The 57,671-nt window shown below is 53.5% G+C and carries 49 protein-coding genes and 2 pseudogenes (2 of these 51 only partly in view); 6 read left to right on the plus strand and 45 right to left on the minus strand.

All coding sequences use genetic code 11. The annotated features are described in order from the left end of the window. The 5 genes from ACTVIM_RS09635 to ACTVIM_RS09655 all read right to left on the minus strand — a co-directional run. Positions 1-95, minus strand: the 5' portion of a protein-coding gene (locus tag ACTVIM_RS09635) for a peptide MFS transporter (protein WP_445612458.1). The gene continues 1,396 nt to the left of window position 1, outside the view; 95 of the gene's 1,491 nt are visible here — the first part of the coding sequence; its start codon is at positions 93-95; its stop codon lies off the left edge, out of view. 611 nt (positions 96-706) lie between these two features. Then, complete coding sequence (locus ACTVIM_RS09640; protein ID WP_445614341.1) at positions 707-1,693, minus strand: alpha-ketoacid dehydrogenase subunit beta; 987 nt, start codon at positions 1,691-1,693, stop codon at positions 707-709. 5 nt (positions 1,694-1,698) lie between these two features. Beyond that, positions 1,699-2,769, minus strand: coding sequence for a pyruvate dehydrogenase (acetyl-transferring) E1 component subunit alpha (gene pdhA, locus ACTVIM_RS09645; protein WP_445612459.1), 1,071 nt, complete (start codon positions 2,767-2,769; stop codon positions 1,699-1,701). 125 nt (positions 2,770-2,894) lie between these two features. Beyond that, complete coding sequence (locus ACTVIM_RS09650) at positions 2,895-4,031, minus strand: Glu/Leu/Phe/Val dehydrogenase dimerization domain-containing protein (RefSeq protein ID WP_445614342.1); 1,137 nt, start codon at positions 4,029-4,031, stop codon at positions 2,895-2,897. A 398-nt stretch (positions 4,032-4,429) separates the two neighbouring features. Next, positions 4,430-5,380: an NAD(P)H-dependent flavin oxidoreductase gene (locus tag ACTVIM_RS09655; RefSeq protein ID WP_445612460.1), complete on the minus strand. Its 951-nt coding sequence runs from the start codon at positions 5,378-5,380 to the stop codon at positions 4,430-4,432. A 69-nt stretch (positions 5,381-5,449) separates the two neighbouring features. On the opposite strand from ACTVIM_RS09655, the gene ACTVIM_RS09660 reads away from it, so the two are divergent. Continuing rightward, positions 5,450-6,004: a gamma carbonic anhydrase family protein gene (locus ACTVIM_RS09660; protein ID WP_144974830.1), complete on the plus strand. Its 555-nt coding sequence runs from the start codon at positions 5,450-5,452 to the stop codon at positions 6,002-6,004. Positions 6,005-6,057: 53 nt separating this feature from the next. Here the strand turns inward: ACTVIM_RS09660 and paaX are convergent, their stop codons facing one another. The 14 genes from paaX to ACTVIM_RS09730 all read right to left on the minus strand — a co-directional run bounded on the left by paaX (position 6,058) and on the right by ACTVIM_RS09730 (position 19,800). After that, positions 6,058-6,915 carry a phenylacetic acid degradation operon negative regulatory protein PaaX gene (gene paaX, locus ACTVIM_RS09665; protein ID WP_445612461.1) on the minus strand — a complete coding sequence of 286 codons (858 nt, stop codon included), beginning with the start codon at positions 6,913-6,915 and terminating at the stop codon, positions 6,058-6,060. A gap of 260 nt (positions 6,916-7,175) precedes the next feature. Then, positions 7,176-8,387: a thiolase family protein gene (locus tag ACTVIM_RS09670; protein WP_445612462.1), complete on the minus strand. Its 1,212-nt coding sequence runs from the start codon at positions 8,385-8,387 to the stop codon at positions 7,176-7,178. Positions 8,388-8,413: 26 nt separating this feature from the next. Continuing rightward, positions 8,414-9,277 (minus strand): 3-hydroxyacyl-CoA dehydrogenase, encoded by an 864-nt coding sequence (locus ACTVIM_RS09675; protein WP_144974836.1) that lies wholly within the window; start codon positions 9,275-9,277, stop codon positions 8,414-8,416. Between the two features lie 303 nt (positions 9,278-9,580). Further along, positions 9,581-11,098, minus strand: coding sequence for an aldehyde dehydrogenase family protein (locus ACTVIM_RS09680; protein ID WP_033021323.1), 1,518 nt, complete (start codon positions 11,096-11,098; stop codon positions 9,581-9,583). 16 nt (positions 11,099-11,114) lie between these two features. Further along, a complete protein-coding gene (locus tag ACTVIM_RS09685; RefSeq protein ID WP_445612463.1) occupies positions 11,115-11,888 on the minus strand; it encodes an enoyl-CoA hydratase-related protein in 774 nt (257 codons plus the stop codon). Positions 11,889-11,900: 12 nt separating this feature from the next. Further along, complete coding sequence (locus ACTVIM_RS09690) at positions 11,901-12,677, minus strand: enoyl-CoA hydratase/isomerase family protein (RefSeq protein WP_033021318.1); 777 nt, start codon at positions 12,675-12,677, stop codon at positions 11,901-11,903. Continuing rightward, the gene (locus ACTVIM_RS09695; protein ID WP_031408974.1) at positions 12,670-12,981 is read right to left on the minus strand and encodes an EthD family reductase; all 312 of its coding nucleotides are present in this window, start codon (positions 12,979-12,981) and stop codon (positions 12,670-12,672) included. Before ACTVIM_RS09695 ends, ACTVIM_RS09690 begins: the two co-directional genes overlap by 8 nt. 24 nt (positions 12,982-13,005) lie before the next feature. After that, positions 13,006-13,482, minus strand: a complete 477-nt coding sequence (gene paaD, locus ACTVIM_RS09700; protein ID WP_031408971.1) for a 1,2-phenylacetyl-CoA epoxidase subunit PaaD — start codon at positions 13,480-13,482, stop codon at positions 13,006-13,008. Between the two features lie 155 nt (positions 13,483-13,637). Then, positions 13,638-14,465 carry a 1,2-phenylacetyl-CoA epoxidase subunit PaaC gene (gene paaC / locus ACTVIM_RS09705; protein ID WP_445612464.1) on the minus strand — a complete coding sequence of 276 codons (828 nt, stop codon included), beginning with the start codon at positions 14,463-14,465 and terminating at the stop codon, positions 13,638-13,640. Then, entirely contained in the window at positions 14,441-14,794 is a 354-nt protein-coding gene (gene paaB / locus ACTVIM_RS09710) for a 1,2-phenylacetyl-CoA epoxidase subunit PaaB (RefSeq protein ID WP_445612465.1), read from the minus strand. The genes paaC and paaB overlap by 25 nt, the downstream gene beginning before the upstream one ends. A gap of 12 nt (positions 14,795-14,806) precedes the next feature. Continuing rightward, complete coding sequence (paaA, locus tag ACTVIM_RS09715; RefSeq protein ID WP_339232901.1) at positions 14,807-15,775, minus strand: 1,2-phenylacetyl-CoA epoxidase subunit PaaA; 969 nt, start codon at positions 15,773-15,775, stop codon at positions 14,807-14,809. Positions 15,776-15,867: 92 nt separating this feature from the next. Then, on the minus strand, positions 15,868-17,193 hold the full coding sequence (gene paaK / locus ACTVIM_RS09720; RefSeq protein ID WP_445612466.1) for a phenylacetate--CoA ligase PaaK: 1,326 nt from the start codon (positions 17,191-17,193) through the stop codon (positions 15,868-15,870). Positions 17,194-17,821: 628 nt separating this feature from the next. Next, complete coding sequence (ilvD, locus tag ACTVIM_RS09725) at positions 17,822-19,501, minus strand: dihydroxy-acid dehydratase (RefSeq protein WP_033019062.1); 1,680 nt, start codon at positions 19,499-19,501, stop codon at positions 17,822-17,824. Between the two features lie 92 nt (positions 19,502-19,593). Further along, positions 19,594-19,800 carry a hypothetical protein gene (locus tag ACTVIM_RS09730; RefSeq protein ID WP_156961396.1) on the minus strand — a complete coding sequence of 69 codons (207 nt, stop codon included), beginning with the start codon at positions 19,798-19,800 and terminating at the stop codon, positions 19,594-19,596. Positions 19,801-20,322: 522 nt separating this feature from the next. On the opposite strand from ACTVIM_RS09730, the gene proB reads away from it, so the two are divergent. The 3 genes and pseudogenes from proB to ACTVIM_RS09745 all read left to right on the plus strand — a co-directional run. Then, positions 20,323-21,447 carry a glutamate 5-kinase gene (gene proB, locus ACTVIM_RS09735; RefSeq protein ID WP_445612467.1) on the plus strand — a complete coding sequence of 375 codons (1,125 nt, stop codon included), beginning with the start codon at positions 20,323-20,325 and terminating at the stop codon, positions 21,445-21,447. Continuing rightward, positions 21,444-22,688 (plus strand): glutamate-5-semialdehyde dehydrogenase, encoded by a 1,245-nt coding sequence (locus tag ACTVIM_RS09740; protein ID WP_445612468.1) that lies wholly within the window; start codon positions 21,444-21,446, stop codon positions 22,686-22,688. Before proB ends, ACTVIM_RS09740 begins: the two co-directional genes overlap by 4 nt. 77 nt (positions 22,689-22,765) lie before the next feature. Continuing rightward, positions 22,766-23,065, plus strand: a pseudogene (locus ACTVIM_RS09745) (threonine aldolase family protein); the annotation flags it as partial. A gap of 202 nt (positions 23,066-23,267) precedes the next feature. Here the strand turns inward: ACTVIM_RS09745 and ACTVIM_RS09750 are convergent. The 3 genes from ACTVIM_RS09750 to ACTVIM_RS09760 form a co-directional block, all read right to left on the minus strand. After that, positions 23,268-23,678: a GtrA family protein gene (locus ACTVIM_RS09750; protein ID WP_445612469.1), complete on the minus strand. Its 411-nt coding sequence runs from the start codon at positions 23,676-23,678 to the stop codon at positions 23,268-23,270. Continuing rightward, complete coding sequence (locus ACTVIM_RS09755) at positions 23,650-24,612, minus strand: glycosyltransferase family 2 protein (RefSeq protein ID WP_445612470.1); 963 nt, start codon at positions 24,610-24,612, stop codon at positions 23,650-23,652. Before ACTVIM_RS09755 ends, ACTVIM_RS09750 begins: the two co-directional genes overlap by 29 nt. 228 nt (positions 24,613-24,840) lie before the next feature. Continuing rightward, positions 24,841-26,883 carry a glycosyltransferase family 39 protein gene (locus ACTVIM_RS09760; protein ID WP_445612471.1) on the minus strand — a complete coding sequence of 681 codons (2,043 nt, stop codon included), beginning with the start codon at positions 26,881-26,883 and terminating at the stop codon, positions 24,841-24,843. A gap of 344 nt (positions 26,884-27,227) precedes the next feature. Between ACTVIM_RS09760 and ACTVIM_RS09765 the strand changes: the two genes are divergently transcribed. Next, positions 27,228-27,572: a hypothetical protein gene (locus tag ACTVIM_RS09765; protein WP_168368640.1), complete on the plus strand. Its 345-nt coding sequence runs from the start codon at positions 27,228-27,230 to the stop codon at positions 27,570-27,572. 156 nt (positions 27,573-27,728) lie between these two features. Here the strand turns inward: ACTVIM_RS09765 and ACTVIM_RS09770 are convergent, their stop codons facing one another. The 6 genes from ACTVIM_RS09770 to ACTVIM_RS09795 form a co-directional block, all read right to left on the minus strand. Then, positions 27,729-30,986, minus strand: coding sequence for a hypothetical protein (locus ACTVIM_RS09770; RefSeq protein ID WP_445612472.1), 3,258 nt, complete (start codon positions 30,984-30,986; stop codon positions 27,729-27,731). A 493-nt stretch (positions 30,987-31,479) separates the two neighbouring features. Next, complete coding sequence (locus ACTVIM_RS09775) at positions 31,480-32,046, minus strand: shikimate kinase (RefSeq protein WP_445612473.1); 567 nt, start codon at positions 32,044-32,046, stop codon at positions 31,480-31,482. A 16-nt stretch (positions 32,047-32,062) separates the two neighbouring features. Continuing rightward, complete coding sequence (locus ACTVIM_RS09780; protein ID WP_445612474.1) at positions 32,063-33,091, minus strand: LacI family DNA-binding transcriptional regulator; 1,029 nt, start codon at positions 33,089-33,091, stop codon at positions 32,063-32,065. A 187-nt stretch (positions 33,092-33,278) separates the two neighbouring features. Further along, a complete protein-coding gene (locus tag ACTVIM_RS09785) occupies positions 33,279-34,478 on the minus strand; it encodes a CaiB/BaiF CoA transferase family protein (protein WP_445612475.1) in 1,200 nt (399 codons plus the stop codon). 26 nt (positions 34,479-34,504) lie between these two features. Next, positions 34,505-35,278: a type I 3-dehydroquinate dehydratase gene (gene aroD / locus ACTVIM_RS09790; RefSeq protein WP_445612476.1), complete on the minus strand. Its 774-nt coding sequence runs from the start codon at positions 35,276-35,278 to the stop codon at positions 34,505-34,507. Between the two features lie 13 nt (positions 35,279-35,291). Further along, a complete protein-coding gene (locus tag ACTVIM_RS09795) occupies positions 35,292-36,050 on the minus strand; it encodes an IclR family transcriptional regulator (protein ID WP_445612477.1) in 759 nt (252 codons plus the stop codon). Positions 36,051-36,573: 523 nt separating this feature from the next. On the opposite strand from ACTVIM_RS09795, the gene ACTVIM_RS09800 reads away from it, so the two are divergent. Continuing rightward, entirely contained in the window at positions 36,574-37,890 is a 1,317-nt protein-coding gene (locus ACTVIM_RS09800) for an MFS transporter (RefSeq protein WP_445612478.1), read from the plus strand. A gap of 195 nt (positions 37,891-38,085) precedes the next feature. Here ACTVIM_RS09800 and ACTVIM_RS09805 read toward each other — a convergent pair whose 3' ends face one another. From ACTVIM_RS09805 to cmr3, 17 genes and pseudogenes are all read right to left on the minus strand, one after another. Continuing rightward, positions 38,086-39,369 (minus strand): TRAP transporter large permease subunit, encoded by a 1,284-nt coding sequence (locus ACTVIM_RS09805; RefSeq protein WP_445612479.1) that lies wholly within the window; start codon positions 39,367-39,369, stop codon positions 38,086-38,088. After that, a complete protein-coding gene (locus ACTVIM_RS09810) occupies positions 39,370-39,954 on the minus strand; it encodes a TRAP transporter small permease (RefSeq protein WP_445612480.1) in 585 nt (194 codons plus the stop codon). Positions 39,955-40,040: 86 nt separating this feature from the next. Beyond that, a complete protein-coding gene (locus tag ACTVIM_RS09815; protein WP_445612481.1) occupies positions 40,041-41,057 on the minus strand; it encodes a TRAP transporter substrate-binding protein in 1,017 nt (338 codons plus the stop codon). Beyond that, positions 41,058-41,336, minus strand: a complete 279-nt coding sequence (locus ACTVIM_RS09820) for a hypothetical protein (protein WP_445612482.1) — start codon at positions 41,334-41,336, stop codon at positions 41,058-41,060. Further along, positions 41,333-42,169 carry a sugar phosphate isomerase/epimerase family protein gene (locus tag ACTVIM_RS09825; RefSeq protein ID WP_445612483.1) on the minus strand — a complete coding sequence of 279 codons (837 nt, stop codon included), beginning with the start codon at positions 42,167-42,169 and terminating at the stop codon, positions 41,333-41,335. Before ACTVIM_RS09825 ends, ACTVIM_RS09820 begins: the two co-directional genes overlap by 4 nt. 30 nt (positions 42,170-42,199) lie before the next feature. Continuing rightward, a complete protein-coding gene (locus tag ACTVIM_RS09830) occupies positions 42,200-43,963 on the minus strand; it encodes a thiamine pyrophosphate-binding protein (RefSeq protein WP_445612484.1) in 1,764 nt (587 codons plus the stop codon). Next, a complete protein-coding gene (locus ACTVIM_RS09835; RefSeq protein ID WP_445612485.1) occupies positions 43,960-44,958 on the minus strand; it encodes a zinc-dependent alcohol dehydrogenase in 999 nt (332 codons plus the stop codon). Before ACTVIM_RS09835 ends, ACTVIM_RS09830 begins: the two co-directional genes overlap by 4 nt. A gap of 18 nt (positions 44,959-44,976) precedes the next feature. Next, on the minus strand, positions 44,977-46,410 hold the full coding sequence (locus tag ACTVIM_RS09840; protein WP_445612486.1) for an aldehyde dehydrogenase family protein: 1,434 nt from the start codon (positions 46,408-46,410) through the stop codon (positions 44,977-44,979). A gap of 3 nt (positions 46,411-46,413) precedes the next feature. Beyond that, positions 46,414-47,256, minus strand: a complete 843-nt coding sequence (locus ACTVIM_RS09845) for a citryl-CoA lyase (protein WP_445612487.1) — start codon at positions 47,254-47,256, stop codon at positions 46,414-46,416. A gap of 285 nt (positions 47,257-47,541) precedes the next feature. Continuing rightward, positions 47,542-48,936, minus strand: a complete 1,395-nt coding sequence (locus tag ACTVIM_RS09850; RefSeq protein ID WP_445612488.1) for a hypothetical protein — start codon at positions 48,934-48,936, stop codon at positions 47,542-47,544. Positions 48,937-49,611: 675 nt separating this feature from the next. Further along, positions 49,612-50,981 (minus strand): annotated as a pseudogene (locus tag ACTVIM_RS09855) (ISLre2 family transposase). Between the two features lie 567 nt (positions 50,982-51,548). Further along, positions 51,549-52,433, minus strand: a complete 885-nt coding sequence (gene cmr6 / locus ACTVIM_RS09860) for a type III-B CRISPR module RAMP protein Cmr6 (RefSeq protein WP_033019048.1) — start codon at positions 52,431-52,433, stop codon at positions 51,549-51,551. Beyond that, complete coding sequence (gene cmr5, locus ACTVIM_RS09865; RefSeq protein ID WP_033019045.1) at positions 52,414-52,905, minus strand: type III-B CRISPR module-associated protein Cmr5; 492 nt, start codon at positions 52,903-52,905, stop codon at positions 52,414-52,416. Before cmr5 ends, cmr6 begins: the two co-directional genes overlap by 20 nt. Positions 52,906-52,928: 23 nt before the next feature. After that, positions 52,929-53,918 (minus strand): type III-B CRISPR module RAMP protein Cmr4, encoded by a 990-nt coding sequence (gene cmr4 / locus ACTVIM_RS09870; RefSeq protein ID WP_033019043.1) that lies wholly within the window; start codon positions 53,916-53,918, stop codon positions 52,929-52,931. A 148-nt stretch (positions 53,919-54,066) separates the two neighbouring features. Continuing rightward, on the minus strand, positions 54,067-55,254 hold the full coding sequence (locus ACTVIM_RS09875) for an IS701 family transposase (protein ID WP_445612376.1): 1,188 nt from the start codon (positions 55,252-55,254) through the stop codon (positions 54,067-54,069). A gap of 94 nt (positions 55,255-55,348) precedes the next feature. Then, positions 55,349-56,581, minus strand: coding sequence for a hypothetical protein (locus ACTVIM_RS09880; protein ID WP_445612489.1), 1,233 nt, complete (start codon positions 56,579-56,581; stop codon positions 55,349-55,351). A 210-nt stretch (positions 56,582-56,791) separates the two neighbouring features. Further along, positions 56,792-57,671 carry the 3' portion of a type III-B CRISPR module-associated protein Cmr3 gene (gene cmr3 / locus ACTVIM_RS09885; protein ID WP_445612490.1) on the minus strand. The gene runs 290 nt beyond the window's last position, so 880 of the gene's 1,170 nt are visible here — the last part of the coding sequence; the start codon falls outside the window, past its right edge; its stop codon occupies positions 56,792-56,794.

Genomic DNA, 57,671 nt, shown 5'->3' on the forward strand with positions numbered 1-57,671 from the left:
TCAGTAAAAAAGAGCGTAAACAGCCCCTTCGGATGGCCGAAAAAGCCGCGCTGGGGAACGCTGGCAGCGATTTCTTGCTTATTGATTGATGACATAACAAACCCTCCTTTAACTCTTTTACTATAATAATTTATTCTATTTATATTGTCAAAAAACTTTTGATTCCTCAAAAAAGATCGGTATATGGTTTGAGATTGTTCGCATTTATACCTACTTTGTTTTAATAATATTATTTTTTCAAAAAAACAGATAATTGATTCGCAGAGTTCAGAAAGTTGGTGATTGAAGGAAGCAGGCCGCTTATCAGCCTTGTTTCTCAAATAGAAAAGCTCTGTCGTATCAGGATCGTCTTTCACACGCTCCGCCATCGTTCAAAAGAAACAACCGGGGCTGACCCAAAAGGCGATCCCTCCGCAAGAAAGACACAACATAATCGTCTGGCAGGGAAGCGACCGGTGCTTCTATATGGCGATGAGAAAAGGGGTCCCCCAGTCCTTTTGGGGCACCCCCGCCGCTCGTTCCTAACTAGCGCTCAATCACGTCAAATGAGAAACAAACGACATCAAAGTTGCTTCATTTTGAAACCCTTAGCGGTGAAGCGAGCTGCTCCTTTCATCACCGCTCCTCTAGCTGATGTTCGACCCGCAAGGCCAGTCATTTCACGAGAATCTCGACGCCCAACCGCTTCTTCCGAAAGCGTCTTCGATTAAAAGCGCACCGTCCGCTCGATGGCTGCGAGCACGCGTTCGGGCGATGGCAAGTATTCGTCCTCGTAGGCGAAAAACGGCACCGGCACATCATAACCTGTTACCCGGGCAACGGGCGCTTCTTGGTACAGAAACGCTTCCTCGTTAATCAACGCCGCGATGTCGCTAGCAACCCCTCCAGTGGCTGGCGCTTCTTGCACAATAACCGTCCGCCCCGTCTTTTTTACTGAAGCGATGATCGTCTCCTCATCGAGCGGATCAAGCGTGCGCAAGTCAATGACTTCAACAGAAATGCCGCGCTCGAGAGCGAGATCGGCCGCCTTCATCGCCACTGGCACCATTGCTCCCCAAGCGATCACCGTCACATCTTCCCCTTCGCGCCGTTTCCGCGCTTTGCCGATGGCAACCGTATACTTGCCATCCGGCACTTCTTCACGCACAGACCGGTAACAGCGCATCGGTTCCAAAAACAAAACCGGATCTGGATCTTCGATTGCCGCAATCAACAGCCCTTTTGCATCGTACGGCGAAGAAGGGCAAACGACCTTCACCCCCGGCATATGGGTAAACAGCGCTTCAGTGCTGTCCGAATGAATTTCAGGAGCGCGCACACCAGCGCCATACGGGGCGCGGATAACAAGCGGAACGGTGAAATGCCCGCGCGTCCTCATGCGCATGCGCGCTGCGTGCGTCATGATTTGCTCGTAGGCGGGGTAAATGAAGCCTAAAAATTGAATCTCGACGACCGGTCGAAAACCGGCCATCGCCATGCCGATGGCCATACCGGTAAAGCCCGCTTCGCTAAGCGGGGTATCCATCACCCGCTCTTCGCCGAATTCCGCCTGTAGCCCATCGGTGACGCGAAACACGCCGCCGTTTCGACCAATATCTTCGCCAAGCAGCACGATGTCACCATTCTCACGCAGCATCAAACGCAGCGCATCATGGATGGCCTGCGCCAACGTCATCGTTTTGGTTGCTGCCATCGTTGTCACCGAACCGCCCCCCGTTTCCATTCCAAGTATGCTTGCTTTTGTTTTTCGAGTTTCGGCGTTCGTTTGGCAAATACATCATCAAACATATCCTCGATTTGCACAGAAGGATAGCGTTCAAACTCGGCAACCGCGGCTTCGACTTCTTCTTCCGCTTCCTGTTGAACCGCTTTCGCCCAACTGTCGCTCCACAAGCCTTCCCGCCTCATCCACCGTTCGAGCCGGACAATCGGATCGGTCGTTTGCCGCCGCCGTTCGCTTTCCGTCTGATCGCGGTATCTTGATGGATCGTCGGACGTTGTATGAGCGCCGTAACGCCACGTCACCGCCTCGATCAAGGTCGGTCCCCCTCCGCCTCGCGCCCGCTCGAGCGCTTCTTTCGTGTAAATGTAAACCGCGAAGACGTCATTCCCATCCAGACGGATGCCAGGGATGTCATAGGCGAGCGCTTTTTGCGCGATCGTTTTGGATTTCATTTGGCGAGCGATCGGCACCGAAATGGCAAATTGATTGTTTTGATTGAAAAAGACCACCGGCGCATGAAACACGCTCGCCAAATTCATTCCTTCATGAAAATCCCCTTCCGACGTGGCTCCATCGCCGAAATAAACGATAGCCGCACTTTTCGTCCCTTTTCTCCGTTCTGCGTAAGCCGCCCCAACGGCGTGTGGCAGCTGTGTGGCGATCGGCACAGCGGGCGGCGCTATTTTTTTCCCCACCGGCGGCACGCATCCTTCCGTCCGCCCTTTCCAATACAGAAGCGTCGTCACCAACGAACGGCCAAACGTCATCATCGCCCCATGATCGCGATAAGTCGGGAACATCCAATCGCCCTTATCCAACGCCAAGGCGCTCCCGACTTGGCAAGCCTCCTGCCCCTCAAACGGAACGTACGTGCCGATTCGCCCTTGCCGCTGCAACCGAACGCACTTCCGGTCGAATGTCCGCGTCCGCACAAGATGGCGGTACATCGTTTTCGCTAGCTCCTCCGTTATGTGGAAACGGCAGCTTTCATCAACAAGCTCTCCTCGTTCATTGATGATTTGTCGCAACGGAAATTGCTCTTCCATGAAATCCCCCCACTTGAAACGTGTTGCGCGTGGATGCCGATGATTTCAACCGGCAGCAAAACGGCTTTGCCCCAGCCTCCCCTGTTTGTGCTGCGTCCTACGTTTCCCGGCGAGCGCTCTTTGCATCAGCGGCGAATGGCCCATTTCGGGCGCTGTTGATGGGCGAAAAAATCGTTGCGCCGGCGCCGCTGTTGGAGCCGTTCTTCACAAAAGCGGTCAGCCGCCTCCACCGTCGTCACTCCGGCCGCTTCAGCCCGCTCGTAAATGGCAAGCAGCGTTTCATAAATCGCTTTCGTTTTCGAAAGCACCCGCTCTTTGTTCGCTCCATACAGTTCATCGGCTACTTGAATGAGCCCGCCGGCGTTGACGATATAATCAGGGGCATACACGATGCCTTTTTCTTTCAACATGCGGGCGTGGCGTTTGTCAGCCAGCTGATTGTTTGCCGAGCCAACGACCGCTTTCACCCGCAGCTCGGTGATCGTTTCATCGTTGATGACGCCGCCAAATGCACACGGGACAAACACATCGGCTTCGACGCGATAAATATCCGTTCCGTTTACCGGTTTGACGGACGCCCCGATTTGCTTGCCGTACGCTACGACCTCTTCCACTGCCGCTTCGTTCAAATCGCACACATACAGATCCGCCCCTTCTTCAAGCAAACGAAGCGCCACTTTTTTTCCGACTTTTCCGAGTCCTTGCACTGCATACGTTTTGCCATGCAAGTGCTTGCTGCCGAACACCACGTCGTTGGTCGCCTGAATGCCGTAAACAACGCCCTCGGCGGTCGGAATCGATGAATCGCCGCTGCCGCCATAGGCTTCCGGCACACCGACGATGCAATTGGTTTCTTTCAATGCATGAACGAAATCCTCCGGCGTCGTCCCCATATCGGTGCCGGTGTAAAATCGACCGCCTAATGACTCGACAAACTGCCCGAAGGCACGAAACAGCTCGGGTGATTTGTCTTTGCGCGGGTCGCCGATAATGACGGCCTTGCCGCCGCCAAAATCGACATCGGCAGCTAGGCATTTGTACGTCATCCCCTTCGATAGCCGCAGCGCGTCGATGAGCGCTTCCTCCGTCGTCGCGTACGGATACATCCGACAGCCGCCAAGCGCCGGTCCCAGCGCCGTGCTATGGATGGCAATAATAGCCTTGAGCCCGGTTCCTTCATCATGGCAAAACACCACTTGTTCATGCTCGCGCATATAGGCAAATAAATCAAACGTTTCTTTCGTTTGAGCCGTCACGATCATCGCCATCGTGCCTCTCCCTCCGTCAATGTCCTCGATCCGCGTCTGCATGCCCCAAATTTTCGTCTCCTGCCGCGTCATCTGAGTGCCGTTCCACCCCTTGGCTTGACGTGCACCTGTCTGCTGTTCTCTTCCCCGCTTTACGCTCCCTCACCCGTTCGGGCTCCTTTGGCCACTTCGTCCCCGCGGCGGCAAGCGAAAGAAAGCGGGCGGTCGTCTGTCTTCCTCCTTCACTTCACTGCTTGAAAGCGTTTACAAATTAATATAATAAAAATTTTTATTACGAAAAAATAACGTTATACTATTTACATAGTATCAATGATGCTCCTCACCGTCAACCCGTTTTTCTGTCATTTTCTTTCATCAAAAAAAGACGCCGTTTGACAGGCGTCTTCGTTCGATCAGCGAAATAGCTTGGATAATGATTGCCACTGCCTTTTCGCTTCCGTCATCATTTGCTCAAACAGCTCGGCCACCGTTGGCACGTCATCGATGAGGCCAGCGATTTGCCCCGCGTTGATGAATCCTTCGCTGAAATCGCCGGAAAGCGCGCCGCGGCGATGGCGCTCCTCCGATGTATATTCTTGAAACTGCTCGAGCGGCATGCCTTGCTGTTCATACGCGAGCAGCTTCTTGGCATATGGCGTGCGCATGACGCGGCGAATGCGCCCGACCGAGCGGCCGACAATCACCGTTTCATTTTCCTTTGCCTCGACAAGCCGCTGTTTATACGCTTCATGAAACGGCGCTTCCTTCGTGGCCACCAGCCTTGTGCCGAGCTGCACCCCTTGCGCGCCGAGAGCCAGCGCGGCAAGCAGCCCGCGCCCATCGCCGATGCCGCCGGCGGCAATAACCGGAACGCGGACAGCGCTGGCGACTTGCGGGATGAGCGTCATCGTCGTCAGCTCGAGCGGCGAATTGATTCCGGCCGCCTCATATCCTTCAGCGACGATTAAATCGGCGCCTGCCGCTTCCGCTTTTTTCGCCTGCTGGACCGAGGCAACAACGACGATCACCTTGATGCCATCTTCGGCAAAACGCGGAATCCATGGCGCCGGATTGCCGGCGGAAAGCGAAACGACTGGCACTTGATGTTTGATGACAAGCTCGGCGATCTCTGCAGCGTGCGGCGTCACCTGCAGCGGGATGTTCACGGCAAACGGCTGGCTCGTGCGCCGCTTCGTTTCGATAATCAGCGCCTCCACCTCAGCGGGCGGCATCGTTCCTGCCCCGATCGTTCCAAGCCCCCCGGCTTCCGATACGGCGCTCGCCAGCTCGGCGTTGCTGATGTTGCCCATCCCCCCTTGAATGATCGGATAACGAAGGCCAAGCAAACGGCAAACATCATTCATTTTGTTCCCACTCCGTGAAAAATGTGTTATACTTACTATAACTATATCACAATGCTTGGGGGGATGGGAATGATTTATCCGTATAAAGGCAAAAAACCGCGCATTCATGAAACCGCCTTCATCGCGCCGGGAGCCCGCGTGATTGGCGATGTCACTATCGGCGCGGAGTCGACGGTTTGGTTCAATGCCGTGCTTCGCGGCGATGAAGGACCAATCACGATAGGGGCGCGCACGAGCATTCAAGACAATACGACGTGCCATTTGTACGAAGGCTCTCCGCTTGTGGTGGAAGATGAAGTGACAGTAGGGCATAACGTGGTGCTGCACGGTTGCACGATCCGCCGCCGCTCGATCATCGGCATGGGCTCCACGATTTTAGATGGGGCGGAAATCGGCGAGGAGTGCATCATTGGCGCCCATACCCTCATTCCATCCGGCAAAAAAATTCCGCCCCGTTCACTGGTCATCGGCTCGCCTGGGAAAGTGGTGCGCGAATTGACGGACCGCGATTTGGCGCTCATTGAGCTGTCGGTGGCTACATACGTCCAAAAAGGAAAAGAGTATCGAAACGAGTTGGCCGGCATGAAACAACACAGCCCTTCACCGAGCGGCGAGGCGCTTTGAGTCCGCCGCTTGTCCACCGGATGCACGACGGAACTTCCGCCGTGCATCCGTGTTCATTCAAGCGAACATGCTTCCTCTTCCTTTTTGCCAAGCTCCGCTCCTTCCTGAAACACCGCTTCAAAGAAACGGCTGGCTGGTGCCGCGAGTTGTTGGTAATAATCGTTGAACAAAGCGGCCGCATGGCTTCCCATCCACTCATTCGGCAACAATTCCTCGGGCAGCCCCGGGTCGATAAACAAAAACTTTCGATATTCATGGACGAGCTTCGTCCGCTCGACAAAACATTCCGCGTCCGACATTTCGCCGCGCTCAATTTTATGTTTGTCAATGACGTATTTTTGACTGTAGACCGCGATAAACTGTTCATATTTTTGATTGATCTCTTCTAAGTTCCAGCACTTTTCCACAAGTTGCTTATTTGTATGCGGTCCATCGTATTCAGCAAGAAAGAAGTCGACATACGGGCGGATGTCATACTTGTCGATCAAGTCGTACACTTGTTGCTCTAAATTATTCGGTGAAATCCAGCAGCTGTTGGAAATCGTGCCGAATCCGCTCCAAACAAGTTCCTTTCGCAGTTCATCGCGCAAATGCCGCTTATCCTCAGGAATCGTATAGATGAGAATGCGCCATTTCCCGTCCCAATGCTCGGGGCGCGTTTTGTAAATGCGCCGCGCCGCTTCTTCCATCCGCTTGACGCCGCGCTCCGTGAGCGAATAGTAGCTTTTGTTGCCGCGCTTTTCGGCGCGGATCCAGCCTTGTTTGCTCATGCGCGACACCGCTGCCCGCACCGCTTGGTCGTTATGGCCGAACTCGCGAAGAAGGCGGATCAAGCTGCCGATCCAAATTTCGCCGCCATAATGGCGGATGTAGTCGCCGTAAATCGTGAAAATGAGTGAGCGCGTATTCATCTGACGAAGCTCCCTTTATCTTGTTTTCGAACTATAATCGTAACAAACTTTTATCACGCTGGCAAGACGGACGAAAAAACAAAAGGAATAAAAAAAGAACCGCACCACTAAAAAGGCAGGCGGCTCTCGATGAGATAAAAACATGCGGCCACAGCTTCGGTATTTTCATCTAACTTAGACAGGCATCATTTGAGCTGGCTGGATGACGGGCCGTCGTCTGAACATAACCAGCCTTTCCGCCGAACCAAGGCAAGGCGCTCTCACCGTTCATCGGCGTTTTTCACCATCGTCGCGATTCCTTGGCCGACGCCGATGCACATCGTCGCCAAGCCATAGGTGACACCGCGTTTTCGCATTTCGTAAATCAATGTCGTCAAAATGCGGGCGCCGCTCGCACCAAGCGGATGGCCAAGCGCAATCGCCCCCCCGTTGACGTTCACTTTCGCCCGATCAAGCTCAAGCTGCTGGATGCATGCCAGCGCTTGCGAGGCAAACGCCTCGTTCAGCTCGACAAGCCCAATGTCATCGATGGACAGCCCGGCGCGCCGCAGCGCTTTGCGCGTCGCAAAAATCGGGCCGATTCCCATCACCGCCGGTTCCACGCCGGCGACAGCGGACGTTACGTATTTGGCTAACGGCTTTAAACCGAGCGCTTTCGCTTTATCGGCACTCATCAACAACAGCGCCGCCGCCCCGTCATTAATGCCCGAGGAATTGCCAGCCGTTACGGTGCCGTTTTCAAACAGCGGCGGCAGCTTGGCCAGCTTCTCCAACGTCGTATCCGGGCGCGGGTGCTCGTCCTTGTCAACAACGATCCGGTTACCTTTTTGGTCGTGGTAAACGACCGGCACGAGTTCATCGGCAAACCGGTTCGTTTCGAGCGCTTGTTTCGCTTTCATTTGGCTTTCGTAAGCAAACTCATCTTGCGCCTCGCGTGTAATACCAAATCGCTTCGCCACATGTTCCGCCGTTTGCGGCATGCTGTCGGTGCCGTACATTTCGTGCATCTTCGGATTGATAAAGCGCCAGCCGATCGTCGTGTCGTACATCTCCATATTGCCGCGCGGAAAATCGCTTGACGGTTTGGCCATCACAAACGGAGCGCGCGTCATGCTTTCCACGCCGCCTGCGATCACGATGTCCGCCTCATTGGCCAAAATCGCCCGCGCCGCATAATTGACCGCATCAAGCCCCGAACCGCACAGCCGATTGACCGTCACCCCCGCGGCCTCAATCGGCAGCCCGGCCAATAGCGCTGCCATGCGGGCGACGTTGCGGTTGTCTTCCCCCGCCTGGTTCGCGTTTCCCAATACGACATCGTCGATTTGCTCCGGCGGCACGTTCGGGTTGCGTTCCATGAGCGCCCGGATGACGACGGCGGCCAAATCGTCCGGCCGCACGTCTTTCAACGCCCCTTTATAGCGGCCGATCGGGGTGCGCACGGCATCGACAATCACGACTTCTCTGCCCATGTTTTCTCCCTTCCTTTTCTCGCGGATTAGCTGTCTTCCCGATTCGTATAGTCATAGACGCCGCGGCCGGTTTTGCGGCCGAGCCGCCCCGCTTTGACGTATTGCTCCAAAAGCGGCGCCGGGCGGTATTTTTCTCCGAGTTTTTCGTGCAAATAGTTTAAGTTGTTCAGTCGCGTATCAAGCCCGACTAAATCTGCGAGCTCAAACGGCCCCATCGGGAAATTGAGGCCGAGCTTGATCGCCTTGTCGATCTCTTCCGGCGTCCCGACCCCTTCTTGCAACATGTAAAACGCTTCATTGCCGACAAGGGCGCTGATCCGGCTGGTGACGAATCCCGGAAATTCATTGACGACAACGGTCTCTTTCCCCATTCGCTCGGCCACTTCTTTCGCCACTTGCACCGTCTCGTCGCTCGTCTCAAGGCCACGAATGATTTCCACCAGCTTCATTTTATGGACCGGATTGAAAAAGTGCATGGCGATCACCCGCTCCGGCCGCTTCGTAAACGAACCGATTTCGGTCGGACTCATGGTGGACGTATTCGTCGCAAAATAGCACGACGCCGGCGCATGGGCGTCCATCGTCTCGAACACTTGTTTTTTCCGTTCAAGCTTTTCCGGCACCGCCTCGATCACCAAATCGGCATCGCGCACAGCGGACGCTAAATCAAGTGAATACGACAGGCGCGCCTCGGCTTCTTGCCGCTCGCTGTCGGTCAATTTCCCGCGAGCAACGGCTTGTTCGAACAGCGAAGCAATCTCTTTCTGGGCGCTCTTCAACTGTTCTTGCTGAATATCCACTACGATCGTCTGGAATCCGCCGACAGCGCCGACATAGGCAATGCCTCTCCCCATCACGCCGCTGCCGACGACAACAAGGCGTTCGATCATCGTCTTCCCCCTCTCCTGCTCTCGCATATCATGGCGGATGCCTCAAGCCGGTGTGCCTTTCACCAAGCAGCGGACGCCGCCAAATGAATGGGCACCCCATCACGAGCGACGGGGTGCTCGATAGCCAGATAGATCTGCCCCATGGCCGCCCGCCACCAAAAATGGAAACGCATCAATCGGGCGGACATGTCTCTCCATCGCTCGCCCTAACCGGCCTTTGCCTGCAAGGGCGACAAACTGGACGCTGCTTCCAAGGACGCGACACGCTCTCGTATCGTGACAAATGCAAAACGGTGAAAAGCCTTAGACGCCAAACGGATTAAGCGGACGCGGACCATAATACGACAGCACGCTTTTCGTTTCGGTGTACAAATCAAGCGCCTCGACAGACAGCTCGCGCCCAAATCCGGACTGTTTGTAGCCGCCAAACGGCGTGCCTGGGAAAGCGGAGAATGGGCTGTTGACCATGACAATGCCGGAGCGCAGCTGTTTGGCTACGCGAACGGCGCGGCCATGATCTTTTGTCCAAATCGCGGCGGCCAGTCCATAGTCGCTGTCGTTCGCCAATTCAACGGCTTCGGCTTCATCGCGGAATTTCATCACGACGACAACCGGTCCAAAAATTTCTTCGCGAACCGCTTTCATTTGCTGGTTCACGTTCGTCAAAATCGTCGGTTCATACCAGTAACCGTTTTCAAATCCGGCCACGACCGCCTCTTTTCCGCCGGCGGCGATCGTCGCTCCATCAGCGACCGCGGACTGCACATACTCATCGATCACTTCGAGCTGACCGCGGCTGATGATCGCTCCCACATGCGTGCCGGCATCAAACGGATCACCGAGCTTCAGCTGTTTCGTTTTGGCCACGAACGCTTCCATAAACTCATCATAGATGCTTTCATGCACATACAAGCGGGAGCGCGCCTCGCACGATTGGCCGCTGTTGTAGAAAATGCCGAACAATGAGCCGGCGACAGCGGCTTCCAAATCAGCGTCCGCAAACACAAGACTCGGCGATTTGCCACCCAGCTCGAGCGTCACCCGTTTTAATGTTTTCGCCGCTTTCTCCATAATTTCCTTCCCGACCGGCGTCGATCCGGTAAACGCCACTTTGTCGACAAGCGGATGTTCGACCAAATCGTCCCCCACTTCCGCTCCGGCGCCTGTCACCACATTGACGACCCCTTCCGGCACGCCAGCCTCATGGCAAATTTCCGCCAGCACAAGGCAGGTGAGCGGCGTCAGCGACGCTGGTTTGACGACAACCGAGCATCCCGCGGCAATGGCCGGTGCAATTTTCCAAGCTGCCATCATGAGCGGATAGTTCCAAGGAATAATTTGGGCGCACACGCCGACAGGCTCCTTTTCTGTATAGTTGTGAAACGCCCCCGGCATCGGGTTGACCGCCCCGCGGTGCCCAATGATCGCCCCAGCGAAAAATTCAAAGTCTTCAATCGCCTGCATCACTTGCCCTTGAGCCGCCGACAACGCTTTGCCGGTATTCAAAATTTCCAACTCCACCAATTCATTGAAACGTTCGCGCATGATGGACGCAATTTGGTATAAGATGCGCGCCCGTTTTTGCACCGGAAAATGACGCCATTTCCCGCGGTCAAACGCTTGCCGCGCCGCCTGCACCGCACGCTCGGCATCCTCGCGCGTCCCTTTGGCGACGCGAGCGACCGGTTCGCCCGTGGCCGGATTGGTGACGACCAACGTTTCGCCCGCGGCGCTTTCCACCCGCTCCCCATTGATAATCAAATGATAGAAATCGCGTTTCGTCGGCATCGGTTCCATTTTCTTTTGCTTGACAGTCGCCATCGTTTTTCCCCCTTGCTTAGTTTCCTTGGAAAATCGGTTTCCGTTTCTCAAAAAATGCCTTAACGCCTTCGCGGTGGTCGGATGTCAAGCCCGCGATGCGCTGGCATTCCGCTTCCCGTTCGAGGTAGCGGTCAAACGTCGCTTCTTGGCTTTCGCGAAGCAGCCGTTTGATCAGTCCAATCGCCTTCGTCGGCATGGCCGCCAGCCGCTCGGCAAACTGCCTGACTTCCTCTTCCCAAGACGAGAGCGGAATCACCTTGGTGGCCAGCCCAAGAGCAACGGCTTCCTCGGCAGCCACTTTTTCCCCGAGCACCGCAAGCTCAAGCGCCTTTGCCCGCCCGATGAGGCGCGGCAAATAGTACAGATGCCCCGCATCCGGCACAAGACCGACGTGAATAAACGCGGGAGCGAAACTCGCCTTTTCCGAGAGAAGCCGGAAATCACACGCCAGCGCCAAGCTCATGCCCGCGCCGGCCGCCGCTCCGTTCACCGCGGCGACAACCGGCTTTTCCAGATGATGAAGCGCTTTCATCATCGGCGCGTATCGGGTGCGCAACACGTCTCCATGGTCCATTTCTTCCGTCACGCCGCTCAAGTCTTCGCCGGCGCAAAACGCTCGGCCGGCGCCGGTGATCACCACGCAGCGGACGTTTTGATCCGCTCCTGCTTGCTTCAGCGCCTTTGTCACTTCCGCATTCATTTGTTCCGTAAACGCATTGAGCTGATCCGGGCGGTTGAGCGTCAGCCAGGCGACTTGCCCCTTCACTTCATAACGGATCGTTTCGTACATCGGACGCCCCCCTTATTTTCCTTGGAAGCGCGGCTTTCGTTTTTCGAGGAAGGCCGCCATTCCTTCTTTTTGGTCTTCCGAGGCGAACAATAGGTAAAAGTTTTTCCGCTCAAATTGCATGCCTTCATACAGCGGGTAGTCGACCGCTTTTTGCACCGCCTCTTTGATCAGCCGAAGAGCCAAAGGCGGCTGTTCAGCGAGACGCCCGGCCAACCGCATCGTTTCTTCCATTAAAAGCTCCGGGCTGACGACGCGGGTGACAATCCCTAGCTGCTCGGCTTCTTTCGCCGACATGCGCGCCCCGGTCCAAAGCCACTCGAGCGCCCGCTTCGGCCCGATGAGCTTCGTCAGCCGCTGCGTGCCTCCCGCTCCTGGCATGACGCCGAGGTTGACTTCTGGAAAACCGAATTCCGCTGCGGCCGAAGCGATGATCCAATCGCATGACAGCGCCAGCTCGAAGCCGCCGCCGAGCGCTAAGCCGTTGACAGCGGCAATCATCGGCGTTTTCACGAGGGACAGGCGATCCCAATCGGCAAACTGGTTCAGCCACTCAAGACGAATGGGGTCATCGTCCGCCATCTCTTGAATATCGGCCCCAGCGGCGAACGCCCGCCCGCGTCCGGTGAGCACAATGACACGCACGGCTTCATCCCGGTCGAACGATTCGACGGCGGCGACGATTTCCGCCACCATCTGACGGCTGAGCGCATTCAACACATCAGGGCGGGCCAGTTCAATGACGCCAACCGCTCCCTCTTGCCGCACCGCAAGGAACGTCCACTCACTCATGTTCCACTTCCTCACCGACCATAAAGGTGACGAGATCGCCGGCAAATGACATGACATCTTTGGCCGATGCCTTCGCTTCTTTCGTTTTCATCGCCTCTTGGAACGCCTCTTGGCTGTCGTAATACATTTCACACAACAAATAATACTCGCTTTCCGTCCCCATCGGCGTCCCCGTAATTTTCGTCACCTCGATTTTTCGGAGGCCAGGAATTTTTTCCGTCAACGGCACATGCGTTCCATAATAATGGGCGTCAAACTGTTCCTTATCTTTCGGCTGTTTGTACAAGGCAATCATTTTAAACATCACGAACGTCTCCTTTCCCTTTTCTTATCCCGAAATCAATACCGGCTTCATCGCCTCAAACGGATTTTTGCATTGTTTGCAGTAGAAAATGCTGCGGCAGGCGGTCGGGCCGAACAAATTTTCCATAATGGTCCGCTCCGCCCCGCAATACGGACACTCGACTTGCCACGCCCCTGACGGCATTTGCCGCGGCGGCGGAGCGATGCCAAACTGCTTCAGCCGCTCCCGTCCGGCTTCGCTGATCCGATCGGACGTCCACGGCGGATGGCGGAGAAACTCAACCGTCACCGCCGAAGCCCCTGCTTGCTTCACCGCTTCCTCCACCCGCGTGCGGATGATATCAAGCGCCGGACAGCCGAGAAACGTCGGCAGCAGACAGACCGAGACCGCTTCATCCCGAACGTCAACCTGTTCCACCATCCCAAGCTCGACAATGCTAATCGAATGAATCTCTGGGTCTTTCACCGTTTCTAACGCTTTCCACACCTCTTCATTTGTCATGGCTCTCCCTCACATTTTCCAACCCGCTGCCGTTTTCCCGCTTAGGCTGCCTAGTGCCGCCAATGGTGCACCGTTTTGCTCCTTGAACAAACACTTCATCGTCATAAGGAGGCGTCACGCCCAACGCCGCACGTTGGCAAACAGCGGCTCCGGCATTACCATATCGCATGCGGGACGGCGCGGTATACTTCTGACAACGTTGCCAGCGCTTCGTCCAAATCGGGCGTATGTTCGCCGTTGCGGCCGTTGCCATGCTTCATGCCAAACGGCATCGGCCACTCAAGTCCCACTTCGGCAAACGCCGGCGCCAGCGCGGCAATGGTGTTTTCGGTCAGCACCTTTTCCTCATCAATCAGCCCCCACCGCACCATGTCCGTTCCTTTCGCTCCGAGCGTCAACACACCGGCAAAATCAGCGGCCACGTCTTGAATGGCTTTGGTCATTCGCGTCCGCGCTTCCCCAGGGGCATTCGTCAGCTGGACAAACCACGTATGCCAATGAAGCAAATGGTAGTGCAGCTCCACTTGAATTTTCGCCGCTACTTCCGCGAGCGGGGCATAGCTGCTTTTGGTCAGCGATTCGAGACGGACGCGTTTGGCCTGCGTATAAAAATAGTGGCGAACAACGGTGAACGCCCAATCATAGCGAGGTTCACGCAAATAATGCCCCGGGCCGTTCGCCCGTTCGAGCAAAACCGCATTGCGCCAGGCCGAAGCCGGGCGGGCGTGCGCCAGTTCGTCGGCTGATCCACAGCCAAGATGTTCAAGCAGCTGATAATACATGGCCGCATGGCCCATCGTGTCCTGACTGATGGAAGAAAACGCGATGTCCTCCTCAATATGCGGCGCCAAGCCGAGCCATTCCGAGCCGCGGTAGGCAAGCAAAAAGTCATCGTCGGCCAGCTGGAACAACAGCTCCGTCAACGCCTCCCGGCCGTTCGCATCGACATGCTTTTCACTCATCGTTGAATCTCGCCTTTCCATGACAAAATTTCTTTTTCGTCCAACGCCTGTTGTTCATATTTGCGCCACCGCTTTTTCAAATCCCCATATCCCCGCGTCAGCCGGTAATCTTTGTTGTCAAGCCGCTTGAGCGCTGCTTTTTCGTCTTCACTCATCCGCCGGATATAGTCCCGCTTTACGACCCAAAGGTCAGCGACCGGCTCACGGCGCATAAAGTTTTCCTGCGCCATCACGAGCGCGATCTCCTCATTGGGGGCAAGCAGACTGAATTGATGCTGCATCGGTGCATCAGGCGCTTTGCGGCTGAACACCTCAAACACTTGATAAAATTCTCGTTCTTTCCCCGCCATGGCCATCCCTCCTCATCCGGCCGTCCGCACCGCACTGAGCGCCTCGCGCACCCAGGCGTTCTGCTTATATGCCGTCCGCCGCAGCTCCAGCCGCTCTTGCGATTTTGGACCATTGTTGCGAATGATTTGTTTAAACTTCTCCCAGTCCGGCTGCCGGTAAATCCATTGGCCCTTCTCTTTGTCAAAATGCATTGTCTCATCCGGAATCTTCAGACCAAGCGCCCCAATGCGCGGCACATATTTTGTAAAAAAGTCTTGGCGCAGCTGTTCATTCGTTTTCGTGCGGATGCGGTATTTGATCGTGATGTCTTGCTTCGAGGTTCCTGTCGTGTCGGCCGTCGGCGGGCCGAAAAACATGAGCAACGCCTCCCACCAACGGTTGAGCGCCTCTTGCAGCATCTCCTTCTGCTCCTTCGTCCCTTCGGCGAGCGCCAAAATGATCGACTCGCCGTGCTGGGCGTGAAACACTTCCTCGGCGCAAATGCGCTTCAGCGCCCGTGCGTACGGTCCGTATGAGGCATCCAGCATATTCGTCTGCGTCATAATCGCCGCCCCGTCGACAAGCCACCCGATCAACCCGGCGTCCGCCCATGTCGGCGCCGGCATATGAAACACGTTATGAAACTTCAACCGTTCGTTCAATAAATCTTCGATCAAATCTTCCCGCGTTTTCCCAAGCGGCGCCAGCAAATCTTCTGCCACCCGCAGCAGCAGCTGGCCGTGCCCCATCTCGTCCTGCACCTTCGCCATGATGCCAAGCTTCCGGCGCAGCGACGGCGCTTTCGGCACCCATTCTTTTTCCGGAAGCGCTCCCATAATTTCGCTCACCGCATGCATCGCAATCAGCTTGATGAGCGTCATTCGATATTCATCCGGCATCCAGTCATCGGCTTCGATCTTTTCCCCCGCCTCGATGCGCTGCATAAACCGTTCGTATTTCTCCTCATTGGACAGGCGGGTGAACGTCATCATCGCTGCCATCCTTCCTCCCCCTGTTAAAATCATAATATATAACGTTTATTTAACGTTATTATATTTTAACGTTATAAAATTAGCAACTATTTTTTCAATCGTTACACCGCATGCTCTTGTCCGCGCCGGTCAACGACACGCACCGCTTTTCCTTCCGAGCGCGGGAGCGTTTTTGGAGGATGGAGATGAACGTCGATCGAAATGAGGCAGTGTGTTTTCAGCAGCGCTTGAATGCGGTGGATGAGTCGGTCGACCGCTTCCCCTTGCAACTTTCCGCCTGTCTCACCGTAAAATTGCTCGGTCACTTCGGCATGCAATTCCACCGCTTCCAAATGTCCGTTTCGGAGACGGTGCAGCTGATAGTGCGGAGCCAGTTCCGAGACACGAAGCAGATGGTGTTCAATTTCCGACGGGAACACGTTGACGCCGCGGATGATGATCATATCATCAACCCGCCCCTTGACCCGCGACATGCGCGCCGTCGTCCGCCCGCAAGCGCACCGCTCTCTCGTCACGGAAGCGATGTCGCCCGTCCGGTAGCGGATGACCGGAAACGCCTCTTTCGTCAAGCTCGTAAACACCAACTCTCCTTCTTCTCCTTCCGCCACCGGCTCGAGCGTGTTCGGGTCGATCACTTCCACGAGGAAATGGTCCTCGGCGATATGGAGGCCGTTTTGCACTTCGTGGCATTCCATCGCCACCCCCGGGCCGATCACTTCACTCAGCCCGTAAATGTCGCACGCCTTCATATCAAACGTTTCTTCAAGCGTGCGCCGCATTTCCTCGGACCACGGTTCCGCCCCGAAGATGCCGTATTTGAGCGATGTTTGCCGCGGATCTTTGCCCAGCTCCTTCATCCGTTCGGCAATGTTCAATACATAGGACGGCGTGGCGCAAATGACGGTCGGCTGAAAATCTTCAATGATCATCACTTGCCGGTCGGTGTTGCCCCCGGATACCGGCACCGTCACGGCGCCAAGCCGCTCGCTGCCATAATGCAGCCCGAGCCCGCCCGTAAACAGCCCGTATCCATAGGCGTTATGAATCACATCCCCCGGTTTTCCGCCCGCGATGACAATCGCCCGCGCCACAATATCGGCCCAGTGCTCAATGTCCTTCTTCGTGTAAGCGACCACCGTCGGTTTGCCGCTCGTGCCGCTTGAAGCGTGCACACGGACACATTGGGAAAGATCGACCGCGAGCAAACCAAACGGATAATGATCCCGCAAATCCCGCTTTGTCGTAAACGGGAGTTTGCGCACATCCTCAAGCGTGCGGATGTCCTCCGGCTTCACTCCGCATTCATCAAACCGTTGCCGATAAAACGGCACCCGCGCATACACCCGCTCTGCCGTCACCCGCAGCCGCTCGAGCTGGAGCGCCTCAAGCTCCCAGCGTGCAGCCGTCTCGATGTCATGGAAAATCATCGTTTCCGCCCCCTTTTTAAAGCGCTTCCAAAAATATAAAAATATATAACGTTATATAAACGTAATATATATAAAATATCATATCCAATCTTAAAATAGTCTAAATATTATAAAATGTCAATATCGTTTTTGCCTTCATCCGCCAAGAAAAAAGCAGCCGCTTTCGGTTCTTCGTTTCTGACAAAGGCACGCAGAAACAGGCGCCCCGCAGCCGAAGTCCGCGCCAAAGGCGTTGTTTGCGGCTCTCCCGTGCTTCATACGATATAGGTTGTAATAAAGAATTTCCGACCTCCATGTCCCGGCTTTATCACCTGACAAGCTGGCACGGTGACAAGAAGATTGAACAATGCCATGTAAACCCAAATTGCAACTTATATAGTCGAATACGCTTTTCATATCGTGAAATCGGCGCGACAAAATAAAAAAGGGGATCCGTCAACGGCTGGATCCCCTTCGTGATCATATGCGCTTCCGCCTCTGCTAGGCGACAAACTGCTAAATTTTCATCATCTCCTCGACATCTTGCCGCGCTTTATCAAGCGAACGCGGTATACGACAAACCACTAAATTTTCATCATCCTCGGAAGCGTTGCGTGAACGGATTTCGATTCATCCATACGACAAACTACTAAATTTTCATAATCCCGCCCGTGCTCGCCGAGGTGACATGTTTCGAGTAGCGGGCGAGGTACCCGGTTTTCACTTTCGGCTCAAAGCCTTTCCAGTTCGCTTTGCGCCGTTCGAGCTCTTCGTCGGACAGCTTGACGTTGATCGTCCGTTTCACTGTGTCGATTTCAATGATATCGCCGTCTTGGATGAAGGCGATTGGGCCGCCTTCCGCCGCTTCTGGAGACACATGCCCGACTGACAGGCCGCGCGAGGCGCCGGAGAAGCGGCCGTCGGTCACAAGCGCCACCTTGGTGCCAAGCCCCATGCCGACAATTTGCGATGTTGGCGCCAGCATTTCCGGCATGCCTGGACCGCCTTTTGGCCCTTCATAGCGGATGACGACGACATGACCCGGTTGGATTTTGCCGCTGGCGATGCCTTCCAGTGCCTCTTCCTGCGAATCAAAGACGATCGCCGGGCCTTCATGGCGGGTAATGCCGCCTTGAACCGCGCCCGTTTTAATGACGGCGCCGTCCGGAGCCAAGTTGCCGAACAAAATGGCGAGGCCCCCCGTTTCCGAATACGGGTTGTCAATCGGCCGAATGACGTCATCGTTTTTCACTTCACAGCCGGCGATGTTTTCGCCGAGCGTCTTGCCGGTGACGGTCAGCGTATCCAAATGCAGCGTCCCTTCTTTTTTCGCCAATTCATTCAGCACCGCCGAGACGCCGCCGGCTTCGTGCAAATCTTCAATGTAATGAATATCGGAGGCCGGTGCGAGCTTCGCCAAGTGCGGCACGCGGGCGGCGATTTCGTTGATCCGCTCGAGCGAGTAATCAATGCCCGCTTCATTGGCGATCGCCAGCGTATGCAGCACCGTGTTCGTCGAGCCGCCGAGCGCCATATCGAGCGCGAACGCGTTGTCAATCGCTTTTTCCGTCACGATGTCGCGCGGCTTAATATCATGCTCAATCAAATACATGAGCTGCTTCGCTGAGCGGCGGACGAGCTCTTTGCGCGCCGGGTCGACCGCCAAAATCGTGCCGTTGCCCGGCAAAGCCAACCCAAGCGCTTCAGCCAAACAGTTCATCGAGTTGGCGGTAAACATGCCGGAACACGACCCGCACGTCGGACAGCCGTAGCGTTCGAGCTCTTCCAACCCTTTTTCATCGAGCGTTCCACCCAAATACGCGCCGACGCCTTCAAACACGGACGAAAGCGAGATTTTGCGCCCATCTTTCGTGACACCGGCTTTCATCGGCCCGCCGCTGACGAAAATCGTCGGGATGTTGAGCCGCATCGCTGCCATCATCATCCCCGGCGTAATCTTGTCACAGTTCGGAATGCACACCATACCGTCAAACCAGTGCGCGGAAATGACCGTTTCAATCGAATCCGCGATGATTTCCCGGCTCGGAAGCGAATAGCGCATCCCGATATGGCCCATCGCAATGCCGTCATCAACGCCGATCGTATTCATTTCAAACGGGACGCCGCCCGCCTCGCGAATCGCTTCTTTGACGATTTTTCCAAACTCTTGCAAATGGACGTGCCCCGGAATGATGTCGATGTACGAGTTGACCACGGCAATGAACGGTTTGTCAAAATCTTCGTCTTTCACGCCAGCCGCCCGCAGCAAACTCCGATGCGGAGCACGGTCAAACCCTTTTTTGATCATGTCGCTGCGCCGTTTTTTCATCTGTTGTCCCTCCATCGTACAAAGTGCTAGGTTGCTAGTATTGTACCACTTTTTCTAATAGAAAGACAATTATCTTTATTTTGAATACGTTTTCATTTGCTGCCCGCAGTCCAAGTCAGCGGCAGCGCCGCTTCCCAGCCAAGCTCCGGCCGTTCGCCATTCCTTTGCGCCAGCGAAAGCGGCTGTATCCCGATCGCCTCGCCAAACAGACCGGAAAAGCTGGTGAAAATGCTGTTCGTACCATCGCCAGCGTTCGCTGGGAAATAAAGACGGTTTGCGCTTTTTCTCCATGCTTCCACCCAACGGAACGGCGGTCACCGGGTTTCCCGGCGGAGGACAACGGCCGCAAGCGGGGAAGGCGGCACGGAACACATTGGTCGCCCGGTTTCCCGATGGAGGACAACGAGCGATTTGCGCTGCGTTGATCGTTCCGTTTCCTTCTCTCTTGACAACAGCCGAATTTGCCGGCATAATTTCTTACAAACTATCTATCGTTCTGGACGATGACAATGGATCAACGGGAACGGCACGGGACTAGTAAACCGAGGGAACGCGCCAGAGAGTGGAACCCATAGGCTGGAAGGTTCCTCGCGGGAAGCCGGTTGAACCTGCCCTAGACGGCCGCTTATGCAAACATAAGCCGCATGCCTGCGTTATAGGCCAGAGGTGGGCGCTTTGTGCGCCAAAAAAGGTGGTACCGCGGAACGCTTTTCCGTCCTTTTGTCAAAGGAGGAGAAGCGTTTTTTTGTTGGCCGCCTTTCCAACGGGCGGCAAACACCAATGGCTTAGACAGCGGCAAAACTCGCAAAGGAGGGAACGCCATGAAACGGCAGCGCGTCGTCGTCAAAATCGGAAGCAGCTCGCTCACCGATCCAAAAGGCGGCCTATGCCTTGACAAACTTCATGATCACGTCGAAGCCATGGCGCACCTGAAACAGCTTGGCCATGACGTCATTCTCATCACTTCGGGGGCGGTCGCGGCCGGGTTCGGACCGTTAGGCTACCCGGCGCGGCCGACGACGCTCGCCGGCAAACAGGCGGCCGCCGCCGTCGGACAAAGCCTGCTCATGCAGGCGTACAGTTCGGCGTTCGCCCGATTCGGCTTCACCGCCGCCCAATTGTTGTTGACGCGCAGCGATTTTTACAGCCGCGAGCGGTTTCGCAACTTGTTTACGACGATCACGACATTGCTTGAGCACGGCGCCGTCCCAGTCATTAACGAAAACGATCCGGTTTCCGCTGAGGAGCTGACGTTTGGCGACAATGACATGCTTTCCGCCTTGGTCGCCGGCTTTTTGCACGCCGATGCGCTCGTTTTGCTCACCGACATTAACGGGCTGTACGACGCCAATCCGAAAACGAACCCGCAGGCGAAAAAGTATGCCTTTTTGCCGGAGATTACAAGCGAGATGCTCGCCTCAGCCGGTGGCAGCGGCTCAGCGGTCGGCACCGGCGGCATGCGCTCAAAGCTGTTGGCCGCCCGAAAAGCGCTCTCGTTCGGTGTCAGCGTCTTCATCGGCACGGGAAGCGGCAAAGAAAAGCTCGCCGATATTTTGGCTGGAAAAGGGGACGGTACGTACATCGGCGTTCCGTTTCCGAAACCAATGCAAATGCGCAAGCAATGGATCGCCTATCACGCCCCCGTTTCCGGCACGATCACCGTTGACAGCGGCGCCGAGGAAGCGCTGCTTGTGCGCGGGAAAAGCTTGCTTCCCGCCGGCGTCACGGCCGTTTCCGGCGACTTCCATGCGATGGATGTCGTCGACGTCGTCAATGAAAAAGGCATTACCATCGGCCGCGGCCAAGTGTATTACGCCGCCGCCGATTTGAAAAAAGTGAAAGGGCGGCCGAGCGAAGAGGCCCGGCAATACTCTTACCTTCACCGCCCGGAAGTCATCCACCGCGACAATTGGGTCACTTTGCGAAAGGAGCGTGTCCAAAGATGAACGAACTGCTGGAAAAAGCCGAACGGTTGAAAACGGCGGCACACACGTTAGCCATGCTGTCTACCGAAGAAAAAAACGCGGCATTGGAACAGATCGCCCAAGCCATCGACCGCGAACGGGCCGTCATTTTGGCGGCAAACGAAAACGATATGGCCGCCGGCCGCGCGCAAGGGCTGTCGCCGGCTTTGCTTGACCGGCTGCAGCTCACGAATGAACGGATCGATCAAATCATCGGTGGCGTCCGCCAAGTCGCTTCATTGCCTGACCCGGTCGGGGAAATCGTAGCCGAATGGACGCGGCCGAACGGGCTTCGCATTCAAACGGTGCGCGTGCCGCTTGGGGTGATCGGCATGGTGTATGAGGCGCGCCCGAACGTGACGGTCGATGCCGCCAGCCTTTGCCTAAAAACGGGCAATGCCGTCTTGCTTCGCGGCAGCTCATCGGCGCTTCATTCCAACAAAGCGCTTGTGGCCGTCATGAAAGAGGCGCTTCGCACAACGGCCATCCCGGAAACCGCCATTGAGCTGCTCGAAGACACGAGCCGGGAAACGGCCCAGCGCATGTTCCGCCTCAACGACTATCTTGATGTCCTCATTCCGCGCGGCGGAGCGGGGTTGATCCGCTCGGTCGTCGAAAACGCCACCGTGCCAGTGCTCGAGACCGGTGTCGGCAACTGCCATATTTTCATCGACGAATCAGCCGAGCGGTCGATGGCGGTCGATATCGTCGTAAACGCCAAACTGCAGCGTCCGTCCGTCTGCAACGCCGTCGAAACGGTGCTCATTCACGAACGGTGGCCGCACGCCGGCGAGCTGCTTGAGGCGCTTCACGCTCGCGGCGTCGAGCTGCGCGGCGACCGCCGCCTTGCCGCTATGCATCCGTTTGTCAACGAAGCGACAGAAGAAGACTGGCATACGGAATATTTGGCGCCGATTTTGGCCGTGAAACTCGTCGCCGATGTCGATGAAGCGATCGAGCATATCCGCCGCTACGGGACGAAACATTCGGAAGCGATCATCACCGAAAACGAGGCGCACGTCCGCCGCTTTTTCCAAGCGGTCGACGCGGCGGTCTTGTACCATAACGCGTCCACCCGCTTCACGGATGGCGAACAGTTCGGCTACGGGGCAGAAATCGGCATCAGCACCCAAAAGCTGCATGCCCGCGGGCCGATGGGGCTTGTGGCCATCACGACAACGAAATCGCTCGTGTACGGGATCGGGCAAATTCGAACCGTGTAACCAAAGGCGGGAAGCGGGACCCCCTGCACTCCCGTCCTTTCGATGCACACAACGATCAGGAAAGAAGGGGGGCCACGATGCCGTTCATTGATTTTCACAGCGATACCGTGACCAAACCGACGCCAGAGATGCGCCGGGCGATGTCAGAAGCCGAAGTCGGTGACGACGTATACGGCGAAGATCCGACCGTCAACCGTTGAGAAGCGTTGGCGGCCAAAATGCTTGGAAAAGAAGACGCCTTGTTCGTCACAAGCGGCACGCAAGGAAACGAAGTCGCCATCTTGACGCATTGCCGCCCGGGGGATGAGGTGATATTGGAAGCCGAATCGCACATTTTCTTGTCTGAGGCGGGAGCAGCAGCGGCGCTCGCCGGCGTCTTGGCTGCGCCGGGCATCATTGCCCTTGAAACAATGGTCGACCGCCTCGCTTCCCGATTTGGAAGCACCTTTATTCCTTTTTCTGAAAAGCAGTACACTTGGGAAAATATCGTTTTCCTTTACAGTCCCTCCTAACCAGAAAACGACCCGGACCGCCTATGGCTTTCGGGTCGTTTTCGTTGTCCTCCTTCCCTGCTTTCTGTCAACGTTCGCTTCGCGGTGCCGCAAACACCCAACAGCGGCTGCCAACGAAGTTCACCGCCATGCCCATGACCGTGGCCACACCTTTCACGAGCCAAAGCGGGCCGAGCCGTTCGGCCGCCAACAAGACGACAAGCGACACTCCGAGCGACAGCCCGTTGACGGCAAGAAACCGAAGCAGTTCCCCGATATTCGCCCTTTGCTTCATTTGAAACGTCCAGCGCCGGTTCCAAACGTAGCTGTTTGCCACCCCGGCGCCATAAGAAGCGACTTGCGCCGCGGCCGCAGGAACGCCTGCGGCGGTGAGCAGAAAAAAGACAGCGAAGTCGACCGCCGTATTGCCCACCCCGACGACGGCAAACCGCCATAAGGCTTGTTTTTCTTTACGGAATGTAGGAAGGCTTTCGTTCATGTCTCGTTCCGACTCCCCATGTTTCATTGACAATATACAGAGGCCGCTCTTTCACTTCATCGTAAATGCGGCCGATGTATTCACCGGTAATCCCAAGCATCGTCATCGTCACTCCGTTGCAAAACAGCATGACCATCAACAGCGATGCCCATCCGGCCACGGTCGAATGGGTGAACCACTTCAAGTACAATACCGCCATCATGCCGACTGCACTTGCCGCCGACAAAGCAAACCCAAGCCAGCTCGCCAATTTGAGCGGCTTATGCGAAAAAGACGTAATGCCGTCTAACGAAAAACGAATCATCTTTTTCAGTGGATACTTTGTCTCCCCAGCCAGCCGCGGCTCTCGCTCGTATTCCACCGCTATGTGCCGAAAACCGACCCAGCTGACAAGCCCGCGGACAAAACGATTTCGCTCCCTCATATAGCGTAACTGATTGCACACTTTCCGGTCAATGAGACGAAAATCGCCGGTATCAGTGGGAATGTCGATCTCGGTCGCTGCCCGCAGCAAGCGGTAAAACACATACGCTGTCCATCGCTTGAACAACGTCTCCCCCTTCCGCTTGACGCGCCGGGCATAGACAACATCATACCCTTCTTTCCATCGCGCGATCATGTCCAAAATCAGTTCAGGAGGATCTTGCAAGTCGGCGTCAATGATGATAACAGCGTGGCCAGAGGCGTAATCCATTCCTGCTGTAATCGCGATTTGATGGCCGAAATTGCGGGAGAAGTCAATGTACTTCACCGTTTCATCTTTCACGGCCAGTTCCCTCAAGATATCGAGCGTCCCATCGGTGCTGCCGTCATTCACAAACAACAATTCGTACGGCTCACCTGTTTGCTCCATCACTGTTTTCAGCCGTCGGTACGTCTCACGGAGCACGAGCGCTTCATTATAGACAGGAATAATGACAGAATAGGTCGCCATTGATTTCCCTCCTTGCTTCCTCTATGAATTTCTTCTGCTACGAACACCCTCACCAATTTTGCCACCGCCTGCTTTACGTTTTCCTCTATGAATTTCCTCGGCTACGAAGCAGATCACCCGCCAATGATCGGCTTGAATCGCTTCACTTATTTTAATAGAGAATCCCATAAAAAACGCTTTTCTACTAATGAAAACAGCGATGGATGTCGGCTGTTTTTCTCGAGCCCTTTATCCGTTATATACGTAGAGCGTCATTTCTCTGCGCTCCATTCCACCGTTTAAGGCCTTTTCTCCGCCACTCCATTCTGAAAATGGAACTTCTTTACAATGTGTTTGAATCCATTGAACAAGCTCCTGATTTCCTCGCCCTTCACCGGAAAGGAGAAAATACTTCACCTCACCGTTGCGAGCCATTTCCTCTAGCTTCTTCGGCGTTAGTACGGGATCCGTTCCGCCGAATCCGCCCATCGCCATCACCGCTCGATCGGTGTGAAGCATCAACTCCGCCGCTTCGGTCGCGCGGATGGTGGCCGCTAAATATTTGGCTTTACCCGCACGCTGCTCCAAATACGACACTAACGCTGTCAACGAGCGCGAAGTTTGCCACCGCCCCGCTCCATCGCCAGGTTGGCCCGTCTCTCCTCTCAGCCAACGCTCCTCTTGTCCATCCGGCATCGCGGCTGTCGGCATGGGCGCGCCTCTATCTCGTTGTAAATCTGGTCCAGCGTATGGAATGGTGCTGTTTGTCCCATATAGCACTGGCGTCAGCGACCAATAGGCCGGCAATGCCAGCACGCCAATGAGCGCCGCTCGATAGACGATCCGCCTCCCATGCTCGCGGCCTTCCATCGCGAACCAAAGGCAAACCATTGCAAGTCCGTAAAATCCGACAGCGAGCGGCCATACTGGGGAGAACGAACTACGGTACTGCCAAGCTGTCCATCCTTCAAACGCATACGTCGCCACCAAGGCGGCCGGGAACAACCATCTCGTCCCCCGTTCGCTGGACGCCAACATCGCTCCTCCCGCTCCCACTAATACCGCTATAGCCGGCGCCAGCATACTTAAATAATAGCGGTGATAAAATCCGGCAATGCTAAAAAATACGAGCATCGGACCAAGCCAGGCGAACCAAAAGAGCAAGAATTGATGAAACGCGGTTATCTGCCGGCGTCGCCATACGTCTATTCCCAAGCCGATCGCTACGACGCCCGCAAACGGCAACAGCCAGCTCGCCTGCCCGGCAAGCGGCAGCTGAAACAAACGAAAGACGCCCGGGTCACCAATCTCGCCGCCACCAATGCCACCCATCCCACCTCTAGGCACAGATGGCGGACTTTGCAGTTGACTGCCCACCGTTGGCGGCTCGCCTCCTGACCCATCCGGAAACGCCGTCCCTGCTTTGCCGTTGAACGGTACCCTGTCATCAGCAGGTGGCTGCGCGTTGCCATTAACATCCGCCCTCCCCTTTCCGCCACCCGGTCCAGCTTCCCCGGTCAACCGCTCAATTCCGTTATATCCGAGCGCCAACTCTAACACAGAATTCGTCTGACTGCCCCCGATATACGGACGCTTGTCAGCAGGAATCAGCGCTACCGCAGCTGCATACGAAAGCGAAACCGAAAGCAGCACGATCGTCGCCACCAGTAAATGCCCGGCCCGTTTTTTCCACGGCCCCCGCCCAGCGAGCCAGTAAAATAAGTAAAACGCCGGGAGCACCATGTACGCCTGCAACATTTTCATATTGAATCCGATGCCGACGACCGCAAAACTGCCAACCAGCCACGTCCATCGTTGCGTCATCACCGCCTTCATCAGCATCCAAGTCGCAAAGAGCAATGTGAACACCAAAACGGCATCAATATTGTTCGTCCGCGCCACAGCGACGAACGCCGGGGTGCAAGAAAAGGCGAAACTTGCCCACCGCGCCGCTGTCTGTCCGGCCCACGGCCGGACGATGACATAAATCATCCATGTGGCCGCGATCCCCGCCACCGCTTCCGGAAGCAAAACACTCCAATCACTAACGCCAAACAGTTTCACACTGAGCGCCTGCAACCAAAGAGCGACTGGGGGCTTATCAACGGTAATAAATCCCTCTGGGTCGAGGGCGGCAAAGAAAAACGCCTTCCAGCTTGCCGCCATGCTTTTCGCCGCTGCTGTGTAATAGACGTTAGAACCGCTGTTTCCTATTTGATAGAGATGCAAAAAAGCCGACCAAGCTATGATTGCAATGATCCATCCATCCAATTTCCATTGTTTTTTCTTCATGAACGCTCCCTTTCTCTCCTTTTCTTTTTTCTACTAAGGGGGAACCGCAGCGATGCCCCTTAACCGACGCCAGATGACATGGAACGAGAAGCCGATCCCACCCAAGGTCTCTTCATTTGAAAAACAAGGGGGTGATACAACATGCTTCTTATCATCACTCTCGTCTGACAGCACGTCACACTCGAATGAGCCTGTGCAACATGCTTCTTATCATCACCCGTTTTCTATAGTTACGTTACATAATGTTGGTGAAAGTTTGGTGAAAAAATGAAACGAGTGGACTAGATTTTCATTTTCCCGATGCCGGCCATGTGCTATGATCAGAGGTAAAGGAGGTGAAACTCATGGAAGGCGAAACGATCGTGCAACAAATTCTAAAGGCGCTTGACTTGCATTCCGATCAACTCCGTCAACAAATGAAGGAAATGGAAGACCGATTGCGCGCCGAGATTCAGGATACCGAAAATCGGCTGTATGCCAAAATTCGAGAGACGGAAGACCGGTTGCACCAAAAACTTTTGGATTTGGAAAAGCGCACGGATGCTCGATTTGAGCGCTTGGAAACGAAAATGAACTATTGGCGCCTTGAATGGTCGGAAACGCAGGAAACGGTTGACTTCCTCGCCCGCAAAACTCTCCAACATGAACGAAAACTCCGTTCCCGGGCTGAACAAAACGAAATCTCCTGAAAACTGAAAAAGAAACAAGCCAACCGGCCGCCAGCATGTTTTTTGCTTGACAGCCGGTTGGGCTTTTGTCTCGTGCTTGCCAAATTTTTGGACAGTCAACCGCCTTGATCGATCATCGTTATGTCAAACAGCGGCCAATGTTGCGGGGCGTGCTTCTTATTCGTTTCCTTGTCGCTTGGCGATGTCCGCGCCGGAAAACGCCGCTTTCATCGCTTCATACGACGGCTTCAGCCGCTCGTGGTAGCGCGGCGTCTCCCACGTCGGCCACGTGTACGTGTAAAACTGCCGAGCCGGCAGCACATTCCCTTCCAGCGCCGGGAACGAAAATGAGCGCTCCCCGTCGGCGACGTACACGCCAAGGCGGATGCCGGGGATGATCTTTCGGCTTTTTAGACCTTCTTTTGACCAGATGTCGCCCATCACCTCGCGCCGGCTTGGATCAGTGACATTCAACAGCGCCCACGGCAGGCGGATTTCATACATATCACCGCGGCGGCTCACGCTGAGATCGGCAAGCGAGTCATAGGCCGCATCGGCCGGGTTGGCGGTGCCGAAGCGAAGCACCCCGGTTTCATACGAGTCAAACGGCACGGCCTTGCCATCGGCTTCCTCGAGCTTTTTATTCAGCGTCAACCGGATCGGATGATATACTCCGTTATCTTTGCGATGGGCGTACGGCGCCATCGGCATCATGTGCAGCTGATGACCGTAATGATAAGAAAACGTGTCATAGTAGCTGTCGACAAGCAGCCGGGCGCGCTGCTTTCCATGGATGACTAAAGCAAAGTCAATACCTGACGTGCGCACGCCGGAAAGGCCCGGGAGGCGCGATTGCCCTTGGCCTGGAATCGTATCAAACGCAATGTACGTCGTCGTTTCATCGGTGATGCGCGCACCGTCAAGCCGCACGTACAAATATCCTTCATCGCTCGTGACATACAGCGCCCGCTCTCCATCCGACCATACGGGATCGATTCCATTGAACGTCCAATCGTCTTTCCGCCCATCGACTTGGATCGTCGCCGCTGCGCTCGGCCCCGGGTCGAAGCGAAGCAGGCCGAAATGTTGCTCGTTCGTTTGTACGTTCAGCCAAAATGGGCGGCGGTCTGGATTGTCGTACTCCATCGTATTCCACGTTCGTTTGAACCACTCATCTTGCCACGAAAACAACAGCCCGCCGGCCATTCGCTCATGAACGATATCTTCAAACAACTTCCGGTCGATCATCCCTTGTTCATGTTCCGACAGAAACCCTTGGTGTTTGCCGTGCACGTTTCGGTGCGCCATGCCGCGCGACGAAGGAACACCGAACTCGGCGACGAGAATCGGCATCCGGTGAGCGGCCTTCATCTCATGCAAGTAGCCGGCATAGCTGTTATGCTCGCCGCGCGAGTCGACATAGCGGATATACGTTTCTTCTCTGTTCAAAAAATCCGGATAATACGGATAAATATGATACGAAGCGAACCATCCGGCGTGCAGCTTGTCGGTGGCGTACATGACATTCGGATTGACGGAAACAAGATCTTCTTTGACAAACGGCTCGGCCGGATGACGAAGGAAATCGGTCGTCACCCAGTTGGTGAAACTCACGGGCCGCTGCCACCCATACGTTTCCGTCTCATAGCCGACCGCTTCGTCGACCGCACGCGCGAGCCACGCTTCAAACGGGCTTGCTCCCTTCGTATACACATATGTCCCGCGGTAATCCCCTGATCCGCGATGGGCTTTGTTCGTGGCGGCAACAACGTCCGGATCCCATTCGACGCCGAAAATCCACCCGAGGACATAAGGGGAAAGGTCATATCGGTACACTCCCCCGGCGTGGCCCGGCCGCTTTGGAATGTTGGCGTTGCCGTGGATGATGTCGATCGTGCGGCGAATCTCGGCGCGAAACGCCCCGTCCACCGCGGGAGCCCAAACATCTTTGGTTCGAAGCATCGTCCCTTCATCGATCCAAACGCCGTGAAACAAATAGAGCGGCTGCTTGGCGGTTTGATTGTATTCGTAGAGCGCTTCGTAAAACGCCGGCGGATGAATCGTGTAGACGCGGACGGCGTTCGCCCCCATCGCCCCGATATACTGAAGCCAGCGGAAGTATTCTTCCTTCGTGATGTTCGCCTCGCCCGGAAACGCGCCGGGTTTGCTGATGCCAAGGTTGACGCCTTTGATGAGCAATGGCTCCCACCGACCGCGGCGGTATACTTGCAGATCGTCGCGCCCGACCGTCCCCGCCAAGCGGATGCCGTCCTGCTCCGCCGTTTCCGCAGCGGCAGGCCGCTTCTTCTCCTCTTGATACGTTTTGATTTCTTGCAAAATGGCTTTCATCATCGGCACGTACACTTTCCAATAAAACGCCGTCTCATCATCCGGGCGGCTGCTCGCCGTCCACTTGCGCCATCGGTCGAATCCAACCGTTTGGTAAATCGACGGCACACTGCCTTGATCGGCGTAATCGCCGCAAAAGTAGTACGACTGGTACGTGCGCGTCTCATAGCGGACAACGGCCGGAAACGAAACCGGAACCCCGATGGCGCGCAGTTTCTCGTTCCCGCGTTTGGAAAGCGACAACGTATAGGTCGCCAACACATCGTCCGGATCAAGCGGCTGGACGATGTCAAACCAGTATGAATAAGGAGCGCGCTCATGTTGGCCCCACCGCGCTTTTCCTGCTTTCGTATACGAAAACACGACGCCATCGCCGCCAAGATCGCGCCGGTCCAAAACGATCAACCGATCCCGTTCATCCACGAGCACGATTCCCGGACCGCGAAACGCAAACGGTGTCCCATATTGTTGTTCGTAGTTCTCCCTAACCCACGCCGGCACTTCTCGACTGGATAAATCAGGGAAATAACGGCCGATCCACCCCGTCCAATGCAAGCCGAACAGCGATTCAAACGACGCGCGCACCTCCTGTGCTGTCGGGTGGGCCATCGAGTTGAATTCGGCGATCAACGTGTTTCCCCCTTCCCGGGCAAACCGCCAAAGCGCCTTCACCGTCTCGCCGTCCAGCCCGCCGTGCACTTTCGCCGACCGCGCTCCGTCCGTCCGCTGGCGAACAAATTCTTCTTCATAGACGCCGTACGTGTCGGCGACATACACGGCATCATAGCGATTCATCGTGTTCGGAAGCGGGCGCACTTCGTATGCCCCGCCGCCCTTTGGCACAAATCCGACATAATCGCGCGCCGCATCATACGTCTTACCGTTCCGGTGCACGTACTTTTGCGCCCGGAGCAGCCAAACAAGCCCTTGGTGCTCGCGGTACGACCGATCCGGCACCGTATCATCGACAATGAGCAGCTCAAGCTTCGTTTCCGGCTTCAGCCACCAAAGCCAATACGGCGCCGACAGAAGCAGCACCACCAAGACAATATACACATAAAGCCAGCGGAACGCCCTTTTCTCCATCTCCCCACTCTCCCTCACACCCGGTATCTTCCTTATAACAAAAGGAGCGCTTGTCCGGCAAGCACAAACAGGCATTTCTGCCCAAAAAAGAAAAGAAACGCCGGGCCGTTCGTCCTCCCCCGCTCGCTGAACGCGCCCCATGTCCGATCCCCAACACCGAAACAGGCCTCGCTTGAGAAACGAGTCCGTCCATCACTCACATCCACACCCTTGCCGCTCAAGGATGCGAGACTGAACGCAAGGCGAGGACAAGCGGATCTGGCCCCCGAACCGCTTTGACCGCGCCCGCCAACCCCGCTTATTGGAAAAATCGCGATGACAACGCCGGCCTCTCCCGCTCCGTCACCGGCTTTCGATGCGGCCATCCAACCGAGGCACGAAGTTGGCTTGCATCATTACCGTCAGATTCCCGCTCCGCCACCGGCTCTCGCCGCGGCCATCCAACACGAAAAGGCAAGCTCCCGACAAGAGCCTGCCTTTTCGTCATGACCATCTATCGATTCGGTTCATATACATCCCACGTCCATTTGATCGAGCCAACGATTTGCTCGGCCGCCTGTTCGGCCTCAAGCTCATTCAGCACCACGCGGGAATGATGGAGGGCGTAAGCCGACTGCCGCTGGAAAAACAGCTGCTCCACCTCTTCCAATGTTTTGTTTTTCAGCACCGGCCGGCTGTCGACAATGAGCGGCAGGCGCTCTTCTTTCCATTGATCCCATGACAAGTCAAGGAAAAAGACGATCCCATGAGCGAGGCATGCGCGCCGCACCTCCTCCTGCAAATACGCGCCGCCGCCAAGCGATAAAATTTTCAACCTTGTCTTCGTGCATAAATCGATGATTATCTCACGCTCCACCTTGCGAAAGTACGCTTCCCCTTTTTGCGCGAAGATCTCCGGAATCGACATCCCTTGCCGCCGCTCGATTTCCGCGTCGACATCGATAAAATCGCGGTACAGCTTTTTCGCCACCAGCTGCCCGATCGTCGTTTTTCCCGCCCCCATAAAGCCGATCAATATGATGTTCCGCTCGCGGAGCGGGATGATCGTCTGCCTCTCCACGTTGCTTCACCTCTTTTTACTCTCTCTTCCCTGAAGACTGGCGGATGACGAGCTCCGGCGGCAAAATCGTCCGCTTTGGCGCGCTCGCATCCCCTTTCATGCGCTCATGTAACTGTTTGGCGGCAAAGGCGCCGATTTTCTCAGGAAAGGCGGCGACAGTCGTAAGCGGCGGTTGAAACAGAGCTGATTCTTGAATGTTATCGAATCCGACGACCGCGATATCACGCCCTGGAACGATTCCTTCCTCCTTTAAGCTGAGCATCGCCCCGAAGGCGACAACATCGTTATAACAAAAGAGCGCCGTCGGCGGATTCGGTTGTTGCAAAACACGTTTCGTCGCCATTCGCCCGCCCTGTCTTGTTGTCGCCGACGGCACAAGCAATGCGTCATCTACCTCGATGCCTGCAGCGCGCAGCGCCTCGCTGTATCCCCTTTGGCGCGCCTTCCATACGGACGAATGCGGAGAACCGCCAATAAACGCAATGCGGCGATGCCCTTGGGCGATCAAATGCTCGGCCGCCAGCCGCCCGCCAGCTACATTATCGATGCCAATATAATCAAATTGTCCCGCAGGAATTTCCTCGCGAGCAAACAGCACCACCGGGATATCCCATTGCCGCAACCGTTCGAGCATCTCTGTCGAACAACCTGGAACCGGGCTCATAATAACCCCACCAACCCGGTGTTCGAGCATTGTCGACAACAATGCGTCTTGTTTTTCCGGCCGATCAAATGTGGTGCCCAAAATCACCGTATATCCTTCTTGGTCGAGCGCCTCATGAACCCCGACAAGCAACTCGGAAAAAAACGGGTTGTCAAGCTCAGTAATGATCAATCCGACCGTCGAAGAGCGCTGCGAGCGCAAATTCGCAGCCACGCGATCGTAGACGTAGCCGAGCTCTTTCATCGATTGAAGCACTTTTTCCCGCGTTTCTTTCGAAATATTCGGACTCCCGCGGACGACAAGGGAGGCGGTCGCCCGCGACACGCCAGCGTGTTTGGCGACTTGTTCGAGTGTCACGCGGGAACGTTTTTTATCTGACACCGTTCGAATCACCTGCTTTACCGTCGCTTTCGCCTACCAAAAGTATACAGGGTGGCCGCAAGCAGTGTCAATGCAAGGCGCGGGCGGTCGCCAAAAAGAAACGTTTTCACCCGCACGGTTAAGCCTCACAAAAAAGCCCGCCATCTCCAAATGAGATGCCGGGAATAGACGGGACGTGCCGCCCCGCTTAAATAATCTCTTTTTCTTTCAATTGCCGAATGTCTTCCGCGGACATACCGAGCATGCTTTGCAAAATTTCTTGCGTATGCTCCCCCAAGTCTGGCGCAAGCTGACGCACCGAGCCCGGCGTTTTTTCGAATTTTGGAACAATTCCAGGCACTTTAATCTTGCCAAGACGCGGATGAGCCACTTCGATAATATTTTCCCGCGCCTGATAATGCGGATGCTCGAAAATATCTTTGATGCTCAAAATCGGACTGACCGGCACCCCGTGTTCGTCCAAAATCCGGAGCAGTTCGTCGCGCGGTTTGGAACGAATCCAGTCGGCAACGATCCCGTTCGTTTCTTCATGATGGGCGAGGCGCCGTGCATTGGTGCAAAACTTCTCGTGCGTCAATAAATCTTCTCTGCCCATCGCCTTTGCCAACCGTTCAAACGTCGAATCGGTGCTTGTGACGAGCACGACCCAATGCCCGTCCTTCGTCATAAACGTGCCGGCTGGACTCGAATGTCCCGACAATCCCGGCGACCGCTCGCGCACCTTGCCCAATTGGTCATATTCAGCAATTAAAAATTCCATCATGCGGAATACTGATTCGTAAAGAGCGATATCAACCATCTGTCCTTCTCCGTCCGGATGAACATCACGGTAGTAAATGGCGGTCACCGCCGCAAACGCGACGTAAATGCCGGTGATGTAGTCTGTCAACGAAAACGACGGGCTGACCGGCGGGCGGTCTGGATACCCTTGCAAGTACGTAAACCCGCTGAACGCCGTCGCCGGTGTGCCAAACCCGGCTTTTTCCCGGAACGGCCCCGTTTGGCCGTAACCGGAGACGCGGATCATGACCAAGTTCGGGTTGATTTGTTTCAGCTCCTCATATCCGCCGCCCCATTTTTCTAACGTGCCAGGGCGGAAGTTTTCAATGACGATGTCAACATGACGGACGAGTTGCTTGAAAATGTTCATTCCTTCTTCTTTGCGCAAATCAAGGGTGAGCGATTTCTTATTACGTGCCAGTCCTGGCCAGCGAAGCGGTTCGCCATCCTTAAACGGCCCGACATGGCGCAGCGTATCTCCTTTTCCCGGCAACTCCACTTTAATGACGTCAGCGCCAAAGTCGCCGAGCAATACCGCGCCAAACGGTGCGGCGATCATCGTCGAAACATCAAGCACTTTGACACCTTCTAACGGCAAACGTCCCATTGGTTTCTCCTCCCCCAAATTCTCATTCATTGGCTATATTTCATGATGACCGATAAGACGTCCTTGACTTCCTCAATTGGAATTTGCCCCGGGGCCGAACTTTGCTGGCCAACCGCAAACGTCACTGCCGAGCCAAACAGCCCTCCGGCCAAGCGGGTAATGGCACCCAGCCCCCCCATCGACATCGTAATCAGCGGAATCGGCAGCTCCTGCCGCGCTTCCTCCGTCGCTTGCAATAATACAAGCACATCTTGCAGCGATTTCGGCATCACCGCCACTTTGGCGATATCAGCGCCATATTTCCCGGCTTGGCGCATTTTGGCTACGAGCTCTTCTTTGGCCGGAGTGAAGTCAAAATTATGGTAGGACAAAATGAGCCGCACCCCGTATTGGCGGGAAAGCTGGCGTACAGTGGCCACATACGGCTCATGGACGAGCTCGTAATCAAGCAAATCGATCGCTCCGCTTTGGCACACCGTGTCAAACAGCCGCATTTTTTCCTCTTCCGTCAACGGAATCGGTCTTCCCCCTTCGCGCTCGGAGCGGACCGTGAACAAAATCGGAATCTCTCCGGCGATCGTCCGCATCTGTTTCGCCGTCGCTACCACTTGACGATGATCATGGATACCGTTAAAAAAGTCGGCTCTCCACTCGATGAGATGCGGCTTCTTCGCGCTGATTTGCCTTGTCTCAGCTAACACTTGCTCGGTGTCCATCCCCACAACCGGAGCGCAAATGCACGGCTCTTCCCCCCCGATGGATATGTTGCGCACGTTGATCGCGCCTTTTGAAATAGCCATATTGATCTCCCCCTTACTGACGGTAACCTAGCTTTTCTGAAATCGTTTGGGCTCCCTCTTTGACTAGCGATTCAAACGAGCCGATCGTCTCCGGCGTAAAACGGTGCGTCGGTCCTGAGATCGATAGGCAGGCATTTACTTCGCCGTGAATGTTGAAAATCGGGGCGGCGACCGCCGCCGAACCGACCTCTCGCTCATCAATACTTGAGGCAGAGCCGCGCTGCCGGATCATCTCCAGCTCAGCGGTTAAACGAGCCCGTCGCTCCTCCGTCGGCACTTGGGCCAAAATGCGCTCCTGAAACGAAGGAGATTGATACGCCAACAGCACTTTTCCCCCCGCTCCCGCCCAAAGCGGCAGCCGTTCGCCGATTTTTACCATATGGCGCAGCGCTTGAAGCCCCTCGCACTGTTCGATGCAAACGCGGGCGTCTTGTTCGAGCACATACAAGTTCACCGTCTCCCGTGTCTCATCGCGCAGACGTTCCATCACCGGTTTGGCGATTTCTCTTACTTCGATGGACTTGCCGGCAATATGTCCTAAATAATACAACCCTTGACCGAGTCGATACTTCAACGTCTCCGGATCTTTGACGATCAGGCGGTTTTGTTCAAGTGTGGCGAGCAAGCGCGTCGTCGTCGATTTGGCGAGCGAAATTTTTTTCGCAATTTCCGTGAGTGATAGCTCTTGCTCCTCGAGGGTAAAACAATACAAGATATCAATGGCCCTCTGCACCGTTCGTAAGCCTGCCTCGTGTTTCTTTTCCTCCTTCAACTTGTTCGTCTCCCTCGCTTCCCTCAGTTCCGTTTAACGGAATTTAATTTCTTTCAGTGGAACCTTACTCCCATTTTAGCATCTTTGCTCCACGTCATTCAAGTTTTTTCGTTTCCTTCTTTTTCACTTTCAAAGACAACCGCAAGCCGTCCCCAAGGAACAGGGCGTCCCATCCTCATTCATCTCTCCTATTCAACTATCGAGCCGCAGAACGCAAGCCGTTTTTAGCCCAATGTCCGTCCATGATCTAAATGCATTAACATAAACAGTCCAAATTTTTTAACAAATGATGGACAAAAGAAAACGAGTTTTGTTATAATCCACTCAAGGGTTCCATTTAAAGAAAATGAGTTACACACAACGGAACAAGGAAGGGGGGGCGAATGATTAAGTGAACATCGGCAAGCCAAGCGTTTGATAAATGACGGAATGTCCCAATGCGATGGCGGATTAAACCATGCTATTTTTTTCGACTAACGCTGTATGCGTTTTCTCTCATCAAAACAAGGGTGGTGAGCAGGTAATGAAGAACAAACGCCGCTGGGCGATAGCATTCTTGATCGCCTTAGGAGTCATTATCAACTATTTTGACCGCATCAATATGTCGGTCGGCATTCAGCCGCTGTCCAAAGAATTCGGCCTCACGCCCGGACAGATCGGCATTTTGTTGTCCGCATTTGCTTGGTCGTACGCCATTTTGCAAATCCCAGCCGGGGTCATCCTCGATAAAATCGGTGTCAAATGGGTGACGCGTGTCGGAACGATCATTTGGACGGCTGCCTGTTTCCTCACCGCCATCGCCAGCGGCCAAGGGCTTGTCATTTTGTCACGCGTATTATTAGGAGTTGGGGAAGCACCGTATTTCCCTTCCGCCGCTAAAGCGGTCGGCCAATGGTTTCCGCGCCATGAGCGGGCTACCGCGATTTCCCTTTACGATGCCCAGTCGAAGCTCTCAAACGCCATTGGCACCCCGATCATCGCTTGGATCATCACTGAATGGGGATGGCGAGCGGGGTTTTATACGACCGCGGTGCTCAGCCTGATTTACGCTGTCATCTTCTGGGCGATGTACCGAGAGCCACATGAAGACAAACGGCTGTCCAAGGAAGAGTATGACTACATCGTTCAAGGCGGGGCGCAAAAATCAGACGAAACGTCCGGAAACGTTTGGGAAACGATTCGGTATTTGCTGACAAAGAAAAAAGTATGGGCGACGTTGATCGGGTTTGCCGCGTATGGCTACTCGTGGTTTCTGTTTCTCACATGGCTTCCCGGCTATTTGGCAACGGAAATGCACATGTCAGTGCTAAAATCAGGCTGGTACGCTTCGATTCCGTGGATCGTCGGCACGATTTCCGAAATCGTGATCGGCGGATGGCTCATCGACCGATTGGTGCACAAAGGAGGCAACTCCACGCGCGTGCGAAAAACGTTTTTAGTTATCGGCATGCTGCTTGGATTGTCCGTCATCGGCGCCGCCTTTACGACGAATCCGAACATCGCCATTGTTTGCATTTCCATTGCGCTCGGCGGTTTAGTTATCACGTCATCGATCGCCTACAGCATCCCGACGTTTATTGCCCCGCCAGGTACCATCGGAACGTTGACCGGTCTATTGACGTTCGGCAACAACTCGATGGCCATCGTCGCGCCGATCGTTACGGGCTTTATTGTTCAAGCGACCGGCTCGTTTATGTACGCGTTTCTCGTCGCCGCACTCATTTTGCTTGCCGGCATTTTCAGCTATTTATTCCTGTTGACAGATTTAGAACCAATTGAGCCGATGGCTGAACCAGAAACAAGGCAAAATACAAACATCAAGCACATAAAAGTGCGGTAACAAAAAAGCGAGGGTGTCCCAAAAGGATCGGGATACCCTTTTTCGTTGCTCTATATACGTGCTGACTGTTTCTGCCATACTATGCCTTGTGCCTATCTTGAAGGCAGACACCCTTTTGGGTCAGCCCCACCTTTTCATGCTGCCGCTTTGCGGTGAACAAAGCTTCACCCCGTCTCAATGCGAAATCGACCCGGTTCAATGCCCCGTAAACCATCCGAGCGGTACGGTGACGAGAGACGGGAAGAAAATCAACAAAAGCAAGAGAATCGTTTCGGCAAGCAAAAATGGCCAAACCCCTTTCATAATGTCTTCCATGTTGATTTTCGCCACCCCACAAGCGACGTTTAACACCGTGCCGACCGGCGGGGTGAGCAGTCCAATGCAGTTGTTTAGAATAAACAGCACCCCAAAGTACACTGGATCAATCCCGGCTTTTTCGATAATCGGCATGAGCACCGGGGTCAAAATGAGCACCGTTGGCGTCAAATCCATCGCCGTCCCGACCAACAGCACCAACGCGTTAATGGCCAGCAGCAGCGCTAATGGATGATCGATAAACGGCGCCAGCACGTCCGTGACAATGGCCGGAATATTGGCGACAGTGATCAACCACGCTGACACCATGGCCGCCGCCACCAAAAACATGACGACACTCGTCGTTTTCGATGCGGCCACGAGCACATGGAACAAGTCTTTCAGTTTCAGTTCACGATAAATACACAAACCGACAAACAAGGCGTAAAACGCGGCCACCACTGCGGCCTCCGTCGGCGTAAACACCCCTCCGCGCAGCCCACCGACGATGATCGCCGGCAAAATCAACGCCCAAAACGCCTCGCGGGTCGCCCGCCAAATTTCTTTCGCCGACTGGCGTGGAAACACTTTTGCCTGATCTTTTCGAGTCACCCACCACCAACACACCGCCAACGTAATTCCAAGCAAAATTCCGGGAACGATGCCGGCCATAAACAGTTTCGTGATCGACACCCCGCTCGTTACCCCGAAAATGATCATCGGGATGCTCGGCGGAATGATTGGCGCAATGATGCCGCCCGCGGCAATGAGGCCTGTCGAACGGTTGCGGTTGTATCCAGCGTTGACCATCATCGGGATCAAAATGGCGCCCAGGGCTGCCGTGTCAGCCACCGCCGATCCTGACAGCCCCGCGAACAGTACGCTTGCAATGATCGCCACATACCCGAGCCCCCCACGAATGTGGCCAACCAGCGCCAAGGCAAAGCGGATGATCCGCTTGGAAATGCCCCCGGCGTTCATCAACTCCCCGGCGAGAATAAAGAACGGAATGGCCATGAGCGGAAAGCTGTCCGCCCCGCTGATTAAGTTTTGAGCGATGATTTGCGTATCAAAAATATTCAAGTAAAACATAAGAGCGACTCCGCTGACGAGCAAGGCAAACGCGATCGGCATCCCGAGCGCCATCACGCCGAGCAGCGATCCGACAAATACTACCAATGCCATCTACCTCTCACCTCCGGCGGCGCCCTGTTTCCGTTCGTGTGGCAGCTCTATTGCCTCACTGTGAGCGACGGTGATGATCTCATCTTCCGATTCTTTCATTCTCGTCAGCTCATCAATCGCACCGGGGCGAAACAGCGCCTGATACATATGAAACAAGATGATGATGCCCATGCCGATGCTCACGACAAGCCCGGTTCCATAAATGAACGCCATCGGCAGCCCAGTCGCTGGGGCTTTGCTTTCCAAGCCGCTGATCGTCATCTTCCAGCTTCCATCAAAAAGCAAATAGAGCACATACAGTACGATCGCGTTGCTGATGATAAAGACGATGCGTTTGGCGCTAGACGGCAGCTTCCTAAGCAGCGTGTCGACGCCTAAGTGGTCGTTGTCTTTTAACGCGCCAATGGCCCCGAAAAACGACATCCAAATAAAGAGGAAGCGGGACATTTCTTCCGACCACGTAATGCCGGAGTTAAATCCGTAGCGCAACACAACGTTGCCGAAAACAAGAATAGACATCAACGCGAGACATAGCGCCATCAATACATTGAGCGTCTTCTCCAGAACGGCTCCGATCCTTTTCATTGTGTTCCTCCTCTAAAGTGTCTGTCATCAAAGAATGGAATGACTCTTAAGGGGCATTTCCCCTTAAGAGCCGTTGTGCCATTCTGTTATTTTCCTGCTTCAAGCAGTTGGTTCACTAAATCTTCACCGAACTTCGGCGCATATTTTTTATAGACCGGTTGCACTTTGTCAATAAATTTTTGTTTTTCTGTTTCGGATAGTTCGGTAATGACTATTCCTTGCTGTTTTAAATAATCGAACATTTTGTCGTCTTCTTCTTTATTCAATTGACGCTGGTAATCTCTTGCTTCTTCCGCCGCTTTCGTGATCACGTCTTTTTCTTTGTCCGTCAACGTATCCCAAAACTTTTTGCTGATGAGCAGTGGGCTCGCATTGTACACATGCCCTGTTTTCGTCAAATATTTTTGCACTTCGTAGAACTTGTTGATCGCGACATTTCCGACCGGATTTTCTTGACCGTCCACCACATGTTGTTCCAAAGCAGTGAACAGCTCCGTAAAGGCCATCGGCACTGGAGTGGCTCCTAACTCTTTCCACAAGTCAATATGCAGGTCATTTTCCAACGTTCGGATTTTCAATCCTTTAATATCGTCCACGCTTTTGATTTCCCGTTTATTGTTCGTCAAATGACGGAACCCGTTTTCCCAATAGTTCAGGCCAATCACTCCGGTAGCAGGCAAATCTTTTAGCAATTCTTGTCCAATTTCTCCATCCAGTACTTTGTAAGCGGTTTCTCGATCTTTGAATAAAAAGGGAAGATCTAACACCCCAAGGCGCGGCGCAAAGGAAGCGATCGGGCCTGTCGACATCGTTGATCCTTGAATCGTTCCCATCTTCAGCGCTTCAAATACGGCTAAGTCTCCTCCAAGTTGTCCGTCCGGATACACTTCCACTTTAATCGATCCGTTTGTCTCTTTTTCTACGATTTCAGCAAACTTGTACAATCCCTTTGTCAGTGAACGGTCTTTCGATGTCGCAACAGCCATCTTCATGACTTTTGGTTCTGCTTTTTTCGCCGCGCCGCCCCCTTGTGTCTCCGATTTTGATGAGCACCCTGCAAGAACCAACAGGCAGGCAACCAACAATGCCAACATCTTTTTCATTCACTTTTCCCCCTTCATTTGTTTTTTCAATGTAAGCTGGTCGATACAGCCGAATGGATCCATCGGCTGTACGCCTTGTATGTTGAACCCGCATTCCTGCTCTGCCGCAAACTGTGTTGTTCTCTCGCGACCGTGATCGGCTATGCGGGAAACAACCAAATGAATGAAGCATTTATTTCTAACAACGGAATTAATATATAAAATTTTCTGATAATTTAGGATGCATGTATGGCAGCCTCCCTTGTAGGAAGCGCTGCCAAACTGTTGTTTGTCGATCACGCCGACAGATCGCTTTGCTCCGTAAAATGGCGGGCAAAATACTCTTTTGCCGACTGCAGACAACGTCGCGCATGTTCTTCGTAGCCCCATTCCTTTACCCGCTGGATATTCGGCAGCTCGATCGAACAAGGAATTTCCGGCATACGGCGAACAATATCGGCGATATCAATCCCGCCTTCCCCAATATACAGCCGCTCTTCACGGAGAATTCTCGTCATCTCTTCTTTCGATGCTGGAATCTCGCTAGGAGCGTCGCAAAGATGGAGAAAATGGAACCATTCTCTCGGCACGCTCTCTAACGCTTCCGGCGAATCTCCCGCGCGATGGAAATGGTGAAGATCGATCATGATTCCGGCATTGTCTTGTTTCACCGTATTTAATACATCGATGACCCCAGCCAAATTCGTCACAGCAGCGATCGGCACGTACTCCAAATCAACAGTCAGCCCGTATGGCTTTGCCAACTCGCACAACTCAGCAAACCGCTCGATATAGACGCTGCGGTCGGTCGTCCAAATGCTGCTTAAGACGTGGCGGCCGCCAAGCTCAGCCGCCACCTCCATGGCCGGTTCATACCGTTTGGGGTCAATATCGGCATCAATGCGGGCCAGTTCGATATCCAACAGCTTAACTCCCGTTTCCCGCAACGCTTCCTTTGTCTCCCGCAGCAGCTGCGGGTTTTCGGCTAACGCATAATTCGGCTCACCGGGCAACCCCATGTAAATGATCCGGAAACTGACGTAATCATATCCTGCTCGGGCAGCGATGTGCGTCATCTCCGGCGGTGGGCAGCCGAGCACCGTTAGATGAGCCAATGAAAAGGTTCTCGCCATATTCGTCCCCCCAATCTTCAATGTTCCTCATTACCGCTCAACCGCAACATGGTGAACACGCTTACCCGGGGAATAGATATCCATAATGTTCCAGTGGCCCGATGTCGGCGTTGGCACGTTGATCATTTCCACATCGATGACAAACGGTTTGTTCGCTTGGATGGCTCGCTCGAGCGTTGGTTTAAACTCTTCCGCTGAGCGGATTTTCACTCCTTCGATGCCATACGCCCGGGCAATGGCCGCATAATCCGGCGAATACGGTTGGCCATCTTTTTGGAAGACTGTTCCGTGTGTCGTGCCAAAATGCGCTTTTTCCAGTCCGGCGATCGTGCCAAAAGCGTAGTTGTTCATAATGACCCAAACAACGGCGATGTTTTCCTCAGCCGCTGTCGCCAGCACCGCCGGATTTTGCCCAAATCCGCCATCTCCAACGAGCGACACGACGACGCGATCCGGGCAGGCGATTTTCGCCCCGAGCGCCGCCGGAGCGCCAAAGCCCATCGTCGCATAGCCACCTGGCGTTAAAATCGTCCCTGCTCCATACGCTGGGAACTGTTGGCCGACCCCGTTTTTGTTCCAACCGACATCCGTTGTAATGATGGCGTCTCTTGGCAATACTTCCCGCACTTCATGCAAAATGCGTTCCGGACGCATCGGATAGCTGTCATCGCGAATATGCTGTGCGTTTTGTTGCCGGAATTCTTGCTTATAGCTGGCGATCCGTTCTTTCAGCGCTTCGTCCGACCGCCCTTGCGGCACGACTTGTTTGGCCACGCGGTTCAACACGGTAAGCGCTTGCTTGACATCGGCGACAATGCCGAGTTCCGTCGGATAGTTGCGTCCGATTTCGTTCGGATCGATGTCAATATGAATGAGTTTCGTTTCCGGAATGTTGAATGTATACTCCGACTCCCACGAGCTGCAATCGGCTTCGGAAAATCTCGTTCCTAACGCGAAGATGACATCAGCGTTGCGGCACATGTCATTGACAAATTTCGTTCCCCAAAATCCGCTCATGCCCAGCGTCAGCGGATGGTCATCCGGCATCGCTCCTTTCCCCATTAACGTGTGAGCAACCGGAAGGTCAAAGTGTTCGACAAACGCTTTCAGTTCTTCCGCGGCATCGGCAAGCATAATGCCACCGCCAACATACACAAGCGGACGCTCTGCCTGCATGATGTTTTCAATGATTTGTTTTGCTGTTTCATCATCAATCGACGGCTTATGCAACGCTTTCGTATGCCGCTTTTGTTTTTCAAACAGCGACACGTCCACCTCTTTTGAGAAAATATCCATCGGTACGGAGACGAGCACCGGACCCGGACGACCGCTCTCCGCCAGCTGGAACGCTTTTTCTAAAATTTCCGGGAACAAATCCGGCCGGTCGACCCGCCATGCCCGCTTCACAAACGGGCGGTAAATTTCATATTGTGACGCATCCGCATGCAAGTTGATTTCTTGGTGCGGATGTTTCCCATAATAATGGCTCGGCACATCGCCGGCGATGACGACCATCGGAATGGAGTCGAGCGCCGCATTGGCAACCCCTGTCGCCGCATTCGTCAACCCCGGGCCGACGTGGCATAATACGACGGCTGTTTCTTTTTTCGCCCGCGCATAGCCATCCGCCATATGAGCAGCAATTTGTTCATGGCGGACGTTGACAAACTTGATCGGACTATGCTCAAGCGCCGCCAACACCGCGATATTCGTATGGCCGCAAAGCCCGAAAATATGCGTGACACCGCGGTCTTCCAAATACCGGACTAACTGTTCGGCTACCCCTTTTTTCATCGCTCTTCCTCCTCTTGAAAACTTAAAACCACTTTGCCCGCATTTCCAGATGACGCCAAGTCATACGCCTGCTGATAGTCGCGGACCGGGAAAATGCACGAAATCACCCGCTCGATCGGATACGGCATCGTCCGCAAATAATGAATCGCTTGCACATAGTCATCCGGGAAGCGATAGATGATCGAGCCATGCACAGTTACTTCGTTGCGAACGAGGCGCACGACCGGGAACGTCGCTTCATTCGCTAAACCGATCAGCACAAGATGACCGCCTGGGGCGACGAGCTCCACTGCCTGTTCGACCGCTTCGCGCGTACCCGCTGCTTCAATGACCACGTCAAACGATTCATTGGCCAGTGCATTCGGCGCAAATGTGCGAATATCCGCCATCGCTTTCACCGTTTCGAGTTTCAGCGGATTGATGTCGATCGCCGTCACGTCCGCTCCCCAATGGCGGGCGAGGACGGCTGCCATCATCCCTTCATTGCCGCAGCCGATGATGGCTACTTTCATCCCTTGTTCGATTTTCACCTTTTGCAACGCATGCACGACAACCGCAAACGGCTCGACGAGCACGGCCTTTTCGTTCGGTAGATCATCAGGAACAGGAAGCGCATACTTCGACGAGATGACGAACTCATGCGAAAACCCACCGTCGACGTTAATGCCGAGCGATTGTTTATGCCGGCAGATGTTCGTCAACCCTTTTTGGCATAAGTCGCACGTTCCGCAATACGTATTCGGCAACACAACGATCCGTGTCCCGATGTCATACCCCGCCTGTTCGCCTTTTTCCACGACGACACCGACTAGCTCATGGCCGGCCCGGACCGGATAGTTCGCGTGCGGGAGTTTTCCTTTGAACACCCCGAGGTCCGATCCGCAAATCCCACCGTAAATCAGCTTGATTTTCACCTCATCCCCCACCGGAGAACGGATGGGATCGAGGTGCCGCAATTCCAGCTCATTCGGCTTGGCGACATAAAGCCCTAACATGTTGTCCACCACCCATCATCACTGTGGAAACTGCCATACAATCATTTTCATTTCCGTCATTTCTTCGATCGCATACCGCGGGCCTTCGCGGCCGATGCCGCTATTTTTCACGCCGCCGTACGGCCAGTGATCCAACCGGAAATTCGATGTGCCGTTAATAACGACCCCACCGACTTCCAACGCTTCGGCGACTTGATAAACAACATCCATTCGATTCGTAAACAGCCCCGCCTGCAAGCCAAACGAAGAATCGTTGGTTTCCGCAATCGCTTCGTCCATCGTCCGGTACGGGATAACGCTGACAACCGGGCCGAACACTTCCTCACAAACGACTTTGCTTCGTTTCGGCGGGTTAAAGAGCACTGTCGGTTCCACCGTCGCCCCGCGCCGTTTTCCACCGCAGACAAGCGTCGCCCCGCCCGCGATGGCCTCATCGATCCAATCCATCACCCGATCCGCCGCCCGTTCATCAACCATGCAGCCGACATCGGTGTCCGGCAGGAGCGGATCACCAACTTTCAACGCTTCGACTTCCTGTTTAAGCAAGTCGGTAAACGCCTCGACGACCGACTCATGTACGTAAATGCGCTGGACAGAAATGCAGCTTTGCCCGGAGTTGCTGTAGCCAGTTTTGGCGCAAAGCGCGGCGGCTCGTTTGAGGTCGGCATCTTCGTGAACAATCGTCGCCGCATTGCCGCCAAGTTCAAGCAATACTTTTTTCATGCCGGCCAGCGCGCAGATGTTGCGGCTCGCTACCACACCGCCGGTAAACGAAATGACATTGACGCGGTCATCTTTGACGATTTGCTGTCCGACTTCCGCACCGCCAAGCACCATGTTGATGGCGCGCGGCGGAAGACCGGCCTCAAGCATCAGCTTCAACAATTCCGTCGCAATGAGCGGCGTCTGCGGCGCCGGTTTTAAAATGACGCTGTTGCCCGCCGCAAAGGCTGGACCGATTTTATGGCAAATTAAGTTCAACGGGGCGTTAAACGGCGTAATCGCCGCCACTACACCAACTGGCACGCGGAAGGTGACCGCCACTGCCTTCGTCCCACGCGCCGAGGCATCGCCAGGGATCGTTTCCCCAAACAGCCGTTTCGCTTCCTCCGCGGACTGTTCGAGCGTTTCAATCGAACGAGACACTTCATCCAACGTATTTTTCAGCGGTTTTCCAAGTTCTTCGGAAATATAGCGGGCAAACGTTTCTTTCCGTTCCTCAAGCAGCGCCGACGCCTTTTTTAAGATGCGCGCCCGCTCATAAGCCGGAATGCGAGCTACTTCTTTTTTCGCCGCAAACGCCGCAGCTAAGGCGTTTTCGACATCGTCGGGCGTCGCCAGTTGCTGTTCACCAATGACTTCCCCAGTATACGGGTTTTTCACCGGCTCCACCGCGCGGTTGTCTTCCACCCATGTTCCATTAATGTACAGTTGCGCCTTTCTCACGTTCATCACCTACTTTTCAAAATGACGTCTCTCCGGCCCCGTGTAGCGGACCAAATCGCTGCGGTTCGGACACGGCCCTTTGATCAACACCCCGTTTTGCCATTCTTCAAACGCGTGAGCGACAATGCCCATTCCCCGCGACAAAGCAAACACACCTTTCGCCGCTGCAGCCGGCACGCCGAGCTCACACTGGATCGCGGCCGCCACCCCGTCGATATTCATCGTCATTTTTTTCCCTTTCGCCTTCTCGAGCTGAGAGCGATACGTTTCTGCGATCGTTAAATACCGCCCGCTGATCTCTCCCTCTTCCACAAGCTGCTCAGCCAACGCGTACAGCCGCTTGACGCGCGGATCATCGTCATGAAGCTGGTGGCCAAATCCAGGCAGCTTTCGCCCTTCGCGCCGAAACTGTTCAAACCGTTCACTGACCACGGTGCTGATCGCGTCATCTCCACCGCGAGCTTCAATCTGCCCGCTCGTTTCATAAAATAGCGCCATCGCTTTCTCCACCGCTCCCCCGTGTACATCGCCAAGCACGTTAATGCCGGTCGCGACGCACGAGTTAAAGGAAATACCGCACGTCGCCGCCATGCGGGCTGCCGCAATTGATGGCGCGCGCGGACCATGGTCCGCCCCGGCGACGAGGACGCTTTCCCATAACTTCGCTTTTTTCTCGCTCAATATCTCGCCGCATAATAGGAGATAAAGCATTTGCGTGTACGAGACGTTGCCGATCAGTTCTTCGATTGGATAACCACGAACGAGAATTTCATTTTTGCGAACGTCGCTGATCGACGTTTCCCACCATGCCGCCCCATCGGCATACATATCGAGGGCGCTTCGTTGTTTCATGGCTAGGCTGTCCCTCCTTCTGAGCGTTGATCGAGCCACTTGCCTATTAGATCGATCTAAAAACGCTAGAAACTTATATTTAGATCGATCTAAACTAACGGTTGCTGACGATTAGATCGATCTAGACAAGGGCGAAGCTTACTTTCTCTTGCTCTCTCTCCTGTCTTCCCTCGATCACTCGAAGTGAAATCTATTTTCTTTTAGATCGATCTAACGTCAAACCATTGGAACTTCTCAAAAAATTCAGCAGCTTCATCTTCATTATATCCACCGCTGAAAACGTTGTCAACGATGAAATAACATTTCAGCGACCATCGCGACACCAATCCCTGCCGCCATATAAGCGATCGCAAAACCGATATTCCATCTCCCGACGCGGTACGGATTGACACCAAGCTCATCGGCCAACAGCGAAACGGAAATATTGTACGGACTGTACATCACCGTGGACAAGCTGCAACAAATGAGCACAATCGACAGCGGCACCGCCGGAACGAGCGCCACAACGGGCTTTAACAGCGGCATCAGCAGCGTTAAACTGACTAGCGGATGGAAGCCAACGAACGATGTAACGAAAAAGTAAGCGGCAATCATGACATACAGCCAGACGGCATGCTCCGCCCCCGCGCGAAACCATCCTTCGAGCCCGACAAGGAGCGAGGACCGGGACAGCATCTCCACAAACAACCCAGCTCCTAAAAACATGAAAAAGTAGTTGGCCAGTCCTTCCGTTCTCTCTTTCCAATGACGAAGTGCCATCGTCCCATACCGTTTCAACCGACGCGCGAGCAGCGCCCACCCGAAACAAAACGGAACAAGCAACAGAACAACCGAAAACAAAAAGCCTTTGCCAAGCCAGTGTTGCAACAAGGAAACGAACACCGTAAACACAACGAGCACCGCAAGCAACTGGGTGGCTTTTTTGCCAACCGAACCAACCGTTTCCCCATTCGCCTCCCCATTGTCAGCCAACGGATCGTTGCGATACGAAACACCTGCCACTCCCCAATCGATCAGTGCCATCGTCACTGCTAAAAGCAACAAAAACAGCGCGACCTCATAATAGCGCACACCGGTGAAGTCAATGGTCGTGCTGATCATCACTTCCATCGGACTCCATGTTAGACAAAGCGCATACGCCCGCAACAAATTCCGCACGTAAAACGTCTCGGCCTTCCCTCTGTCCCAATTCTGCAGCGCTGCCCGCAACGAACGGACAAGAAGCGGGATGGTCGCAATATTTAAAAACAGTCCAAGCAAATGACAGACACTGAAACTGCGCCGATATAGCGATGCGGCACGCCCTGTTTTCCATTGCAGCCATTGGCTTAAACTTTGATCATACCGCCCGACGCGAATGAGCGTGTTCATAAACGGCAGGACGAAAAACAGCGCCAATAGCCCTAACACCCGCTCAAAATGAAGGACAAACGTCGACCACGAATCGCCATAATAAAGAAACAGGCCGACCCCCAGCACGAAAAAAACGGTCCCTGACACCGCATACACTCCCCGAACGTAAAACGCCGAAACGGCCAGTGCCAAAACAGCCGCACCCCCCATCACGTAGCGGATCACCACTGCATCAACAAACTGAGCGACGACATACACCACCACCACCGCTGTATACAACGGCACCCGCAGTGTTCCAATCATGCGCTTTAGATTCCTTCCTTCCATGATCACTCACCTCTCTCCAATCATAAACCGGCTTTCTTCCGCAAGACAAGACAGACTTTTTCTCACTTTCATCCCCCGCATGTTCATTCCCTCCAAACAAAAAACACCCAGGAAAACGGCAACATCGCCCTTCCTAGGTGTTCCATAGACCAAACCGCCGAAAAATGCGCCATCCTTTTCCAAGCAACCACGGCGGGATGGCCGACTCAGATCCTCTCCGCGAGGCCCAATTCTTTCAACGAAAAAAATGGATGAAATATTGCGAATACAAAACGTACTGTTTCAATCCTCTCCGCGAGGCCCAATTCTTTCAACAAGAAAAGCAACGAAGTGAAAAAAAGACTTTGCCGTAAAAGGGTTTCAATCCTCTCCGCGAGGCCCAATTCTTTCAACGAAATATTCCCTGGGGGATTTTTCCCCAGGGAAAGAGATGGTTTCAATCCTCTCCGCGAGGCCCAATTCTTTCAACAGCACCTTTATTTTACCATTGATTCTCTAAGGCGGCAAGAGGCCATTTTGCACACGAGTCAGTCAAGACTTTGTGGAGAACATTTTTTCGGTCTACTACGGGCGTTGTCAATCACCGGTTGGTAGACCATTTTTAGGAATTGATATCGTAAGCGCTTTCGGACTCTCATCCCTCTTCTTGAGCTGATTTTTGCTCGATCCATTTTTTTACATCCATCCGCCATCGCGAAGCGCCGACAATGCTTGGTAGATCGGCGTCCCCGATGACTGTTGAAGATACGGGATGTTCTGGCGCATCACCTCCGCCAACAACCGTCCTGCCTTCCGTTTGGCCTGTTTGATCCGCTCAAGCTTCGTCGGGGCCGAGGCTACACTCTGGGGCTCTTCCTCCTCCAACTGCCCCGTTCTCCACCCTATTCCGTCGATTTGGGCCACCATCGCCTTCAGAAACGCCCAAAGTCCTTGGTCCTTCCAGCTGCGGCGGGATTTCACCCGGTACGCGAACCGGCTCATCACGCTCTCGGCGTGGCCCATCGGACGCATGCCGGCCGTCTCCACCCCTTGCGCCGACAGCCACTCCCGGTAGTCCCGGATGCATCCCGGCATCGACTCGATCCGGCGGATCATTTCGGCCAACTGCTCTTCTTTGGCTTCGTCCCCCAACGTACCGACGGCGCTGTTCAGTTCCACCAAAAGTCCTTCCTCGTCTTGCTTCGCCAGCTTCTTCCGCACCTCCCGCCAACGCGGGTGGCCGGACAGACACTGACGAAGCTCCCGCGCCACATGGAACCGATCCAACTGAAAGCACGCCCGCTTTCCGAAATACTCCCGGCAGGCGGTAATCCAAGATGCCGCGTCGCCGTTGATGACCAACAAGTCCCGGCACGGGTCATAGGCATATTCCTTCATCAGCCACGCTTCGAACCCTTCCCACACGTCCCCCGCCCCTTCATGGAGGTAGTGGCGCCGGTTCACGAGCTCCAGTTGCGAGCCGTTCCGTCTCCATCCCTCGTGAACCGCCAAGATTTTCTGCTCTTTCGCCCGTTTCCCTTTCCCTTGGCGGGAGATGAACAGTCCATCCGCTTCCACCAACAGCACCCGGCCATGCCGTTGGGAAACAGGGTGGTGCAGCGAGACAGGGGCCGCCAACACCAGCTGACGAATCGCCTCATGGCTGAGGACCGCATACCCCACGATCGCCTCCAACGTACGGGCTGCTTTGCGGTAGGGTAGGAAGAGCACTCTACAGCCAACTCGACCGCCGTTTCCTCGAGGCAAGGACTGATCGATTGGGCTCCATCAAAGCCCAGTTCGGCATCCAACAAGAAGGTATACGCCCCTGCCTGCCGATCATAGTAGTAGTTCCGTCGGAACGTCACTTCTCCAAACAGCGTTTGGAGGGTGGTCGGCCGTTTGTCTTTCAGCTGATAGCGGCGCTTGTCCCTGGCTTCCGCCAGTTGTTGATCGATTTCCTCCAAAAGGGCCGCCAACACGGTGGCAAACACGTTTTGAAGGGTTCTCAACAATTGTTCCTCCAGCTCTTTTAATACAGGCCATTGTGTGGTAAGATGTTTCATGGACTCTCTCCCTCCTGTTTTCGGTTGGTGTCAACAATCACTATCATAGCAGGGAGAGAGTCCTTTTTGCATGAAATTCGCTTTTTTCCTACCGCGCTTCGCTTGGTGGCCCCGACGAGCGTCGCGAACAAAAGTTCGCAACCCTCGTCGGGGATCCTTCCTGAACGTCACCCACAAATATTTTACTCACACTTTGCACACCCCTCATATCCCCTCAAATCATAAAAATTGATTATGTCAACTTGTACAGCTGACCGAATCTGTCAAACGTTCAAACTGTTGATCTATCAATACTATATTTCGTAAGTCGAAATAAAAAGAGGCTTGCACACCCCTGCCGTTTTTGCGGCTGTTTTGGGGTGTGCAATGAGCCATACCGATGGCAATAAGAATGGTTATTTACATCTAGTTTTCAAAGAGTTGCTGCTTATGTTACGCTCTTCTTCTATCAAGGTTGGTGCTCTAAAGGAAAAAATGTGGATCCAACGCTTTATCTGTTAGAGAAATTTGACCAGCTACACTTCCCATTCCTTCCAAGCGCCCCAGACAGGGCGAGATACTGGTTTTTTACCATCCTTCTATCGATTGCGCGATTCCGTATCCGTAATTGACAGCCGTTTTTGCGCCGATTCCGTGCTCGGAAAATGCACCGGAAACAAGCTTCTTCAATACCTGGGTGGCTGTTTCGTCTCTAAATGGCTCTTCAGTAAATGTCACATTTTCTTTCAACAGAACGCCAAACTGGAATCTCGGTTTCTCGACGACAGGGAATGACACAAGCGATGGTGTATCATAGTCTACAGGCCATTTTTGCTGTTGGTAATACATTTTGTAATGAACGTTAATGATGTCCTCTTTGATTTTTGGTATTTGCACAGGGATGCTGTCCGTGAATATGACACTCCCCTGCTCGTCTTGATCGCCGAAAAGGAAACGGAAGGCTTGGGATTGTTCCGCTTTCTTCTCCTCGCCATCAAAATATTCAAAAATCATATAAGAGAGGCAAACGCCTTTAATGGCCTGAGCCGGCAAATACGGATACCCATACAACGGATGCAGGGTAATGGATGTTTCATAGACAGATGCATCCCCTAAACCGAGAGCCAGCCGCCATTCAAAACTGACTTGAAACCATTGACTTTCCCATCCACTATCTGCAATGATCTTTTTTTGACGTTTGACCAAGTTGTCAAACAGTTCCTGTTGGAAAGCAGGCTTAAAGTGGAAGACTGAGGGACGTAGTCGTTCCTTTTCTTGGTCATTAGGCTGTTCAACGAGCCGATGATACTGAAGCCAATAATTATCGGCTCCTGATGAAAAAATATCATTTTCGGTAACCAATACTCTTCTTGTATCTGCTGGCAGACAAAGTCGCTCCACAAACATCTGCTCGTTTTTCTTTGCGTCATTCCGTTTTTTATTTTTTTTTTCATTAGGACGGTATTTTACCACTTAACTTCACTCCCTCGACGAAACGACGCAACCATTGGAAAAGGCGCAAAATTTCTAACGTTACTTGGCGATATTGTTCGGAATTTAAAGAAAGCAGCAATTTCATAAGCTCCGTGTCTTTTCTCTTCAACTCTGGGAAAGAAACGACAGGATTGTCAGCCAGCCATCGCCGCGTTTGCTCGTAAATTAAATCGTATGCATTTTTCGGATGATCTTTGCTTCCAGGTAGTTTTACCGTTCCGTTTGGTTTCTTGTCTTCCTTTTTTCTTTTAGCAAATACATAAGCAAACGTGGCGCTGAGTCCGTTCGTTTTGATTAATGCCGGGATCTTTTTTACGTAAGATGCATAGTTCTCATCAAAATAATACTCATCATTGTACGCTTTCTTTTCCTCTGCAATGGAAATGCCAAAGCTCGCACAATCGTAGGCAAATTTCGCCCGTTCTTGTTCGATATCAATGAGCTTGCTCACTTTATTTCCTCCCTCTTCTCTCACTAGACCTCAATCGTCTGTTTCCTGCCGTCTTCGATAAGGTGAGTGCGAGTGATCCCTTTGCCAATCGTTTCATTGCCACCGATTTGAATGACTCTCGGCAAAAACTGTGCAAAGAAATCGATCACCCCTTGCGCGCTCGCGAATCGTTCATCAGACAGCCCCTCGTCTTTCGATTTCAGAACAGGGGAGGCTATCACCAGTGAATAAAGAACCGATTCAGCTGGCAAATACTCTTCTGTAAATAAAGCCCCCTCCTTGACAATTCCTTTACTCCGGTCGATTCTCACCCTTGTCACGATGTCGGTTGACAACATGACAAAATCTCGAAATACATCGTCTGGAACGATGACTAAATCGCGTGTTAATTTATTGCGCCAATACTGATACTCATCGGAGGAAGGAAATAGATTCTCTGAAAACCAGTTTGCCCATTTGGTGCACTCATCGCTCTGTTGAACGTTGACCAAATACTCCTCTAGCAAAACCCCCTGCCCCGATATGATCAAATCACTTCCTTGAGGGATTGTTCCCTCGAGGTTGTGGTCATATGTGGAAAGGTCAATCCCGCATAGCTGCATTTCCTGTTTGAAACGGCTGAGAATTTGCGGACACGTAATCCAAACAAACACATGTTTCAGCGATTTGACCGGAAACAATAAAATTCGGGCATCGGTGAACGCAATAGCGCTAGCGTGATCCGCCTGTTCATCTTTTCCAAACACATCTTCAATCATTTGCTTGTTTATTTTGCCGAATCGGCCATTCGGGTGCTGAAGTTCGGCACGATCCGCCACATCTTCCTTGCTTTTAGCGGCTAATGCATAAAAAGCATCTTTCAGGCTGCCTTTCACACTGGAAGCCTCGTACTTTGGAAATCCCGTGTAACGTTCCCGTTGAATTGGCAAATCGACAACTCCTAAGTCCGTCCCCGCCCCAACATGGGATGGGGTTGCACTGATGAAGATTAACGGTTTCGCTAACTGATACATCTTAACTGAACTCCTCCTAGTTCATTGAGTTATATAGTTATTTGGCTCAAGCAAATACGGAATTAACTCACGATCTTTGTTAAGTTCTGTAGATGAGCATTTTTCATTACAATAATTTCCATGCCCTAAGAGACAAACAGGGGACCCCTTAGGCGACATGGAGCTGTTTTTTGATCACATCAATGGGAATATCTTGCTTCGCGGCATCGTAGATGAACTCGACGACGCTGTGCCCTTTCCGAGACCGAAGAAGCTCCAGGCCGGAAGAGAGGTCTTGCTGAGATTCGGCGATGCTGTATACGCAGGCGAACAGCACCACGGCCCAATACCGTTTCACCGCCCGAATGTGACGAACACGGTACCCATCGAGCTTCAGCTGGTCTTTGGCCTGCCGGAAAAAGCATTCGATCGTCCAGCGCTGGGCATAATAACGCAAGATCTCTTCATCGCCTAGCTCCCGGTCGGTGCTCAAGACGACATGGAGATGATCTGGCGTCATCGGTTCATCCGCCTTCCAAGCCAGCAGCACCACCGCGTCATCGAGGCCATGGATCGCTCCCTCGTAGCGATACACGCGGTAACGCTCCTTCCCCACCGTGACGAGGTGGGTGTCGTTGGGCTCGATATAGCGGGCGAACTTCTTCGCTTGGATGGCGATACCTTTCGGATAGAGAATCCGGTTCGTCTTGAGCATGGCGATGACATGGAATCCTTGTTTCAGGCAGGCTTCGATGAGCGCTTGGGACGGATACCACGAATCCATGAGCACATACACCGGCTGAGCCCGTTTCCCCTTGAGCGAGGAAAGCATCTCGATCGCTAGGTCGATCTTGCTTCTTCCCGCCGTCTTGTCATACAGACGAAAGGCGAACGGGAACGCTTGCGAGAAAGTATGCACCATCAGCCAAACGAGCGAATGCCCCCAAACGGATTGATGATCTTTGTGCGAGTAGTGCCAATCACACCCTTGAATGGCGCGGGCAGCCCGTGACGAAGGCTTCGTTTTTTGGCAAATCGTATCATCAATCGAAACAAAAAGGGGTTGATTCTCCTGTTTGGCGATTCGCTGGATGCGATGAAGGATCCATTGCTGGAGTTTGCGAAGCAACGTCTCTTCATCCCAAGGGCTTTTCGTGAAAAAATGGCTGAGCGTGGTTCGATGATTGGGATGAAAACTCCAGTGATGGACATCGGTCAATGTTCCCGAAAATCCCTTGGTAGTCAAGGCATCCACAATATGAACGAGATGCTTGATGACCGGTTTCGAGAAATAAAGCGCCAATCCCAGCGTCATGAAAAACTTGTGGATTCCTTGATGATGTGCTAATCTATTCATGAGACATGAACCTCCTTGTGGGTAGTTTGAGCACATCTATTTTACTCAAGGAGCTGGGTTCATGTCTCCTTTTTTGTTTAGCTGTCAATTTATGTTAGCAAATTTGCTCATCTACAGTAAGTTGATAAAATGTGCGGAATTCCTTAATATAACTGCTATGATTAAATTGGCCAACGCGAAAATCATAAATGACCACTTTCGTAAGCTTTTCTTGGATATGGTCATAATCAAACGAATACAACAGACGCACTTCTATGCCCGAGCGCGGGGCTTTAAAAATAAAATGCTCGTCCCCTGGGCGGCAGGCGTGAACAAGCTCTCCCGCATCCTTTCCGTCTGTTTGTTCTGGCATCGTCATGCGTTGAACGATTTCTTCTTTTGTTGCTTTTGTTAAACCATTGCTTTTGATATAGTTAGTTAAAGCGGATATCAGTTTTCCTATTTCTTGACGCAAAATCTGACGATTCCGATGAGCCTCGTCTTGCGAGAACGGGCCATTTTGCAAGACGTAAACGAGTTGAAACTTTTGATATATGCGATAAAACATTTCGCCAATCGCATTCAAGAAGGCGTCTTTTCCATCCGTCGTAGAAATACAAGCACTGAAGTCGTAGCTAATGTTATGCTTTCGTTTGTACTCTTCCCAATCCTCTATTCCTGCGTGTAAATCCCTAATTACACTCGCATACTTTTCAAACGTATTCCAATCAATCGCTAGAGGCGCTTGTGGAAAGCGAAGCAGCGGATACGACTCTTGAGCGCTAAACGTATCTCCGAACAAATAGTACATTGGCATTTGATAAAGTTGAGCCAAGATCGTCGCATACGGGATTAAAGCTTTATATCCGCCCGTGACATTCAAAACACCGTTATACCCTCCGTTGGAAAAATACCATACCCTGTCGATAAAATTGACAAGACCCTCTTTTTCAAATCTGAGGGCGTCCTTTACTTGAAGTCCTGAAACCACTTCAAAGTGAACGACATATCCTTCGGTTTCCAACTGTTCTTTAATGATCTCAGCCGAGATCCAAGACAACATCGTTTCGCTGGCCAATAAACAAACCTCAACTTGTTTGTCTAGCATTTCGGCGGCAATTTTTCGAATGCTGCTTAACTCAGCGGAGGCGTCTTTGTTTTTCTTGACATATTCCCTTAGCCAATTACGGCACCCATCAATTTCGTCCTTGTACTTTCGGCAATGATTCGAGCAGTACAACATGTCTTTCAGCAGTTCGTACTCTTCCCGCATTCTCTTTTGCTCACTCACAAAGTTAGTGAACAGTGAGCTCCCAACTGTTGTAATAATCTTGACTAATTCCCTCATAAGTCTGCTCATTCCTCCTAAAGATGGATTTATGAAGAATCGATATTCTCCTAGAAGGCTGGTGAAAAACATTGGTTTCCTTTGGTCGATGAAAAAAAGTGTGCACTGTTGCAAGGCTTTTCTATTTGAAAAACGATGCTGGGAAGCGGTTGCGCGAGTAAATCACCGCCCTTCTAGAGATTACAAATTTCTCCTCATAACTCCCTTCATCTACACGACCGATGTCTCATCCGTTTCATTGGCCGCCACCTTTCCGACATAACAAAGACCAAACCCTTGTTGAGCGTATGTTGGCTTTGTCCATTGGGGCTCATCGCATATGCATTGACCATGAAAGATCGTGGTCACCTCTTCGATGTGTTCAGACGAAACAGCGAAATAATAGACGCTCCCTGCACCAACAAAACGCCGCATCGGCTTAGGATAACGCTCCTTCATATCGAATCCGCCAAGCGCCATGTACTTGCCGACAGCGGCCGTCACCAAGTCGAGCTTGATTCCCTGATATTCACCGGACATCGTTTCCGGATCAATCCAACTTGGCAGCCAACCGTTGGCAAAGTAAGTAGGAGCAGCAAAATACAGCTTAAAGAGCTGCCTAGAGGGAGAGGACGAAGAATTCGGATGATAGTCAGGCCACGCAAACGTAGGCGGCTCGATTTCCGTTTTTGAGTAAAAGGCCGTTCTTCCTTCTCCCCCCAAACGAAGCAGTCCTGAATCTTTTAACCCATCGAGCCCATCAAAATCAACGAAAAAACGATAGGCTGGATGAAGGCGCTTCATCCCCATACGGTAAAGTTTGGACTCTTCCGCTGTTCTCGTTCGGCGGTCGATAGCAATGCCGATTTTCATTTCCGTTTTGGCTATAGGTTGTTCGTCCGCTCCCTCTTCCGGAGGCAAATAACGAATATGCTCATTGTTTCTTAAACCTTGCAAATATTTTTTTAGCTCTTTTCCGTTTATGTATTTTCCTTCTGCCGAGCGGTACATGTTTTGTTCATCCGGCGGGGCGAGAATCGTTCGAAACGGATAGTTTGAAGAAAAATTCCTTTCTTTCATTTGTAATTCATATGCTTGCCTCTCGCTGTCA

This window comes from Geobacillus sp. YF-1, assembly GCF_052692335.1.

Excerpts from the sequence above, each read along its gene's own strand:
- ACTVIM_RS09640 (WP_445614341.1), bottom strand. The coding sequence starts at position 1,693 with ATGGCAGCAACCAAAACGATGACGTTGGCGCAGGCCATCCATGATGCG.
- pdhA (WP_445612459.1), bottom strand. The coding sequence starts at position 2,769 with ATGGAAGAGCAATTTCCGTTGCGACAAATCATCAATGAACGAGGAGAG.
- ACTVIM_RS09650 (WP_445614342.1), bottom strand. The coding sequence starts at position 4,031 with ATGATCGTGACGGCTCAAACGAAAGAAACGTTTGATTTATTTGCCTAT.
- ACTVIM_RS09655 (WP_445612460.1), bottom strand. The coding sequence starts at position 5,380 with ATGAATGATGTTTGCCGTTTGCTTGGCCTTCGTTATCCGATCATTCAA.
- ACTVIM_RS09660 (WP_144974830.1), top strand. The coding sequence starts at position 5,450 with ATGATTTATCCGTATAAAGGCAAAAAACCGCGCATTCATGAAACCGCC.
- paaX (WP_445612461.1), bottom strand. The coding sequence starts at position 6,915 with ATGAATACGCGCTCACTCATTTTCACGATTTACGGCGACTACATCCGC.
- ACTVIM_RS09670 (WP_445612462.1), bottom strand. The coding sequence starts at position 8,387 with ATGGGCAGAGAAGTCGTGATTGTCGATGCCGTGCGCACCCCGATCGGC.
- ACTVIM_RS09675 (WP_144974836.1), bottom strand. The coding sequence starts at position 9,277 with ATGATCGAACGCCTTGTTGTCGTCGGCAGCGGCGTGATGGGGAGAGGC.
- ACTVIM_RS09680 (WP_033021323.1), bottom strand. The coding sequence starts at position 11,098 with ATGGCGACTGTCAAGCAAAAGAAAATGGAACCGATGCCGACGAAACGC.
- ACTVIM_RS09685 (WP_445612463.1), bottom strand. The coding sequence starts at position 11,888 with ATGTACGAAACGATCCGTTATGAAGTGAAGGGGCAAGTCGCCTGGCTG.
- ACTVIM_RS09690 (WP_033021318.1), bottom strand. The coding sequence starts at position 12,677 with ATGAGTGAGTGGACGTTCCTTGCGGTGCGGCAAGAGGGAGCGGTTGGC.
- ACTVIM_RS09695 (WP_031408974.1), bottom strand. The coding sequence starts at position 12,981 with ATGTTTAAAATGATTGCCTTGTACAAACAGCCGAAAGATAAGGAACAG.
- paaD (WP_031408971.1), bottom strand. The coding sequence starts at position 13,482 with ATGACAAATGAAGAGGTGTGGAAAGCGTTAGAAACGGTGAAAGACCCA.
- paaC (WP_445612464.1), bottom strand. The coding sequence starts at position 14,465 with ATGGAAAGGCGAGATTCAACGATGAGTGAAAAGCATGTCGATGCGAAC.
- paaB (WP_445612465.1), bottom strand. The coding sequence starts at position 14,794 with ATGGCGGGGAAAGAACGAGAATTTTATCAAGTGTTTGAGGTGTTCAGC.
- paaA (WP_339232901.1), bottom strand. The coding sequence starts at position 15,775 with ATGGCAGCGATGATGACGTTCACCCGCCTGTCCAATGAGGAGAAATAC.
- paaK (WP_445612466.1), bottom strand. The coding sequence starts at position 17,193 with ATGATTTTCCATGACATCGAGACGGCTGCACGCTGGGAGCTTGAGGCG.
- ilvD (WP_033019062.1), bottom strand. The coding sequence starts at position 19,501 with ATGAAAAAACGGCGCAGCGACATGATCAAAAAAGGGTTTGACCGTGCT.
- proB (WP_445612467.1), top strand. The coding sequence starts at position 20,323 with ATGAAACGGCAGCGCGTCGTCGTCAAAATCGGAAGCAGCTCGCTCACC.
- ACTVIM_RS09740 (WP_445612468.1), top strand. The coding sequence starts at position 21,444 with ATGAACGAACTGCTGGAAAAAGCCGAACGGTTGAAAACGGCGGCACAC.
- ACTVIM_RS09750 (WP_445612469.1), bottom strand. The coding sequence starts at position 23,678 with ATGAACGAAAGCCTTCCTACATTCCGTAAAGAAAAACAAGCCTTATGG.
- ACTVIM_RS09755 (WP_445612470.1), bottom strand. The coding sequence starts at position 24,612 with ATGGCGACCTATTCTGTCATTATTCCTGTCTATAATGAAGCGCTCGTG.
- ACTVIM_RS09760 (WP_445612471.1), bottom strand. The coding sequence starts at position 26,883 with ATGAAGAAAAAACAATGGAAATTGGATGGATGGATCATTGCAATCATA.
- ACTVIM_RS09765 (WP_168368640.1), top strand. The coding sequence starts at position 27,228 with ATGGAAGGCGAAACGATCGTGCAACAAATTCTAAAGGCGCTTGACTTG.
- ACTVIM_RS09770 (WP_445612472.1), bottom strand. The coding sequence starts at position 30,986 with ATGGAGAAAAGGGCGTTCCGCTGGCTTTATGTGTATATTGTCTTGGTG.
- ACTVIM_RS09785 (WP_445612475.1), bottom strand. The coding sequence starts at position 34,478 with ATGGGACGTTTGCCGTTAGAAGGTGTCAAAGTGCTTGATGTTTCGACG.
- aroD (WP_445612476.1), bottom strand. The coding sequence starts at position 35,278 with ATGGCTATTTCAAAAGGCGCGATCAACGTGCGCAACATATCCATCGGG.
- ACTVIM_RS09800 (WP_445612478.1), top strand. The coding sequence starts at position 36,574 with ATGAAGAACAAACGCCGCTGGGCGATAGCATTCTTGATCGCCTTAGGA.
- ACTVIM_RS09805 (WP_445612479.1), bottom strand. The coding sequence starts at position 39,369 with ATGGCATTGGTAGTATTTGTCGGATCGCTGCTCGGCGTGATGGCGCTC.
- ACTVIM_RS09810 (WP_445612480.1), bottom strand. The coding sequence starts at position 39,954 with ATGAAAAGGATCGGAGCCGTTCTGGAGAAGACGCTCAATGTATTGATG.
- ACTVIM_RS09815 (WP_445612481.1), bottom strand. The coding sequence starts at position 41,057 with ATGAAAAAGATGTTGGCATTGTTGGTTGCCTGCCTGTTGGTTCTTGCA.
- ACTVIM_RS09825 (WP_445612483.1), bottom strand. The coding sequence starts at position 42,169 with ATGGCGAGAACCTTTTCATTGGCTCATCTAACGGTGCTCGGCTGCCCA.
- ACTVIM_RS09830 (WP_445612484.1), bottom strand. The coding sequence starts at position 43,963 with ATGAAAAAAGGGGTAGCCGAACAGTTAGTCCGGTATTTGGAAGACCGC.
- ACTVIM_RS09835 (WP_445612485.1), bottom strand. The coding sequence starts at position 44,958 with ATGTTAGGGCTTTATGTCGCCAAGCCGAATGAGCTGGAATTGCGGCAC.
- ACTVIM_RS09840 (WP_445612486.1), bottom strand. The coding sequence starts at position 46,410 with ATGAACGTGAGAAAGGCGCAACTGTACATTAATGGAACATGGGTGGAA.
- ACTVIM_RS09845 (WP_445612487.1), bottom strand. The coding sequence starts at position 47,256 with ATGAAACAACGAAGCGCCCTCGATATGTATGCCGATGGGGCGGCATGG.
- ACTVIM_RS09850 (WP_445612488.1), bottom strand. The coding sequence starts at position 48,936 with ATGGAAGGAAGGAATCTAAAGCGCATGATTGGAACACTGCGGGTGCCG.
- cmr4 (WP_033019043.1), bottom strand. The coding sequence starts at position 53,918 with ATGTATCAGTTAGCGAAACCGTTAATCTTCATCAGTGCAACCCCATCC.
- ACTVIM_RS09875 (WP_445612376.1), bottom strand. The coding sequence starts at position 55,254 with ATGAATAGATTAGCACATCATCAAGGAATCCACAAGTTTTTCATGACG.
- ACTVIM_RS09880 (WP_445612489.1), bottom strand. The coding sequence starts at position 56,581 with ATGAGGGAATTAGTCAAGATTATTACAACAGTTGGGAGCTCACTGTTC.